The following is a 57,671-nucleotide window of genomic DNA, read 5'->3' on the forward strand; positions in this document are numbered from 1 at the left end:
CCGAAAAAGACAGCGCGTTTAGCACCGACGAAAAAGACCTATTTAAGTTTAACCCTCTAGCAAACTGGTCTTCAGAAGACGTGTGGAACTACATCAAAATGTTTGACGTTCCTTACAATGAATTGCATCTGAAAGGTTTTACCAGCATCGGCTGCGAGCCTTGTACTCGCCCTATCTTACCGAATCAACACGAACGAGAAGGTCGCTGGTGGTGGGAAGAATCTGAACACAAAGAATGTGGCTTACACATTGGAAATCTCATCCCAACAGCGCAGCAATAATTCAATATCCACAAAAAGCGCCTAACGACATGATTTAGGCGCTTTTTGTTAGGCACTTTTTGTTATTAAAATGTCATCCTCTGTTTTACTGTCTAAATGGTTTTGCCACGATGCCATAAAACCGTCATAACAGGCCTCCAACTCCTTAATGTGTTGTAGCAAGACTTCTCCCGCTGGCGTCATATCTGTTGAACGACCATGCCGAATCAATAGCGGTTCACCCAACCCACGCTCTAACTTTTGAATGTGTTGACTCACCGCCGGCTGCGTTAGCCCCAACTGCTTCGCGGTTTTGGTAAAACTGCCCGTTTCAACCAAGGCTTTAAAGGTAATGAGATGTTGTGTGCTAAGCATAAAGATTCCTTATAGTAGACGTCATTATGCCCAAGGCTTTTTCTACGAACATTGACCTATATCGTGTTTTCGTGAAAGACTCAGAATTATTGATATTAGTGGATTATGAGCATGGCAAACGCACAAGACGAGATGTTACCTTGGCACGAAAGACAATCCGGTCATCAAGAATCCCGCGACAACGACTACCGCACCCCTTACCAGCGGGACAGAGCGAGAATCATTCACAGCGCCGCCTTTCGTCGTCTGCAGTCCAAAACCCAAATTCTCGCCATTCGACAAAACGACTACAGCCGTACACGCCTCACTCACTCTTTGGAAGTTGCCCAAATAGGCAATGGTATCGTCCACCAGCTCAAACACAGCTCCCCTGCTGATGCCAGCTTTCAGCCTTGGCTCGCGGAAGACGCCTTGATTGAAACCATCTGCCTAAGCCACGACATCGGGCACCCTCCTTTTGGTCATGGTGGTGAAGTCGCACTCAATTACATGATGCAAAGCAATGGTGGTTTTGAAGGCAACGCACAGTCCCTCAGAATCCTGGGTAAGCGCGGTTCTTATTCGCCTACCTATGGCATGGACGTCACACGCCGTACGTTATTGGGGATTTTAAAATACCCCGTCTTGCACGCCAATGTTGTGGGTAAATACCCAGAAAAACCCGCAAACTTTCGCCAATTCAAAGCATCAAATTGGGCACCGCCGAAATGCGTTTACCAAGAAGAGCAAGACTTACTAAACTGGATCATCGAGCCTTTTAGCCAAGCCGATAAAAGCTTATTACAAGAAGTAAACCAAACCGAACCAGATGGCCACGCCAAAGCCAAACACGCCAGCTTTGACACCAGCATCATGGACCTAGCGGACGACATCGCCTATGGCGTACACGACCTAGAAGACGCCATTGTCCTAGGCATGGTCACCAAAGACATGTGGCTTGAACACCTAGAGCCCAAACTCGCCGCATTAGCGTCACCCTTTTTAGCCGAAAACCTAAACGACATTCGCACCCAACTGTTCAGCCGCCAAAGCCACCTACGAAAAGAAGCCATTGGCAGCCTAGTCAGCTGGTTCATCACCTCTTGCCAAGTGATCGAAAAAACACAATTTGAACACCCATTGCTGCGTTTCCAAGTTGGTTTACCAGAAGGCCAACGCCAAGCACTCAACCTGCTAAAGCAATTTGAAATGCAACACATCATCCAACGTCCAGAAGTACAAATGCTCGTCTACAAAGGCCAGCAAATGCTACTGGAAATGTTCGAAGCTTACTCCGCCGATCCAAACCGATTGCTACCAAGAGAAATCGCCAACGAATGGAGAAAAAGCCAAGAACGCGAAGAAAACGGACTGCGCATCATCTGCGACTACATGGCCTCCATGACCGACGACTACGCCAGCCGCATGTACAATAAGTTATTTGTTCCGAGCTTAGGATCCGTGTTTGAGCCAATGTAGTGTTGCCCCCTCCCCTTTTGTCTTCCAAGGGGAGGAAATAAAGAACTAAAACTCTCTACCCATCAAAAGCACGTCTTCTTTAGTCTGCTCGTTCTGGGCAATATTCGGCAGCCGTCCCCATTGATCAAACCCTTGGCGTTTGAAGAAGCCTTGGCTGTCGAGGTTACTGGCGTAGATGTAGGCGACAAGGTGGGTGAAATCTAGTTCCAGTCGGTTATTTTCTAGGTGTTGAAATAGCCGCGCGCCAACGCCTTTTCCTTGTTGGTTTGGTAGGACGTAGAAACTGACTTCGCATGCGGTGTCGAAGGCGGGTAAGCCGTAAAAGGGTTCGACGGAACACCACGCAATGACATCACCCTGCTCTTCTAGAACAAAAAGAGGGTGTTGTTCCGTCGCACTTTCCAACCAGTCGATGACATCCAGCAAACCAATGTCATGCTGGCGTTTTCCCGTAATGGCAAAAAGATCACACTGTTGGAATATGTCTAGTATGACAGGGGCGTCGTCTAATTCGGCTAGACGAACGCCCTTGCTAGTGTGAAATGACATGTACGCGTTAGCCTTGCTCTAGCAAACGACGCAGGTCAATGATCGCGGTATTAGCGCGAGAAATATACGACGCCATGACTAAGGAGTGGTTGGCCAAAACCCCAAAACCGCTACCATTCAAGATGAAAGGCGACCAGATGCTGGATTGCGTTGCTTCTAATTCACGAATAATTTGACGCAAACTAACCAGCGCATTTTTGTCTTGTAAGGTGAAGAAGAAGTCGACTTCCACTGCTCGAAGTATGTGAATGAGTGCCCAACTGGTTCCTCGTGCTTCGTAAAAAACATCGTCCACTTTTGACCAAGGCGTGCGCACGTAACGGGTATTTTCGTCTAATTCCAGTTGTGGTTTGTCTTCAATGACGCTGGCCGACAAACGCTGAGACAAGCTACCTAAACGCGTGTTCACATCGGACAACCAATCTGACAGGTTATCCGCACGAGCGTAAAATTGCGCTTTATTGTTTGATGGACCCGCCAATCGATCAAGGTATTCCATCAACTCTTTGTTACCGCGACGATATTCGCTTTCACTGGAAGGCAGCGCCCAACTTTTGGTGTCAAAGTTAAACTGCGGCTCAGCGATTTTTAAGTTCACGTCTTCTGTCGACTGGGACTGAGAACGGCTAAATTCTTTACGAAACGCTCTGGCCAAATCGCGGGATTGCACAAGCGCACCAAACTCCCATGCTGGCATGTTGTCCATGAACACGCCCGGCGGAAGAATGTCGTTGCTAATAAAGCCACCCGGTTTATCCAACAGTGTTTCAACAATACTGTGTAAGGTGCTGGCTGTGGTGTAACCCACAACCAATTTTTTACTGTTATTCAAATACCCACGTTCCGCCGCTTTTTCTTTCGCGGTAGCCACTACATCAAATTGATCTGGCTCGTTGCTCCAGTACATACCTAGAAAGCTAAGCAAAACAGCAGCAACGATTACCACAGATGCGGCTATTTTCCCCATGCTGGAGAAATTAATAAAGGACGTTAAAACGCGAAACTTATTCGTTAACCATGACATTATTGAGCCACCTTAATCTTGTTGTAATTCGACCATGTAATCGGCGCGATGATAGGTCATCGCTCGCACACGAAACTCTGTTACTCGGCTGTTAATTATTTGATAAATTAAACGCGCTTCTTTGTCGTTCGGCCAATAAATAGCAAGCGACTGATTGGTCTTTGACACTTCATCTATAATAGGCTGGATCTGCGCAATTATCTCGTCTTCACTTAAGCTAAACAGCGTTTCTGGCAACCTGAACTGACCTGCCTTTACGACGCTTTCTTCCGTTGTATCCGTGTCACTGCCTGTTGGTTCGCTGCGTTTTTTAATGGCAATGCGGGCGGCGTTTTCTCGCCTGGCTTTCAAGTCACTAATACGAGAATCCATCTCAACAATGGTTGGGTCTTCTGGGTTTACGGATCGCGCAGAGTCAATATAGCGTGCTGCTTTTGAATATTCTCGTCGCTGCGCGGACTGCCAAGCCCATTGCGTATACACATCAACAATGGCTGAAATTCCTTGTATAGCACGATAGTTACCCGGATCTCGCCCTAACGCCGCTTGAAAATACAAATTGGCGTTGTCTTCCACTGGCGTCAAAAGACGTTCGGCAGTCAGCGCACTTTCGCCTTGCTCAATCAACTGTTGTGTCAAGCGCTGTGCTGGCGTAAGCATTTTTTCTACACGAACTTCTGCTAAAGGTTCGCTCTCCAACTCTGCGGGCGACTCAGCGGGCAAATCTGCTGCTGTCGCTTCGTTACCCGATGATGTTGGCTTACTTGTTTCTGCTTCTTGTATTGGTGGTTCTTGTCGTGGCTGCGTGTCTTTTGCAGTTTTTACCGTTTGCTGACACCCTGTCATGAAAAGCACAAGAATGAGAATTAAGATTCGGTTTTTACTCAATTTTTCCCCTTGAGATTGGCAACTTTAAGGTAGGTTGGTAGTCTACACCCTCACCTTTATCCTAGTGAAATAAGAATTTACGCTTTCTATTTCCTACTCAATACGATTATACATTTATGCGCTTTATTGCTTTTTTGTTGCTACTGACATTTCACAGTGTTTCTCAGGCTTTTACGTTTGGGGCGACCTCGGCGTTTTCCAAGCCCGATTTTTTGCCCGTTGACCAAGCTTTTCAATTGTCCGTATCAGCACCAAAAGACGGTAAATTGATTGCCAGCTGGCAAATCCATGACGGTTACTATTTATATCAAGAACAGTTTGGTTTGTCTGGCATAGGGGCCGATAATCTACACTTTTCACCTTTCCCTTCCGGTGAAACAAAGCAAGATCCTTATTTCGGTACCGTTACCGTTTATCGAAACACATTAACACTTCCCATTTACTATGACATTACCTTGCCAGTTGGGACTCAGGTTAATGCGTTTTTATCGTATCAAGGTTGCGCTGATAAAGGCTTATGCTATGCCCCACAAAAAGTGCCCGTTCAGTTTACCGTTCCTGCGCTATCCCCTTCGTTAGAAAAATCATTTTCCGGCCGTTCAGCTTCAAACAACACAACAGCAGAGAGCTCACTTTCAGACAGTTTACCTTCAGACAACCAGCCTTCTGACAATTTGTTTTCTGACAACTCATCGACAAGCCGCCAGTCAGCAGGCTTTGACGATGCACAGTCCATCAGCGACAGAATTGTGTCTGGCAGTCTGTTGTCTACCATAGCCCTGCTGTTTGGGCTGGGGCTGCTGTTATCGTTAACACCTTGCGTATTGCCTATGATTCCTATCGTCAGTGCGATTGTGGTCGGAACCCGTCATTCTAGAGTAGGCGCCTTTTATTACAGTGTGGTTTATGTGCTTGCTATGGCATTAACTTACTCAGCCATTGGCGGATTGGTTGGTCTGTTTGGCATCCAGCTTAACCTTCAAGCTCACATGCAAAACCCTGTTTTATTGATTGTCAGTGCCCTCGTTTTTGTTTTGCTCGCGCTGGCGATGTTTGGCGTTTATGAACTGCGACTGCCCAGCGCGTGGCAACAACGCCTGCACACAGCAAGTGCTCCTGCAGCGGGCAAATGGAAATCGACATTGAGCGTATTTTTAGCGGGCGTGTTGTCGACTCTGGTAGTTTCCCCCTGTGTTTCGGCGCCATTAGCGGGCACCTTGCTTTATATCAGCAGTCAGAACGAGGCTTGGTACGGCGCTGCGATGCTGTTTGTTATGGCGATTGGCATGGGAACACCCTTGCTATTGGTCGGACTATTTGGCCCTAAAGTACTCCCCAAAAATGGCGAATGGCTTCACGATATCAAAATACTGATGGGGTTTGGCTTGCTTGCCATGGCTGTGTGGCTAATCACTCGCTGGCTTGATTCAAGTAGCCACCTTTACTTGTGGGGCTTAGTGGCTCTTGCGTGCAGTGGCTATTTTATACATCGTGCATGCCTAGTGGCTTCGCATCCTGTCCGCTGGTTTTTGGCATTGGTGTTTTTTGTTCTTGGTTGTGTTGAATTTATTGGCGGGGCGGCTGGCAATGATAAGCCTCTACAACCCTTGAAAAATGTATCTTCCCCCTCAACTACATTAGAAGAAGCGGTTGTTTTTGATGCCACTATTACCAGCTTGAGTGAGCTTAACGCGCTAGTGGCTCGCCAAGATCCGCGCCCTATCGTATTGGATTTATACGCCGATTGGTGCGTCAGCTGCAAAATATTGGAAGAGATGTTTGCATCGGATGATGTGCACTCAAGACTCGACAATGTTCAGCTCGTTCGTGTCGATGTCACTGAAAATTCAACCGAGAACCAAGCTTTAATGCAGACATTCCGCCTGTTTGGGCCACCGTCTTTGGTTTTCTTAGACAGCAATGGAAAAGCCCGTGACGCGCTGACGTTAATGGGAGAACCCAGCAAATCGTTACTGCTTAGGCGCTTGGACACTATTTTGCTAGAGAAACCGTAAGACATTGTTAAGGAGTTTACAAGAGATCAAAAAACAATCAGAGTAAACATTTTTCGGTTTTTTTGCCGCATAACTGGACAATATCCTGCTTTTTACCGATAATTTCGCGTTACAAGCTTTTACAATTTCGATTGTACTGAAGCCCTGCTCACACAATACCGTGAGCAGTACACCAAATTTATAATAATCAGTGAATGTCATAATCACTGAACCACTAAATACAGACAGAAGAGAGTAATCATGGACATTCGTAAAATCAAAAAACTAATCGAGCTTTTAGAAGAATCTAACGTCTACGAGATTGAAATCAAAGAAGGCGAAGAAGCTGTTCGTATTAGTCGTGGTGGTGCGCCAGTTCAAGCACCTATGATGACCGCTCCTGTAATGGCTGCACCTGCGGCGGCTCCAGTAGCAGCGTCTACTGCAGCACCAGAAGCGCCAGCGGCTATTTCTGGTCATACAGTTAACTCTCCAATGGTTGGTACTTACTACAAGTCTTCTGCACCAGGTGCTAAGCCTTTCATTGAAGTAGGCCAAAAAGTGAACGTTGGCGATACTATTTGTATCGTTGAAGCGATGAAAATGATGAACCAAATTGAAGCCGATAAGTCTGGCACAATTGGCGCTATCCTTGTAGAAGACGGCGAACCAGTTGAATTCGACCAGCCTCTTATTACTATCATTTAATCCAACGCAAAGGTTTCATCATGCTCGATAAGGTATTGATTGCTAACCGAGGCGAAATCGCGCTACGTATTTTACGTGCGTGTAAAGAACTCGGTATCAAAACCGTTGCGGTTCACTCTAAGATTGACCGTGACTTACTCCATGTGCGCCTTGCAGACGAATCTATCTGCATTGGGCCAAACCCATCTGCTCAAAGTTATTTGAACATTCCAGCCATCATTAGTGCGGCCGAACTGACAGATACTTCAGCGATCCACCCAGGTTACGGCTTCCTTGCTGAAAATGCGGACTTCGCAGAGCAAGTTGAACGTTCTGGCTTTACTTTCATTGGTCCAAAAGCAGAAACTATTCGCCTTATGGGCGACAAAGTGTCTGCTATCAAGGCAATGAAAGAAGCGGGTGTACCTACGGTTCCTGGTTCTAATGGCCCAGTGCCTTCTGATCCAGAAGAATGTATCCGTGTTGCAAACGAAATCGGTTTCCCGGTTATCGTTAAAGCCGCAGCAGGCGGTGGTGGTCGCGGTATGCGCGTTGTTCACAACGAAGGCAGCCTTCTAAAATCGATCAGCATCACGCAATCTGAAGCTGGCTCTTACTTTGGTGACAGCACGGTTTACATGGAAAAATTCCTACAAAACCCACGTCACGTAGAAGTACAAGTGCTGGCTGATGGTCAAGGCAATGCGGTTCATTTATACGATCGCGACTGTTCTTTACAACGTCGTCACCAAAAAGTATTGGAAGAAGCACCAGCACCAATGCTGAACGAAGAATCTCGCCAAGCGTGCTTGAAAGCGTGTGTTGATGCTTGTATCAAGATCAACTACCGTGGTGCGGGCACATTTGAGTTCCTTTACGAAGATGGCAACTTCTACTTCATCGAGATGAACACTCGTGTACAGGTAGAGCACCCAGTGACTGAAATGGTCACAGGCGTAGACATCGTAAAAGAGCAGTTACGTATTGCCAGCGGCTTGCCTTTGTCTTTGAAACAAGAAGACATCAAGCTAAACGGCCACGCAGTTGAGTCTCGTATCAACGCAGAAGACGCGAAAACTTTCATGCCTTGCCCAGGTAAAGTGGAGTATTTCCACGCACCAGGCGGCATGGGCGTTCGTGTCGATTCACACCTATACAGCGGCTACTCTGTACCACCGACGTACGATTCAATGATTGCAAAAATCATTTGTCATGCGCCTGATCGTACTGCTGCTCTAAAACGCCTTTCTGGCGCTCTAGATGAAACTTTCATCGACGGTATCAAAACCAACATTGAGCTTCAAAAAGAGCTAGTAAATGATGCTAACTTCATTGCTGGCGGCGTTAACATCCATTATTTGGAGAAAAAACTCGGTCTTTAATGTCCGCAGTTTTGCCCCTAGTGAACACATAATTCACTAGGGGCAATCATTTTCCTCTCGCCTCTCGCTCCAAGCTTCGTTATTCTATTCCTGTTTGTTTATTGTTGGACTCCACTTTATGCCTTGGCTTCAAATATGTATCCATACCACGCCTGATCACGTCCCGGCTTTCGAAGACACTCTTTTAGAATGTGGTGCACTGGTTGTCACCTTTGAAGACGTTCATGATGATCCGGTATACGAACCTGACCTGAACACAACACCACTTTGGAAAAACACCAAGGTCACTGGGCTTTTTGAAGCCGATGCCGACATTGGACACATCCGCCCTGTGATTGAGCACAAAGCCGAATCCATCAATGAATCCGATATCGACATGAAAATTGAGATACTCGAAGACAAAGACTGGGAACGAGAATGGATGGACAGCTATCATCCCATTCAGTTTGGCGAGCGCCTTTGGGTATGCCCAAGCTGGCGTGAAGTACCCGATCCAAACGCGGTAACCCTGATGTTGGATCCTGGTTTGGCTTTTGGTACCGGCACTCACCCAACAACGGCCTTGTGTTTACAATGGTTAGACAGCATCGACTGCCAAGACAAAACCATTATCGATTATGGTTGTGGCTCCGGCATTTTAGGCATTGCGGGACTATTGCTTGGCGCCAACAATATGGTGGGAATCGACATTGACCCACAAGCCGTTCAAGCTACAGAAGCCAATGCGCAGCGTAACAACATTGACCCAAAACGCATTGAAGTCAAACTTCCGCCATACGAATCTGAACTACAAGCTGACATCGTTGTCGCCAACATATTGGCAGGCCCACTTGCTCATCTTGCACCGACTATTTCCGCTTTAGTAAAAAACGGTGGTCAATTGGCGCTATCTGGCATACTGACCAACCAAGCTCAGGAAGTCGCTGAAGCCTATCAAGAATGGTTTACGATTGACTCGATTGCTGAAAAAGAAGAATGGGTACGCATCGTTGCCACAAAGCACGCATAACCCCGTTTAGAGATGTTTTAAAAAGGAAGATGACACCCCATGGCCAATAGCTTTATTACTCGCTGCCCAAAATGTTCGACTGCATTTCGTGTAAGTGACGAGGTATTAAGCATGGCCAAGGGCAAAGTCCGATGCGGACAATGCTTCCATATTTTTGATGCTGGAAAACTGACCAACCCGTCGGAAACAGTGCAAAAAAACCAAGAAAGCCGAACTCAGGTTTCAGCAACCAAAGAACACGCTCTCGCAAACACCCTAACAGAAACAGAGCGCCCCCTGTCACCGCCTCGTAAGCAAAATACCATCAATGAACAATTTTCCCCTGCTGACGATGTCGTGAACCCAGATTGGCTACACACTCTTTTCGATGACGAGGACCTTTACCCACTCGGCGAGAAGAAAAAGACCACCCCAACACCATCCAACAAAGTCGAAGAACCAAACAACGATGACACACGGCCGTTACAGGCAAACAATAAGCCAGCAACAGCCGAGAGCACCGCTGAAGCAGCACCAAAAATAGAGCAACCAAGACAGGCAGAGACACCAAAACAGAACCAAGCCTCTAACCAAAACGAGCCTGCTCCATGGGAAGTGGAACTGGCTGAAGTGGAAGCCGCGTTAAAATCATTCTCCAATACCTCTAAGACGACACAAACGCCACCAACACCAACAAATCTTACCGCCACGCCTAAAGCGACAGCACCAGTTGAGCCCACAATGCCAGCCCAAGAGCCGGACTACATGGTCGCATTACACTCTTTGGCTCAAACAGCGTCAGAACAAGCGCGCCCGTCTGACATCAAAAGTCAGCATTCAATATTGGAACAGCTGTCAGCGCAACAGAGCTTAGCGCCACTACTGGGCGAATCCGAACCCGCATCACACAAAAAGAAGTCACACCCTTGGCTGTGGTTTTTCGCATCATTATTAGGCATCGCCATCCTATCAGCACAAATTGCTATGCACTTTTTTGATGAAGGTAGCCGCTCATCCAGCTTCCGACCAATCTATCGAACATTGTGCTCCTACACTGGATGCACGCTCCCTGGGTTTGAGGACACAACAGCAATCACCATTCAGCATGTGCGCATCCAAAGTCACCCCACATTGCCAAACACCTTACTGGTCAATGCCATCATCACCAACACCAGTGACTTTTCTCAGCCGATGCCAAAAATCGCACTGGAATTTTTCGACCTTAATGGCCTCCCCGTCGCGGCACGTCTCTTTGCGCCAAACGATTATTTACATAAAGACTTCCTAGATATTACCTATATGCCACCAAACACCCCTATTCATTTGGTGATTCCAATCCAAGATCCGGGCGCCCGCGCCGTCACACATCAGCTAAGAGCCTTCCCTTCAGACACGCGCTCCTACTAGTTTTGCGGACTTTTATCACTAACCGATAAAAAAGAACAAAAAATAGTCAATTTTTAGTCTGTCAAGACTTCAAAAATGGCGATTGCCTAGGTATTATTCACGCCCGCTCGACACTGTCGACGATCTTTAACATTCAATCCAGTATTCAGGAACATCATGGCATTTGCTATTGGCCCATATTGCGTTGACAAACCTGTTATTCTCGCGCCCATGGCCGGTGTAACAGATCTGCCTTTTCGCCGCCTTTGCCATGACCAAGGTGCAGGTTTAGTCGTATCAGAGATGGTTACTTCTGATGTTCGCCTGTGGAACTCGACTAAAAGCCGCCATCGTTTAATACACGACGCTGAAGTCTCACCGAGATCCGTTCAAATCGCTGGTGGTGACCCAAAAATGATGGCTGAAGCCGCTCAACAAAATGTTGAACTCGGCGCACAAATCATCGATATCAACATGGGTTGTCCCGCAAAAAAAGTATGCAATAAAGCCGCAGGCTCAGCATTACTAAAAGATGAAGCCTTGGTTCGTGACATACTGGAATCGGTTGTAAATAGTGTTTCTGTTCCTGTCACTCTAAAAATCCGCACTGGATGGAGTCTGGATCAGAAAAATGGCCTTACTATTGCCAAGATGGCCGAAGATATCGGCATTAAAGCTCTGGCAATTCATGGACGAACGCGTGAATGCAAATTCCAAGGCCAAGTTGAATACGACACGATTGCAGAGATTAAGCATCATTTGAGCATTCCCATTTTTGCCAATGGGGACATCAAAGACGCCGAGTCTGCTAAATTTGTGAAAGATTACACCAATGCCGATGGCATTATGGTTGGTCGAGCCGCGCAAGGAAGACCATGGATTTTTCGCGAAATAAATCACTATCTACAAACAAACGAATTGTTAGCACCTCCATCTTTATCTGAGGTGAGACAGCTGGTTATCAACCATGTGAACGCCTTACACCAATTTTATGGTGATTATTTAGGTGTGCGTATTGCACGCAAACACGTTGGTTGGTACTTGCAAACGTTAGCGGATAAAACACAATTTCGCAGCTTGTTTAACCGTATTGATAATACGCAAGAACAACTTGATAAATTGGAAGAGTTCTTTGTTTGTCAGTAGACAAACGAACCTTACACTTAATGTGATGAACATCAAAAATGAAGATTTAGATCACTCTTCCCTATGATAATCAATGCTCATTAATAAATGGTTAGCTTTAAAAATAGAAGGTCATTCTGTGGTAGAACAAACTCATACACATACGTTTCAAGCCGCTTCTTCAGAGCAGTCACAAACCCTACGTGACAATGTTGAAAAAGCCCTACAAAACTATTTCGCTCATCTTGATGGGCAGCCAATAACAGACTTATACCAGTTAGTCTTAGCCGAGGTTGAGGCGCCTTTGCTAGAGTCTGTCATGAGCTACACAAAGGATAACCAAACAAAAGCATCCACCATCCTTGGTTTAAACCGAGGAACACTTCGTAAGAAGTTGAAGCAATACGGCATGCTATAAGCACAAAGAAAAAAGGGCGAATTCGCCCTTTTTTTCGTCTTACCTTCCCCTTGTTTATTTAGTGTTAAATTAATTGCGAGAACCATGATGGCAAATCAAAATACAGTAACTCCTATCAAAAGAGCGTTGATCAGTGTTTCCGACAAAACAGGCATTGTCGAATTCGCGCGCGAATTAACCGCTCACGGTGTTGAAATTCTTTCAACTGGTGGAACTTACCGCCTTTTACTTGACAACAATGTCGCCGCAACTGAAGTTTCTGACTACACAGGCTTCCCTGAAATGATGGACGGCCGCGTTAAAACATTACATCCGAAAGTGCACGGTGGCATTCTTGGTCGTCGTGACATCGACGGCGCCATCATGAAAGAACACGGCATCGAAGAAATCGATATGGTCGTCGTGAACCTTTACCCATTCGAAGCGACCATCGAGCGCCCTGATTGCGACCTACCAATGGCGATTGAAAACATCGACATCGGTGGCCCGACCATGGTTCGTTCCGCAGCGAAAAATCACAAAGACGTAGCCATCGTTGTGTCTCCGTCCAACTACGAAGGCATCTTGGCCTCTCTTAAAGCCGATGGCGGTTTGACGTTCGAACAGCGTTTTGACCTTGCGGTGAAAGCATTCGAACACACGTCTCACTATGATGGCGCTATTGCCAACTTCCTAGGCAAAAAAGTCGAAGGCGGCAGCGAAGATTTCGCACGCACCTTTAACCTACAATTCAACAAGCAAGAAGAAATGCGCTACGGTGAAAACCCACACCAAAAAGCCGCTTTCTACGTTGAAGCCAACCCTAAAGAAGCGTCTATCAGCACAGCCAAACAAACCCAAGGTAAAGCGTTGTCTTACAACAACATCGCTGACACGGATGCGGCTCTTGAGTGCGTAAAAAGCTTTGATAAACCAGCGTGCGTGATCGTGAAGCACGCCAACCCTTGTGGTGTGGCAACGGCAGCAACTCAGCTTGACGCTTACGACCTTGCTTTCCAAACTGACCCAACATCTGCCTTTGGCGGCATCATTGCGTTCAACCAAGAGCTAGACGCTAAAACCGCTCAGGCGATTGTTGATCGTCAATTCGTTGAAGTCATCATTGCGCCAAGCGTTAGCAAAGAAGCCGCTGACATCGTTGCCGCGAAGCAAAACGTTCGTCTTCTTGAGTGCGGCCAATGGTCAAAAGACAAACCAGCCGCACTTGATTACAAGCGCGTTAATGGTGGCTTGTTGGTTCAAGACCGTGATGATGGTGTTATTACGTTGGACGATCTTAAAATCGTTTCTAAACGCCAACCTAGCGAAGAAGAACTAAAAGACCTATTGTTTGCATGGAAAGTGGCTAAATTTGTTAAGTCTAATGCCATTGTTTACGCAAAAGCGGAACAAACGATTGGTGTGGGCGCTGGCCAAATGAGTCGCGTTTACAGTGCTAAAATCGCAGGCATTAAAGCCGCTGACGAAAACCTAGAAGTGGTTGGTTCTGTGATGGCGTCTGATGCCTTCTTCCCATTCCGTGACGGTATCGATGCGGCCGCACAAGCAGGCATTACGGCTGTTATCCAGCCTGGTGGCTCTATGCGTGATGATGAAGTCATCGCTGCCGCGGACGAAGCGGGCATGGCAATGGTCTTCACTGGCATGCGTCACTTCCGTCATTAAAAGCATCGTCATTGATAAACCGTGGTTCATTAAGCCAACGTTTTATTAGTTTGTTGTCAGAGGCTTTTTCGGCCTCTGACTTGCAATACAAAGGATTAGATAATGAAAGTTCTTATTATTGGTAACGGCGGACGTGAACATGCTCTCGCATGGAAAACCGCAGAATCTAACCAAGTAGAAAAAGTCTTTGTTGCCCCAGGTAACGCAGGCTCAGCCACTGAAATCAAAGTAGAAAACGTAAACATCGGCGTGACTGACATTGCCGATCTTGTGGCTTTCGCGAAAAAAGAAAGCATCGATCTGACGATTGTTGGTCCAGAAGCGCCTTTGGTTATTGGTGTGGTTGATGCGTTTGAAAAAGAAGGCTTAGCGATTTTTGGCCCAACCGCAGCCGCAGCACAATTAGAAGGCTCGAAAGCGTTTACCAAAGATTTCCTAGCTCGCCACAACATCCCAACCGCAGCTTACGGCAACTTCACTGAGATCGAACCTGCTGTTGCTTACATCAAGCAACACGGCGCTCCGATCGTGGTGAAAGCGGACGGATTGGCGGCAGGTAAAGGCGTTATCTTGGCACAAACCGAAGCCGAAGCCATCGAAGCCGTTGAAGACATGCTACAAGGCAATTCTTTTGGCGACGCGGGCAGCCGTGTTGTTATCGAAGAGTTCCTAGTTGGCGAAGAAGCCAGCTTCATCTGCATGGTAGACGGCGAGACTGTTTTGCCGATGGCAACGAGCCAAGATCACAAAGCGCGCGACAATGGCGATAAAGGCCCGAACACAGGCGGCATGGGTGCTTACTCTCCTGCCCCTGTTGTAACGCCAGAAATTCATGATCGCATCATGAATGAAGTCATCATGCCAACAGTTAAAGGCATGAACGCGGAAGGCAACCGTTACCGTGGTTTCTTGTACGCTGGTGTGATGATTGCCCCCGATGGCACGCCAAAGACTCTAGAATACAACTGTCGTTTTGGTGACCCTGAAACACAACCTATCATGATGCGTTTACGCTCTGATTTGGCGCAAATGTGTCTTGCTGCAGTCAATGGCAAGCTAGACACCGTTGAAGCAGACTGGGACCCTCGCGCTAGTTTAGGTGTGGTTCTTGCGGCTGGCGGCTACCCAGCGGATTACCCAAAAGGGGATGTTATCTCTGGTTTGGATACGGTACTTCCTGAAGGCCAAAAAGTTTTTCAAGCAGGTACAGCATTAAAAGACGGCCAAGTTGTGACTAATGGCGGGCGTGTCCTTTGCGCTGTTGCTCTTGGTGATAGCGTTGCCGAAGCACAAGCAGCGGCTTACGATGTTGTGAACACATTGTCTTGGGACAAGGTGTATTTCCGTACCGACATCGGCCACCGCGCCATTGCTCGCGAACAGAAGTAATCACTCTATTTCGTAAGATAATGCGGTTGCTCTCAATAGCAAACAACTAACAAAAAGGCCTCGAATGAGGAGACTGTAACTAATTTTGTGTAACTACCTATCACAACATATTCTATAGAGAATTAAGGATAGGTAGATGCAAATGAACCAAAAAGAACTGGAAGCCTTCGCAAAAGAAGCCGCCAAAGGCATTAAAACGCCTGAGGATCTTAACGAATTTAGCCAAATGCTGAAGAAGATTACCGTTGAGGCGGCCTTGAATGCAGAGATGGATGAGCATCTGGGTTACGAGAGACATCAAAAATCCTCGTCAACCAACAGTCGTAATGGTAAGAACAGTAAGCGTATTAAGACGGAAGATGGTGAGTTTGAACTGGATACGCCTCGTGACCGCGAAGGTTCTTTTGAACCAAAGCTGGTCAAAAAGCACCAATCCCGCTTTACTTCCATGGACGATAAAATCCTATGGCTCTACGCGCAAGGTATGAGTACCCGAGACATCGTCAATGCCTTCGATGAATGGTACGGTGCTGAGATATCTCCGACACTGGTATCACGTGTTACCAACGCGGTGATCGAGCAAGTAACTGAATGGCAAGCACGCCCCTTGGATGCCATCTATCCCATTGTGTATCTTGATTGTATTGTGTTGAAAATCCGCCAAGATAAGCGTGTTATCAATAAATCGATTTTCTTGGCACTCGGTATCAACACCGACGGTCATAAAGAACTCATGGGCATGTGGATTGCTGAAAACGAAGGGGCTAAGTTCTGGCTAAACGTCCTCACTGAGCTTCAGCAGCGTGGTGTAGAAGATATTCTCATCGCTTGTGTTGATGGTCTAAAAGGCTTCCCAGAAGCCATCAATGCCGTTTTCCCACAAACCAGCATTCAACTGTGTATCGTGCATATGGTACGCAACTCATTGAAGTATGTATCATGGAAAGACTACAAAGCGGTGACGGCGGACTTAAAGCAAGTTTACCGCTCTGCAACGGAAGAAGAAGCCTTGTTGGAGTTAGATCGTTTCGCAGGCGTCTGGGACGATCAATACCCGCAAATCACCAAATCGTGGCGCAATCACTGGCATAATCTTAATACACTGTTTAGTTACCCTGACGATATCCGCAAAGCGATCTACACAACGAACGCTATTGAATCACTGAACAGTGTCATCCGTAGAGCCATTAAAAAACGTAAAGTCTTCCCAAGCGACGATTCTGCGAGGAAAATGGTTTATCTTGCCATTAGAGAGGCCAGTAAAAAATGGACAATGCCCATTCAAAACTGGCGCCAAGCGATGAGTCGATTTATTATTGAGTTCGAGGAGCGACTCGAAAAGCACCTTAACTAAATGGTAGTTACACAGAATCTGTTACAGGGTCCGAATGAGGCCTTTTTTGCATCGCATCGCACGACAATATGCGTTAGTTACTTTTTCAGCTGCGATTCTTTTTTGTCTAACCAAGCTTTAAATAAACGACCTAACTCCAAAACCAACAGCCCAAAAATAACACCAGCAACCCAATCTAACCCCAGCACAAATCCCAAGCTAGCAATCATTCCATAACCATACATGAGATTCGTTCGTGTCGTGGGCTTTGACTGCCTTGCAAACCAAGTGACCCCTAATAGCACTATGCTAAACCAAACATAATACTCCACCAAAATTGGATATAGCATTCGATCCCCTATCTAGTTAATAATGATAGCCTTTCATAGTATTCTCTTAGGCTAATGTTTTGTTTTATCGATTGATTTTACTCTTTATACTCAGTATCGCCAACATAGCATGGGGCTCAAATACGCTCGCCATCATCGATGATACTCACGATACCGCCAACATCAGTCAGAGTGGCACCTACTTTATTGATCCAGAACAAAATCTTTCGTTCGAGACCATCTCCTCCGATCTCTATGCCAAAAAATTCCGCCCCATTAATCGTGATTATCTGCAGTTCGGGATGGTTAAAGGGAATATCTGGATTCGTACCGACATCGCTATTCGAACCACCAACAACCTCCCTGTTCTACTTGAAGTCAATTCACCAAGGCTCCAATACCTAGACCTTTATTTGCCGACCTTGTACGAGGGTCAGGTTCAGGCTGAATTAGGCGGCGCAAGACCTTACAGCAATAAGCCGATTAAATCCCCACATTATGTGTATTCTATTCCCACCAATACTCCTCCGGTGTTTACGGTGTATATGAAGCTGTCCTCAAAATTGCCGATTAACGCCAAGATTGAACTGAAAACCCTGTCAAAGATAAGCCAAGACAATCAGAATGACCTCACGGTCACGGGGATATTGATCGGTATACTGCTGACCTTGTTTATCTGCAATATTTTCTTTTTTATCAAGACCACCCACTTCATGTATTTGATTTACAGCTTTTTGCTTGTGGGCATTGTGGTGCTGCACCTCTCCATTCACGATCAGGTGTCGCAGTTTTTTCCGGATCAAACCAACATCCAAGAACGTATCTATAACCTGTCCGCGCTGTCGTGTTTGTGCGCGATTGTGTTTTTCTCACGCTTATATCTGGATACCCAACTGTATCTTCCGCGTATGGACAAACTCTTAATCGTTATTGGCTCTATCAATGCAGTTTTTGCCATGCTGTTCACGATTATGCCGAGCGACATCAACATCCTGGTACTTTCCATTATTGTGGTCACAACACTGCTATTTTTGACCGTCCATGCGGTGATCGCTTTTCTAAAAGACATCCCATTTTCTGGCTACTATCTCATTGCTCGATTGACATTACTGACAGGGCACTCTGCATGGATCATGTCCGTTTATGGCATCATCCCCAGCTCAACTCTATTCGAATGGGGACTGACCATTACCATCATTCTAGAAGCCATGATTCATTTCTCTGGCATGATAGTGCAGACCACGCCGCTCATACAAAAGCACACTCAGAAAAACAAATACGGTCAAGTCGAAATGATGGATCTTTTATCGGACATATCAAATCGACTGCGTCGCCAGATCAATATTATTGGTGGGGGGCTATCACACCTTGAACAAGCTGCGACATCCAATGACACAAAACTGTTTTTGAACAGCAGCATTACGGCCAACAACAATCTAAAAAATGTCATCGAAAGGATCGACCTTCTTAGCGACATCAAAGACAACACGCCCCCAGAACAGCTCTATCCATTGCAGTTAAACCAGCTCATCGACAACGCCTACAACACGATTCAACGTTTAGACCAAGACAACACCTTGCTGGAAATTAACATGCACAACGTTGAGCAAGTTGAAGTCCTGCAAGATGCGGCGATCCTACAGCACGTTATTGAATGCCTTATCCAAGAGTTTAAACACTTCACCGACCAGACCTTAACGCTCGACATCATTCGTCACGACGCCAATCGAGACGGCCTGACATTGTTGGAAATTAGCTGCAGCCCAATCCCCTCGCGGATACAAGAAACACACAGCTTTGATCTTGGCATGCACTACATTTCATTGCTCATTAACTATTTAGAAGGTGAAGTAAACACCGATGAAAATGAGCGTCGCATAACCGTTAAGATTCCAATCAATGTACACATTCGCCCATCGACAAACGACCTAATACAACCCCATTTCGATATTATTGTATTTGGCCAGATAGACGATGACCTGCAACGCGCATTGACCATTTTGCAAACTCACGCTAATCGCATTGAACATCTCACTACACTGGAAAACTTGCTGGACTATTTGGAACTACCTGAGAAAAGAACAACAGGATCCATTATCTTAGTCTTTGACAATGGCGGTCACATTCCTCATATCACTCAGCAGAGACTGATGCCACTCATGCGCACAGAAGACCAATGCTTGCTGATCAGTAATAATGTTAAAATGTCGCTAGACTACGCGAGAAAATTGGGCTTCGATGGTCTACTGCCTTGCTCTGAACTGGATACCCAACTGGAGCAGCAGCTGCTCCGACTTATACAGAAAGGGGATCGCCTAAGAAACACATCCTTGTCAAGGGTCAATCCTTTACGCAAAACACCTTGAAGCCAAACAACGAACCCTGAATAATACAAACAAAAGGAGAGGATATGGACTGCTTATTCTGCAAAATAGTAAACAAAGAGATACCCGCAACGGTGCTTTATGAAGACGACGATGTGATCGCTTTCGAAGACATCATGCCGCAAGCACCACATCATTTCCTTGTCATACCTAAACGCCATATTAGCACCCTAAATGATCTAACCGACGCAGACGCGCCCGTTGTTGGAAAATTACAAATCACGGCCGCCAAGATAGCGAAACAAAAAGGCATCAGCGACGCGGGTTATCGTGTCGCAATGAACTGCAATGAAATGGGTGGTCAAACTGTGTATCACATCCATATGCACGTATTGGGTGGCCGCGCTATGACTTGGCCTCCAGGTTAAACAAGAGGAACCACAATGATCTCTTTTCTAGACAAAGCTGTATTACAGTTTGATCGCGCGTTACAAACGTTAGTGCCCCATGCTGCCAACGCATCACGCCCGTCTCCTGCTGTTGCATTTGAAGAAGCGAACTTAACAACACAAGAACGTCGTCATTCTTCTGGCCTTATGCGCATCAACCATACCGGAGAAGTGTGTGCTCAAGCTCTTTACGCAGGGCAAGCCACCACAGCGAAACTGCCCGCTGTTCGTGAAGAAATGGAACACGCCGCCGACGAAGAAATTGATCACCTTGTGTGGTGTGAGCAGCGCCTTTATGACCTCGGCAGTAAACCCAGTATTTTGAATCCTCTGTTCTATGGAGCGTCTTTTCTGATTGGTGCAGGCGCAGGTCTCATTAGCGATAAACTTAGTTTGGGCTTTGTGGCCGCCACCGAAGACCAAGTTTGCCTGCACTTACAACAACACATGGCGACCTTGCCCGTAGAAGATGAAAAGAGCAAGGCTGTCTTATCGCAAATGCACATGGATGAAGCCAAACACAAAGCCATGGCACTCGATGCTGGCGGATACGAATTTCCAAAACCCATTATGGCCATCATGACCCAAGTATCCAAAGTCATGACCACTTCAACGTATCGGATATAATCATGAACAGAGACCTTCAATCCATTCGCCGCGACTACCAATTCGATGACCTTCTAGAGGAACATGCAGGCAGCGACCCGCTTCCCTTGTTTGACAACTGGCTAGAAAAAGCCATTGAATCGTGCCCTGATGACCCAACCGCGATGATTCTAAGCACCGTTGGAAGCGATGGATGGCCTCATTCTCGCGTGGTATTGTTAAAGCAACGTAACGACGCTGGTTTTTCTTTTTTCACTAATTACGACAGCGAAAAAGGCCAACAATTAGCACAAAACAACAAAGCCAGCATGACCTTCTTTTGGCCCGCTCTCTCTCGCCAAGTTCGCATTGAAGGCACCATTGAAAAAGTATCACGTGGCGTTTCAGAAGCGTATTTCGCAACGCGTCCACGAGGCAGTCAGCTGGCCGCCAGAACGTCAAAACAAAGTGCCGTCATTGCCAGTCGCGATGAGCTACAGCAAGCCTTCCAAAAAGAAGAGCAGGCATTTGACAACCAAGAAGTACCTTGCCCAAGCAATTGGGGCGGCTACATTCTCAAACCGCGTTTCATTGAGTTTTGGCAAGGTCGTCCAAGCCGCCTACATGACCGCATCTGTTTCACACAAGAAAACAACAGCTGGGTGAGATCCCGCAAAGCCCCTTAATCTTAAATCAGTTAACCGCGGGCCATGCTTAACAAGCATCTAAAGCAGGAGCCGAAAAGTCAGGCTTATTCGCTCCTCTTTAATCGCTTTTCTTTTTGGCAAAGCATGCTGCCACAATACCTGAGTAGACGCTGACATCACCAACCAACTGCCGTGCTCTAACTCCACACTATGCTTAATTTTATGGTTCGTTTTCAAACGAAACAGAAAAGGGCGACTTACTCCCAGACTCAGCATGGCGACAACGGGCGCTGGCCCCAACACTTTTTCATTGTCCGCGTGCCATCCCATATAGTCTTCACCATCTTGATACCAATTGAGCAACACAGAATTAAACGTCTGCTGAGCAACACGCTCCGCCTCCTCTTTTATCGGCAATAACCACTCAGGCCACCCAACACCATCATGATCTTTTCCAGAGTAGCGATAACACACACCTTTATCCGCGACAAAAGCCACCTTTCTCGGGACGGCAATGTCTCGACCAAACATGAGCAATGTTTCTCTTTCCCAGGGGAGTAAAGCCTTTAGCGACAACATAAGAGGCGGCAGACTTGAGCTAGAAAATGAGTATCGGTATGATGGCCGAGCTTTAATCACACTATTTCCTTTGGATTTCAATGCAGTCAATCTCCAACGAACCAAGCAAACGCAGCCTATTTCTCGATGTTTATCGAGGCTCTGCAGTTCTATTGATGATGATATTCCACTTTTGCTGGGATTTACGGAACTTTGGCTTTATGTCATTTTCCATTTACGACCCATTTTGGGTGTCTTTCCGAAGTGTCATTCTGACATTGTTCCTAACGGCCATTGGTTGGTCTACCTATTTAGTGTTGAATAAAGCCAAATCTCCCTCTTTTTGGAAGCGTGATATCAAGCTGTTTGTATCGGCTGGTGTGATTTCTTTGGCGACCTATCTCGCCGTTCCCGACCAATGGATTTATTTTGGCATACTCCACTTTATTTTTATTGCCTCGTTGATGATAAGACCCTTTTGTAAATGGCCTATTTCATCGGCCCTCATGGGCGCTGTTATTGTCTTGATTTACCACTTCACCACATGGCTGTCTTTTCCAAACGCGTTCTCAACCATTACTCAATATATCTCACTCCCTCAAAGGACGTTAGACATCGTCTTCCCTTTTCCGTGGATTGGCATTGTGCTGATGGGCCCTTTATTGGGGTATTTGAATTGGCATAAGTTGCCTGTACCAAACTTTTTTGGCACACATGTTTTGGCTTTTATGGGTCGTTACGCACTGCCAATATATCTGCTTCACCAGCTGGTATTATTTGCACTGGTTGCCACGTTCAAAATGGTGCTATCTCATTTTTTCTGATCACTTTTCGTGCGTTCATCTAGGTTAGTTTTTTTCATCAAAAAATAGATAAAAATAGCATTTATGGCCTTGCCAATTGCTGACTTTACGCTTTTTCAGGCAAGTAAAGTAAGTGACCACTTAGCTATTATTTAATTCTCATTTTCGAGTTTTTTTCAAGCCTTGATTTTCACCTTAATGAGCACTATTGTTCGTTACAGATCACCAGCAAAACACTACATGTAGTGTGTTAGTTAAAAAACACACACTACATAGAGTAAATCACCTCTTTTTTACAATGCACTAATGGGAAGTTAAGGCATGAGCACTCTCACAGTTACTAAGCGTAACGGGACGACCGAAAACATCAACCTAGAAAAGATTCACAAAGTCATCGCATGGGCTGCTGAAGGGTTAGACAATGTCTCTGTTTCCCAAGTTGAATTAAAAGCACGAATCCAATTCTTCGAAGGCATTCGCACAACCGATATTCATGAGACGTTAATCAAATCCGCTGCGGATTTAATCTCTGAAAACACACCAGATTATCAATATCTTGCTGCTCGTCTGGCTATTTTTCATTTGCGCAAAAAAGCCTTTGGCGACTTTGAGCCACCACACCTGTATAAACACGTCAAAAATCTCGTTGAACAAAAACGTTATGACGCTCATCTTCTTGAAGACTATACAGAAGAAGATTTCAACGAATTGAACGCTTTCATTGATCACTCTCGTGATATGGCTTTTTCATACGCTGCGGTAAAACAGCTAGAAGGCAAATATTTAGTACAAAACCGAGTGACGGGCGACATTTACGAAAGCCCTCAGTTTATCTACATCTTAGTAGCGGCTTGCCTGTTTGCAGGTTATGACAAAAAAGAACGTCTGAACCTAATCCGTCGTTTCTATGATGCCGTTTCTAAATTCAAAATTTCACTGCCTACTCCGATCATGTCTGGCATTCGTACACCGACTCGTCAGTTCAGTAGCTGTGTATTGATTGAATGCGGTGACTCATTAGACTCGATCAACGCCACCTCCAGCGCAATCGTTAAATACGTCAGCCAACGTGCTGGTATTGGTGTAAACGCCGGCGCTATTCGTGCGTTAGGCAGCCCGATTCGTGGTGGCGAAGCCTTCCACACAGGTTGCATCCCTTTCTACAAACACTTCCAGACAGCGGTAAAAAGCTGTTCACAAGGTGGTGTTCGTGGTGGCGCAGCAACGGTTTTCTACCCAATTTGGCACCTTGAAGTTGAAAGCTTGTTGGTTCTTAAGAATAACCGAGGCGTAGAAGAAAACCGCGTTCGTCATTTAGATTACGGCGTGCAGTTTAACCGTTTGATGTACCAGCGTTTGATCAAGGGTGGCAACATTACGTTGTTCAGTCCATCAGACGTACCAGGCTTGTACGATGCCTTCTTTGCTGACCAGGAAGAATTTGATCGCCTGTACACCATGTATGAACAAGATCCTTCTATCCGTAAGCAAACTATTAAAGCAACAGAACTGTTCACTCTGTTTGCTTCAGAGCGTGCAAGCACAGGTCGTATATATCTACAAAACGTGGATCACTGTAATACGCACAGCCCATTTGACCCACAAGTTGCACCAGTAAAACAAAGTAACTTGTGTTTGGAAATTGCACTACCAACCAAGCCATTAAACAGCATCGATGACAAAGAAGGCGAAATCGCACTTTGCACCTTGTCGGCATTCAACCTTGGCGCTCTTGAAAACCTAGACGAACTGGAAGAGTTAGCAGAACTCATCGTCCGTGCTTTAGACAGTTTGCTAGATTACCAAAACTATCCGATTCCAGCGGCACAACGCGCAACAGAACTTCGTCGTACATTAGGTGTTGGCGTGATTAACTATGCGTATTACTTAGCGAAAAACGGCGTTAAGTATTCTGACGGTTCAGCCAACGAACTGACGCATAAAACATTTGAAGCCATTCAATACTTCCTATTGAAAGCATCGAACAAATTGGCGAAAGAGTTTGGTCCATGTTTGGCATTTAACGAAACGACCTATTCCAAAGGCGTTTTGCCAATCGATTCTTACAAAAAAGAAATCGATAATGTTGTTTCTCCAGAGCTTTACTACGATTGGGAAGCGTTGCGTTCAGAGATCGTGACTCATGGTCTACGTAACTCAACACTGACCGCATTGATGCCTTCTGAAACGTCATCACAAATCAGTAACGCCACCAACGGCATCGAGCCACCTCGTGGTTTCGTGTCTGTTAAAGCCAGTAAAGACGGCATTTTGAAACAGGTTGTACCTGAGTTTGAACGCCTAAAAGACAGCTATGAATTGCTTTGGACTATTCCATCCAACGATGGCTATTTGCAACTTGTTGGTATTATGCAGAAATTCGTAGACCAAGCGATCTCTGCAAACACCAACTATGACCCAAGCAAGTTTGAGTCTCAAAAAGTCCCTATGAAGGTGATTTTGAAAGACCTACTTACCGCTTACAAATTGGGTGTAAAAACGCTTTACTATCACAACACACGTGATGGCGCAGATGATAAACAGGAAGACATGGACGATTGCGCAGGCGGTGCTTGCAAGATCTAACCTGCTCCCAGTGAGATACTACAAAGCCTCATGACGATGAGGCTTTGTTATGTTGATTGCTTTAACGAATACACTATCTATTAATAACTAAGGCATGTTTATACGATTAACCATGCTTTTCGCTTTTGAGGAATACCCTGAGACATGAGTTACTCGACTTTTAACCGCAAACAGTTCGATAGTACAAAAGAACCAATGTTCTTTGGTGAAAATGTCAACGTTGCTCGCTATGATCAGCAAAAGCATCCCATCTTCGAAAAACTCATAGAAAAACAATTGTCGTTCTTCTGGCGTCCAGAGGAAGTGGATCTTTCAACCGACCGCAAAGACTTTCAACGCCTAGAAGCCCATGAGCAACACATTTTTCTAAGCAACTTGAAGTACCAGACTCTATTAGACAGTGTTCAAGGTCGATCTCCAAACGTTGCGCTCTTGCCCATCGTATCGCTTCCTGAATTAGAAACATGGATCGAAACCTGGTCTTTCAGTGAAACCATTCACAGCCGCTCTTATACGCATATTATTCGTAACATTGTGAACGATCCGACTAAGATCTTTGATGACATTGTGACGAACGAAGAAATCACCAAGCGCGCAGACAGCGTCTCAATCTACTACGATCGTCTGATTGAAATGGTAAACATCTACAACACCATGGGCATGGGTACGTTCGCCATTCCGGGCAAAGGCAACATTGAAATATCCATGCCTAAGCTAAAGAAAGCCCTTTATCTCACCATTGCCTCTGTTAACGTGTTGGAAGCCATTCGCTTCTACGTCAGCTTTGCTTGTAGTTTTGCCTTTGCAGAGCGCACACTGATGGAAGGTAACGCAAAAATCATTAAATTGATTGCTCGCGATGAAGCATTACATCTAACTGGCACACAACACATGCTAAACCTGATGGCCTCAGGGAAAGACGACCCAGAAATGGCAATCATCGCAGCAGAATGCCAAGACGAAGTACGTCAGATCTTCATTGAAGCGGCTGAGCAGGAAAAAGAATGGGCGACGTATTTGTTTAAAGACGGCTCCATGATTGGTCTTAACGCCCAAATTCTAGGCCAGTATGTGGAGTACATCACGAATGTTCGCATGCAAGCCGTTGGCCTTGACGCTCACTTTGCCACGAAGCACAACCCAATCCCTTGGATCAACGCTTGGTTGGTCAGTGATAACGTTCAAGTGGCACCACAAGAAGCCGAAATCAGCTCCTATCTGGTTGGCCAAACAGACAACAGCTTAGACGATTCAGACTTCGATGACTTCGATCTCTAAAACCGCTACAAGCGATAAAGCAGAGCAAGTACACCGCGTACTATTAGGTAAAAAACAAATTCTGGTGACAGAAGATGAACCTTTGTTAGTACAACTTGAACGAGCGGGTATTCACGTCGAATATCAGTGTCGTGAAGGTTACTGCTCTTCTTGTTCTATCAAGCTTTTATGGGGAAACGTCAGTTATCCGTTTGAGCCACTTGCTTGGGTGCAAAGCGGCTATTTATTAGCCTGCTGCGCCATCGTAAAAAGCGACATTGAAATCGCCTTTTTCGACTGACCCTCGATTAACGAACATCGCCGCCTAACGTACGGTAACCCGCGTAAATTCGTGTTGCCGTTGTTATCCAGCACATCGCAGCAAATACATACGCCAATATTGAAAAGCCATGTGGAAAGGCACAAATCAACAGTAAAAAGACAATCGTTTCCGTCCCTTCCGTTAAACCGCCTAAGAAATACAGAGATTTACGACCATACTCCAAGCGCTCAATATTCCGCTTTTCAGCCATGATAGCGAATGCCAAAAAGCTGCTCCCCGTTCCCATAAATGCAAAAATCAAAAAGCTGGCTGCCAACGCATTCTCGGCCGGATCCATTAAAGCAAAACCAAAGATGACCGCCGAATAGAAAATAAAATCCAAAGTAATGTCCAAATACCCCCCTAGGTCGGTGGGCCCTTGCACTCTGGCAACCGCGCCATCTAACCCGTCCATTAGCCGGTTGATAACCACGAACGCCAACGCCAAAGACGTGTCACCAAAGTACAGTGCGGGTATTACCATCATGCCAACTACGAAGCCAAACAGCGTAATCCAATTGGCTTTTACACCCAATTTATCTATCGCTATTGCCGTCAAACGCAGTGGCTGCTTTAAACTCTTAATAAAAAATGTATCTAACATTTAAACAACCCAATTCTATAAAGACGAACGTTTCAAAGACTTGTTACAATACGAACAATACTCTTTTTGAACGCTAAGGTTTATATGATTCACGCAAAACAATATGGTTCATCTGGACCAAATCTTATTGTTATTCATGGTTTATTCGGTAATGCCGACAACTGGCACTCTATTGCCCAAAGCTTGGCAGAACATTTTACAGTTTACTGCGTAGACCTTCCCAACCATGGGCGATCAGACAGCATGCCTGACGCTACCTACCCTAAAATGGCGCAAGCGATTCTTGATTGGGCAACTGAACAAGGTATTGATACCTACTATTTGCTTGGCCATTCCATGGGCGGAAAAGTGGCCATGCAAATGGCCGCGATGGCTACTGCAGAACAAATAACAAAACTGGTCGTGGCCGACATTGCGCCAGTTGATTACTCGGCAAGCCACACAGACATCTTGGCGGGCTTAAGCAAACTAGAACAGACAGAATTACATTCCAGAAAAGAAGCCGATAGCATACTATCTGACTACGAAAGCAGCATTCCCGTTCGACAGTTTTTATTGAAAAACTTAGTAAGATCAGACCAAGGCTATGCGCTTACCCTGTCTGTAAACAACATTGCCAAAAGCTACGAAACCATTTTAAAAAAGCCGATCATTAAAGCGACCATCAATATTCCGACACTGTTTATTAAAGGCGAGCATTCGGACTACATCATCACCGACTACCAAGACGCTATTCTGAGTATCTTTAAACAAGCAAGCGTCAAAATCATCCCGGGAACAGGTCACTGGCTGCACGCCGAAAAACCAGTACCATTTACCGGTTTAGTCAGACGTTTTTTGCAATAATCAGTCACATTGCGCGTCGGAGCAAAGGCCATATTTGTCTTTTAGGTAGGATGAAGAAGGCAACACAATACCATGTGACTTAATGAGATAAGGGTTAAAACTTACTCTGAGCTTGTTTGGGTAGGCAGGGGCTAATACCCCCTCACCAGACAACCAAGAAACAATGTGCCCTGCAACCGCATCTAACTTAACGTCACTATCAGAATAGATGGCGAACAGAGAGCCAGCCCGGACAAAGGCAAACGAAGGGCCTATCATCACCTGCCGTTTATGGAACAGCAGTTTCAAGATATCTTGCGCATTACCCTCTTTATAAAGCTCGGTATCCACCAATGAAAAAATCATGGTAGATCCTTCCAAAATAAAGTTCACCGCCTTTAAAACCGACAAGCGATCCACATCCGTTTTTAGAAAACGGAACTCGAACCCGTGCATGGCCGCTTGTTTTTCCATGTCTTGCTGATCAATTAAAAGGTTATCACTGTACAGTACTGCCAAAGGCTTACGGTCAAACCAAACCCCCTCTAGCAATGACAAACGCTTTTCTATGGGGGCGCCAGAGAACACGGCGCTATTAGGCACATCACATTGCGGCTGAATATTAAGATATTCTTCTTTACCGATAAACACCGCAACCACGGCGCCTTTTGATGTCACCGAACAGACTTGACGAAAGCTTTCGTCCCCAATAGTTACCACCAAATCGCTTTCTTTTAATGATGCAACGTTTTGTAAAAAGACCGACTGACGAACAGGAGCAATCACGGTATCCATGGGCAACAATTTAGAAAGCTGGAACGTTAGAGATCGTACCGAGCTTTCTTCAGTATTGTGAACCACATAAATCGCCGCAGGTGCATTCATTGCAACCAACAGCAGAACCATCGAAAAAATCCTTTTCACGCTTCCATTAGTCCAAATTAGAAAGTGATATTGGAGAAGACATAGTAAAACGTGTCTTCATCCAAGTTATTGTGCCTATTTACCAAAGCATTACCATCCAAACGTGTTTCCACTCCCAACCCCATTGTCGCTTTGGAGTAGCCGCCCAACGATAATTTACAAGATACCCACGCATTCAAAAACTCATAGTCTCGGCTGTTTAACGCCTCACCATACCAATAATAGCCATTAATAAACCATTGCTCTGTTAATGGTAGACTTGCGAAAAACGACGTCATCACAGGAGACGTTGAATCCAATAACCGTTTATTCTCAGTTTGGGTATCTTGATAAGCATAGGTGAAACGTGTCATTGCGCCAGAACGAAAACGCCAATCTAATTCAAGTTCCGCTCCAGTGATAATCACATCTTCAGTCACACCCTCCTCTAACGCGGCATCAGAGCCACCGCTAGAAAAATATTTTCGGCTTAATACCATGTCGCTAACATCGTCACGGTACAACTTGACATCCAATGACAAGCCCTGAGTCGGCCAATAATGATAATAGCCCATTTCATAAGACGTGATTTTTTCTTCACTTTCGCCTTCATCAGCATAAGTTGTATAGGAACTTTCGCTAGAAGATAAAACATAGTGCCATTTAAAAAACTGGTCGGACAAATCCGGCGTACGCACCGCCTTTGATGCATTAAAGCGAATAGACTCTCTCTCTGATAACTTGTAAGTCAGGCCCAGTTTCGGTGAAAGAAAGGTTCCTCCCATTTGGGTATGCTCTAACATCGCTCCCGTGTTTAATACCCAACTGTCCCCCATCCGATACTCAATGTTAGAAGAAATACGAAATATTTCATCACTGACCTCACCGGAAAAGTAATGCTCAGACTCCGCTTCGTCCAAACGATACCCAAGTGCTGAGATCACACGCAAATCTTTTGAGGCTTCCCAAGTACTTTGAACTTCTATGTCTTGTCGCGTTTCAACCAAATCCACCACATAGGAATAGTCAGCGTCAGAATCATATTCAACACCACTGTCACGAGCGGTAAAAAAGTAATTGTAAAAAGTAGAGGTTAACGTGACATCGTGGTTTTCAGTTTGATCAGAACGATCATAGTAGTACTGAACTTTTATTTCATGGTCAGACGAAACCTGCTTACTGTAACTCAGCTTGATATGCTCACGATCCGTTTCTCGTACAGGGTCATTTATATCGTAAGAAGGGTAATCGTCGCTATAGACTTCAGGGTCTGTATTGGCCTTTAAATGACTCGCACCGATGTCCAAATCAAAAAAACTGTTGTACGTTTCTTTCTGAATAAAAACGTTCCCCATAGTGGAACCATGTCCGTCATGGCGATCATCCCCATTCACATCGGTATCAAAGCCGTGCACATTATTGGTAGACGCAGATGCACGATAACTCCAATCGCCATTCAAGCCACTGTGCTGACCATACAACCGATAATCACCACGAGAACCAGAATAAGCCGAGATACTGTCTCCTAAGGTTTCTAACGGGGATCGAGTGATAATATTCACCACCGCAAAAAAGGAGTTGATACCATAACTGGCGGCATTGGGGCCTCGATTGACTTCAACCCTCGCCACATCTTCAATATTCAAAGGCAAAGATGTCCATTCAACACGCGCTTTACCAGCACTGTAAACCGAACGGCCATTCACTAACACTTGAATACGACGATACTCTTCTAATTGCGTACCGTGGTAAGACACAATTTTTTGACTGGACGCTTTATAAGGAAACACCGCAAAACCAGGGACAAACTGCAGTAAATCTTCGACATACTGCATATTCAACCGACGGATAAACTCCCCATCCAAAACCGACAAGGTAGAAGACACATCCACCCTAGGCTGAGCAATCTTAGACGGCGTAACCACCATCGGAATACTGTCAAAAAAACCATCGTAAGTGTCCAACTCTGCCCCTGAAAACGCAGACAGGCTGTCTAATTCAGCCAACGCAACCGAACTAAACGACACAGAGAACACCAAACAAACCCAACGTATCATAGAGACTTCAACCTGTACCCATCAGCCAAATAAGTCCCTAATATTCGTACTTCTTCCGAAAAAAAACGCAATTCTTCCAGTGCCGATTGCATCGCCGCTGATTGAAAATGCGCCTCCACGTCAACATAAAACTGCGTCGCAGTGAAATTCCCATTCACCATGTAACTTTCTAACTTAAGCATATTTATTCCCTGCGTCGCAAAACCGCCCATTGCCTTATACAAAGCGGCCGGAATATTGCGAACACGGAACATAAAAGACGTAATATAAACGCTGCCTTCTTCAAGAACAGGCATCTTTTGTTGGCGAGCAAACACCAAAAATCGAGTTGTATTCCCCACAGAGTCATTAAAATACGTTTTCAGTACCTTTAACCCATAAAGTTCGGCCGCCAATTCTGACGAAATAACCGCCAAACCAGGTTCATCAAACTCAGCAATGTGCTTTGCAGCTCCGGCCGTGTCATACATGGCCTGACTTTTCGCCCCCAGCGCTTTGATATTATTATCGCATTGCGCCAGTGCCTGAGGATGGCTACCGATTCGAGTAATCTGTTCCAAGCCCATAGAATGCCTGGCGATCAAACAATGGTTAACGGGCTCAAAATGCTCTTTTACCACATACAACTGAGTTCGTTTTAATTCTCTGTAAATTTCTTCTACACGTCCCGCCGTTGAATTTTCTACAGGAATCATCGCGTAATAAGCATCGCCCCGTTCAACCATATGCAAAGCATCGGCAAAGGTGGCGCAATGAACACTGCTCCAGTCAGGAAAAGTGTGTTTACAAGCAAGATGCGAATACGCACCCGGTTCACCTTGGTAAGCAACGACCTGCATTGCATCAAGAGTTAAGTGTTGATCTGGCATAGTGGCATCGTTTCTGTGGTATATTTCGCTAACATTAACAAATAGGCGTCATTATTTACATAAAAATGACACTAACCTGCACGTCAAACAGACAAGAAATCATGAAAAAAGCGTTCATTTTGCTCGTAAAAGGCTATCAATATTTACTCAGCCCATTACTGGGAAACAATTGTCGTTTTTACCCTAGCTGTTCCCACTACATGATCCAAGCAATCGAACGATTTGGCATTGTTAAAGGGGTGTATTTAGGGGGGAAAAGGTTGTTGAAATGCCACCCATGGCACGAAGGCGGAATGGATCCCGTTCCACCTTGTTCATGCACACAAGACAAAACACAAGATCCACATCATTAGACTAAGAAGCTGCGGTCATTTGTAATTTCAAATCACTCGCAACTAACACGGCCTGCGTTCTATTGTTAATTCCAAGTTTGCGAAAGATAGCGGTGATATGCGCTTTGACCGTGGCCTCAGAAATAGACAGCTCATACGCAATTTGCTTATTCAGCAAACCTTCATGCAAATAGCACAACACCTTATATTGTTGAGGCGTTAATTCGGCGACTTTATTTTGCATAGAAAGGTCTGGCTTAGGATGGTCTGCGACCAACTGACGAAGATCGTCAGGTAGCCAAATATCCCCAGCCAAAATAGCGTGAATGGCTTGAACGTAGGTCGCAGGCTCACTGGTTTTGGGAATAAAACCCAGCGCACCAGCATCAATAACCTTGGCCACCATCTCGCTGTCTTCACTGCCCGAAATGACTGCCACTGGCACATCTGGAAAGTCTTTACGAATCCGAATCAAACCATAAAGATCACCACTGCCAGGCATGTTCAAATCCAGCAAGAGCAAATCAAGATCTTCCAAGTGCCCTAAACACTGCAAAGTCGAATCCAAATCATGGGATTCGACTATGGCAATTCCCTGTATTTCAGCCCGTAATGCGCCGCTAAGCGCACTACGGAACAGAGGATGATCATCCGCGATAACAAGTGAAATCACTGCCTATCCTTTTAAACTGTGTGAGCGATCACACATTTAAACGGTTTTCGATTAAATCATCAACCACACTTGGATCTGCTAATGTACTTGTGTCACCAAGCTGATCATGTTCGTTGGCGGCAATTTTACGCAAAATACGGCGCATGATTTTACCTGAGCGCGTTTTTGGTAAGCCTTTGCTTGCCCACTGAATCAGATCTGGTGTTGCGATCGGCCCAATTTCTTGACGAACAAACTGCTTCAACGACTTGGTTAATTCTTCATCTGGGGTCACCCCAGCCACCGCACTAACATAGACATAAATCCCTTGCCCTTTTATGTCGTGCGGATAACCCACAATAGCCGCCTCTGCCACCGAAGGGTGAGCCACCAAAGCGCTTTCGATTTCTGCTGTGCCCAATCGATGGCCAGACACGTTTAAAACATCGTCCATTCGGCCAGTAATCCAGTAATGGCCATCCGCATCGCGGGAAGCACCGTCACCCGTGAAATACATGCCATCAAAAGTACTAAAGTAGGTTTGCTCGAAGCGCTCGTGGTCGCCATACACAGTTCTTGCCTGACCCGGCCAAGAATCCGTAATAACCAAACCACCTTCTACTAACACTCCTTGAGCGTCTTGCAAGACGCCCTGAGCGTCAACCAAGGCGGGCTGAACACCAAACAACGGCCCTGTACAAGAACCAGGTTTAACATCACCTTGCACAATTCGTGGTGTCATCATCATGCCACCAGTCTCGGTTTGCCACCAAGTGTCGACAATAGGGCAAGAAGAGTTACCAATTTCACTGTAATACCAAGACCATGCTTCTGGGTTAATTGGCTCACCCACACTGCCCAAAATTCGCAAAGTGTCTCGCTTACTGGATCGTGTTGCTTCATCACCCTTAGCCATTAGCGCTCGAATAGCCGTTGGTGCGGTATACAAAAGCGTCACACCAAATTTATCAACTACGCGGCCAATGCGACCTGAATCTGGGTACGTTGGCACGCCTTCAAACAAAATACTCGTGGCACCATTCGCCAACGGACCATAAACCATGTAACTGTGGCCTGTAATCCAGCCCACGTCAGCGGCACACCAGTAAACATCATCGGCTTTAAGATCAAACACCAACTCGTGAGTCAGGGAAGCGTAAACCAAATACCCACCCGTGGTATGCACCACACCTTTTGGTTTGCCTGTTGAACCAGAAGTGTAAAGAATAAACAGTGGATCTTCTGCGTTCATTGGCTCTGCTGGACATTGCGTGCTTTCATTGGCCACTTCTGCAGCCCAATTCAAATCACGCCCTTCAAACCAAGGCACGTCTTTTTGGGTGTAACGATACACAACAACGGATTCAACCGATGGACACGCATTGTTATCTAACGCCATATCAACATTGTGTTTCAGCGGAATAGTGTTTCCCGCACGACGACCTTCGTCTGCGGTAATCACCAGCTTCACTTCACAATCGTTCAAACGATCCGCGATAGCGTGAGCAGAAAACCCACCGAAAATAACAGAATGAATAGCGCCGATGCGAGCACAAGCCAGCATACTGTAAACGGCTTGCGGAATCATTGGCATGTAAATAGCGACACGATCGCCTTTTTTGATGCCTTTACGTTTTAAAAGGTTGGCTAAACGTGCCACTTCGTCATGCAGGGTTTGGTAGGTGATCGCGACTTTTTCATCGCTTTCTTTGTCACCTTCGCAATAGTAAGCGACTTTGTCAGCGGACGTTGCCAAATGACGATCGATACAGTTGTAAGCAACGTTCAATTCGCCATCTTCAAACCATTTAATGCTGACTTCGCCACGTTTAAATGAGGTGTTTTTGACTTTGGTGTAAGGTTTAGTCCAATCCAAACGCTTACCAACCTCGCCCCAAAACGCATCTGGGTTTTCAATCGATTCTTGATAGCGTTTTTCAAATTCTGCTTGACTCACATTGGCATTTTTTGCCGCCTCATTTGAGGTTGCGCTATATAATGACTTCATAACCCGCTCCATTGTTAAATTTGTTATTCGGATGCTGAACTACTATAACCTGACAGACTTGCCAATCTATTCCACTTTAGTCTTATGACAAAAAGACCTTAGGAAAACCGTCCGGCCTTTACAAAAAATGGCAGATGTATTTGCTGTTTTTTTGTTGGCTCGGACCACGCTTCTCGGATAATTGGCGACGCATTCAATAAAAAATCATCGCCGTGCTCCTGTATTCGCAACTGAGAAGCTGACCACGTTCGGATAAAATCCAATGTTTGCGTGACAGACCAATGACAATTTAATTCAAACTGCGGCACGTCAATAAGTTCTAATGGAAACTCAATGTCACGGTACTGATTCCACAACAAGCGACTCTGCGGAGGCCAATAAGGCGCAAGATGAGGCAGCACGGTTTCGGCAATGGCTTTGTCTTCGGCATCGCCAACTTGCAACCAGTTATAGCCCCAACAAACAAAAATCCCCCCCGGTTTTAGCACTCGTCTCAGTTCTGCCCAAAACGCATCTAAATCAAACCAATGCAGGGCATGCGCCACACACACCACATCAAAATAATGATCGGGGTAAAGTGTTTTTTCCGCTGGAAACACCTGATAATTCACCTTGCGATGAGGCGTTGCCGCCGTCACTTGCGATTCGCTGATATCAGACGCCTCAACACGGTCGAAATACGCAGCAAGATCAACGGATGCTTGGCCAGTACCGCATGCACAATCCCATACAACACTGGAAGAAGGCACTTGTTGAGACAACCAATAATACAACTCGGCCGGATACATGGGTCGAGTTCGGGAATAACTAATCGAAGATTGTCCATCAAACGTGCGCATAGAAACCTCTAATTCCAATTGCATTTTCACCTCAACAACGTCATGAAAGGCTTCAAATCATCCAACATCATTGTTTCAACCAAGCTCACTGGATAACAACACCCCATATTGATCGAGCACCTGACGAGCCTGCTCAACACCCTTTACCCGATGCGCCTTCATGCCTAATGACAACGCCGTATCGATATTAACCTGATTATCATCAATAAAAAGAATCTGCTCAGGCGCAACACACAAGCTACGAATAACATGAAGGTAAATGGCTTCGTCAGGCTTAACAAACCCCACTTGATGAGACGCATAATAACTGTGAAACTTCCCCGCCAACCCCATTTCGTCCATGAGCCTTGGCCAATGCGCCGCGTTCGTATTCGACAAAATTGCACGATGGTACTCAGGCTTCACAGCATCGACTAAAGCCAATGCTCCAGCAAACAAGCCTTTTGGCCATGATTTAAACGTCGTTTTAAAAAGCGCTTTGTCGGCATTACTGCCCACTTCTGTTAACAAGTCTTCTGCAAATTGATCAAACGAAATATTGCCCGAATCAAAGGCCGCGACAGACGGTGATTGTAACCATTTCAGCCACACATCGGATTCTTCACCATGCGTATTCAACATAGCATGCATTTCAGAAACATCACCCAAATCCACCAGCACATTGCCTAGATCAAACAGTACAACACGAATTACTTGTTCTTGCTTCATTATTTTCTCACTTTGAACCATCGGCAATATTTTGCTCACACAAAAAAAGAGAAGTGACAAAATAGCATGTTAAACGGTATTTTTACTCGCTTACATCATAAGCAATTTTTTGCCGACAAAGAAACGTCAACAATAAGCAATAATTTGCGCAAAAGTATGTAAAAAAGTAAGAATAGAAACAGACTAAAAATAAAATCATTAATTTTCAATAAGTTATATCTTTGGCACGATAATCGCTATAGATTAATTTAACCAACCCCACCAATAGGAGAAAAATAATATGAAATTGGGATTCGTTACTAAAGCCATTCTTTCTAGTGCTACTGCTGCAGCAATTGCGTTGTCAGCAACAGGCGCCTCTGCGGCGGACAACCGCAATTACATTCTAGCAACAGCATCCACTGGGGGAACGTATTATCCCGTTGGTGTTGCCATTGCGACACTGAGTAAAGTGAAGCTGGAGCCAAAATTCGGTTTATCCGTGTCTGCGATTAGCTCTGCAGGGTCCGGTGAAAACATCAAATTGCTCCGCGAGAACCAAGCTCAATTTGCCATTCTACAAGGCTTATATGGTGCATGGGCATGGGACGGCGAAGGCCCATTTGAAAGCTCAGGCAAACAAACTGAGCTGCGCTCTGTTTCCATGCTGTGGCAAAACGTAGAACACTTTGTTCTAAAGTCCGATCTTGCCAAAACGGGTACGGTTGCGGATCTAAAAGATATCGAAGGTACGAATCACAAATTCTCCATTGGTACCAAAAACTCAGGCACAGAAGGTTCTGGTCGTCAGCAGCTTAAAGGCCTAAACATTGATCCAGACAAATTCGCTTTGGCTTATATGGGTTACGGTGCAAGCGCCGATGCCATGCAAAACGGCAACATTGATGGTATGAATACTCCAGCTGGTGTTCCAGTAAGTGCCGTCACAAGACTCTATGCGTCCATGGGCGATAAAGTGAAAGTTCTGGACTTTACTGACCAACAAATCAAAGAAGCCAATGGCAGCTATGATTTATGGACACGTTATGTGATTCCAGCAAACACTTACCCAGGCCAAACAAAAGACATCAACACCGTCGCTCAGCCTAACTTCCTAGCCGCTCGTGCTGACCTATCGGAAGACGATGTGTATGAGTTGACTAAGTCCTTATATGAAAACTTGTCTTATCTAAGTGCGATTCATAAAGCAACGTCTGTCATGTCTATCGAAAAAGCCATTGCAGGCCTTCCTGTGCCACTTCATCCAGGTGCAGCACGTTACTACCGTGAACGCGGTATTAACATTCCGGCTCGATTGATCGCAAAATAACACCGCAAAACGGTGTCAACGCGCCGTACCTTGTACGGCGCGCCTCTCTTTCTTTGCACAACTTGTTTTTGTACGCATTTAAGGTAGCTTGTCTATGACTGCTTCGTCGCAACCCACCGCCTCTAAAGAGGTAAACCTTGATGATTTTGAAACCAAATACCGTACCGGGACTTGGTTAAATCGTTTGGTGTTTACCATTTCTATATTTTTAGCTGTTGCTCATATTTACATCAACACCATAGCAACATTGCCGGAACTCTGGGTATCTGCTTTTCACTTTGCTGGATTCGGAGCCTTATGCGCCCTGCTTATTCCTGCCCATCCAACCTGGCAGAATAGCAAAATAGCCATGTTTTTTGACAGTGCCATCGTATTGGCTTTGATCGGCATGGTGCTGTACATCATTTTTTTCGAAGATGCCCTTTACGCCAGAGGCGTCACATTTAATACGGCCGATTGGATCGTCTCCAGCATTGCCGTGTTGTTATCATTAGAGCTTATCCGTCGCACTAGCGGTTGGTTTATCCCCTTTCTGATCGTCGTCGCATTGACCTACGTTGTATTATGGGGAAGCTGGCTTGGCGGCATGTTTAACTTCCCTGGATTAAGCATGGAAACGCTGCTGTACCGCAGCTTCTTTAGTACCGACGGCATGTTTGGCTCTATTTCCCGAATCTCATGGAGCTTTGTCTTCATGTTCATTTTATTCGGTGCCTTTTTAGTGAAATCTGGGGCGGGTGACTTCATTATTGATTTGTCTCGCTCTCTCGCCAGCAAAATGATTGGTGGGCCAGGCTTTGTGGCCGTATTGGGATCAGGTCTTATGGGCTCGGTATCTGGCTCTTCGGTTGCTAACACCGTTTCTACTGGCGTTATTACCATCCCATTAATGCGCAAAGCCGGCTTTCCTGCACGTTTTGCGGCAGGTGTAGAAGCCGCCGCGTCAACGGGTGGACAGCTCATGCCGCCAGTCATGGGGGCTGGCGCGTTTATCATGGCGTCTTACACTCAAGTATCTTACGTTACCATCATCAGTGTGGCCGCGATTCCTGCGCTTTTGTACTTCTTGTCTGTCGGCTTTTTCGTCCGAGTTGAGGCTAAGCGCAGCAAAGTCATCGCGACAGAAAGTGATGACGCCGTGAATATGTCACAAGTGCTGAAAGACGGCTGGCATCACATTGTTCCGCTAACCGTGCTAGTCACTTTATTGGTGCAAGGTTTTACACCGACTTACGCTGCTGGCATAAGCATCTTGGCGGTAATAGCGGCGTCATTCCTTTCCCGCAAGCACCGAATGGGCCCTGCGAAAATTCTTGATGCGATGGCACAAGGTGCCAAAAACATGTCAACTACTGCCGTTTTACTGGTCGGAATTGGTTTAGTGGTTAACGTCATCAGCACCACTGGAGTGGGTAACACTTTCTCATTATTGATCACCAATTGGGCTGGCGGAAGCCTGTTCTTCACCATTATTTTAGTGGCCATCGCGTCGTTAATTTTGGGGATGGGATTGCCTGTCACGGCGTCTTATATTGTATTAGGCACATTGTCTGCTCCCGCATTGTTTAATCTGATTGCTGAAAGCCAGCTTTTGGAAATGATGTCTTCCGGCAGTTTACCTGAAGCCGCTAGCGCCATTTTCATGTTGGTGGACCCTTCTGCCATCGCCACCTTGGCGCAAGGCATGCCGATGGAACAAGCTCAAGCCTTATTAGCGCAAGTTCCTAATGACTTTAAAGGCATGTTAATGGATCAGGCATTGGGCGCTCAAAGCGTGGCGATGATTTTGGTCACTGCACACATGATCATCTTTTGGTTGTCCCAAGACAGTAACGTCACACCACCCGTGTGTTTAACCGCGTTTGCGGCCGCTGCTATTGCCAAAACACCGCCAATGCTAACGGGCATGACGGCGTGGAAATTGGCGAAAGGCTTGTACATAGTGCCATTATTAATGGCCTACACGCCTTTGATCGGTGGCGATACCGAAACACTCCTGCGTCTTTCGTTCTTTGCCATCTTTGGAATGTATGCACTAGTTGGGGCAATGGAAGGCTATCTGGAAGACAAAGTGTCTATTCCGACTCGTCTCGTACTGCTAATAGCATCCACTATGATGCTGTGGCCCAACCTTGATTTGTGGATTGAATGTGTTGGTTTGGTATTGTTCTTGGCGGTCTTTATTAAGGGTAATAAGTCCTACAAAAAGAGCCTATAAAAGCATTCTGATAAAGCACTAATAAAGACACTTATTGCGACACAAAAAGGATTCTAAAACGCAAAACGGCCTACCTTGATTAACAAGATAGGCCGTTTTTTATGCCGATTGTAAACGTCTAAATATCGACTTAGGTAAACGCTTATTCCGATACTTCTGACACATCCGAATCAAGGTCGCCATCTAATTCCAGCCTCGCATCAGTACCGGAAAACTCTGCCTTTGTACTCGCCATCATGCTGACCCACATAGACACATTCGCATCATAGTCACGACGCTGATTCTTTGGAATAGATTGCGTTGTCGGAATGTCCGTGGTCATTGGGTTTACAGGTCTGCCTCGAATGTGCAGTTCATAATGAAGGTGCGCCCCTGTGGTTCGGCCAGTATTCCCCGACAATGCAATCACTTGACCACGTTTAACCTGCTGCCCTTTCTTCACCAGGATTTTACTTAGGTGCAAAAAGCGCGAGCCATAAGGCCCTGTGTAATCAATAACAATGTATTTACCCGCGTACTTATGTGTCGCCACCCGCGTCACAACACCATCACCCGTAGCAAGCACCTCTGTACCAGACGGCGTTGCCAAGTCGACACCATTATGTGGCGCTGGGTGCCCTGTGATTGGGTGTAAACGGTTAGCATTAAACGGGGAACTAATACGGTATTGTTTGCGGGTTGGCCAACGCAATAAAGCCGGCGTTAGGCTGTTACCTGACTCATCATAAAAACGCCCATCCGAATGCACAAACGCACGATAAGTTTGGCCTTTTACCGTAATTTCCAGCGCTTCTAATTGATCTTCACCGACTTTAACACCATCGATGCTGCCTTTTTTAACAACAAAATCAAACGCATCACCGGCTCTAAGGTCTTTGCGAAAATTCACTCGCCCTTTTAAGACATCGTTAATGATTAATATATTGGTATCAGACAGCCCGGCTTTTTTCGCAGACAAATAAAAGTTGCCGACGATTTTGCTGTGTACGGCTTCGTGATTGTAGGTAATTGGCTTAATGTGCTCTTCATAGCTGTAGCCGCCATTATCATGCTGCACATAAGACACGCTTTTACTCATATCCAATCGGCGAGTCAACTCGACCAAGTCGCCATTTTCATCCAATTTGAACGTGAATTTATCATTTGGTAGCAAGGGTTCGAGCACTAAATACTCTTGATCGGCTTCTAATACCGCATACAAAGATTCTCTCGGCAAACCCAATCTTGCAAAAATACGCGCCAACGTATCACCCGATTTGATCACATACTCAATAGACGGTAGTGGCGCAGGAACCGCTTCCACATTTTGCAAGGGGTCTGTGGTGATTAAGGAATCATAATCATTGTCTTCGTCGGTATTCGCGCTGACAGGGGGTAACTCGATTGGCGCTGGGGTCTCTATATCGACACTGGGTAGAACATACTCTTTGGGATTTTCTGTTGGCGACACAAGCGATCGGTAAACAAACAACAGCACAACAAAGGTGGCAAAAATGATCGATAACCAAGCTCGCGGGCCAGATAAAGCCCAACGCGAGAGGCGTGTAATAAACTGCATAAATAAAAAACTCATTAAACAAAAAATGGTTCACCAAGAACCTGACTATGCACTACCGCTGTAGGTCGCACACGTTCTCAATATATGACAAAAACAGAACCACACTTTGTCTCATGTGCCATTTCCTTGCCACTGCTGGAGTGCAAATAATCACAGTCCATACTTTTTTCGCCTGCGGTTTTTCGAAACCAATACGAAACAAGCATTGAAGCTAATTTTTTTCGGGCAAGAATACGGTATTTCAAACTCTAAAGAAATACTTAGTCCATTGAAAACCGTCTATGAAGTGCTTCTTTTATAAGCAAACGACATAACGTCCAACGACAGGTCGTTTTCACGCACTTTATTGGAGCAAAATGGATAGACGACCCTACCGTCTCTCCGTACTATAAAGCTCACTTTTTAAGAGCCGAATGCCATAACATGTCTTTTTCGCCCTTCACATTCCCCTGCTCCCAACCGCGAACATTCGCACGCGGTGATGAGCAAAGCACCTCTGGTGTTGCTGAGTTAGTGGAAGAAATGCCTTTAGCCATCAGCATAAATGGCATAGCTCACGCCGTGATGATGGTTACTCCCAACCATCTGGATGCGTTTGTGGTAGGCCTTGCCTGCAGCGAAGGCATTATTGAAGACATCAATGATGTCCGAGACATAGAGATTGAAACGACAAAGCTTCAAGCAAATATAAACAGCATGGCCGTCAACCTCATCATTAGCCCTAGGCGTTTTGCGCAATACAAACAAAAGCAACACGCGCACCTAGGCGCAACAGGCTGTGGGATTTGTGGCGTAGAGTCGCTTTCACAGGCTATCCCAACTCTGCCCATGTTAGCGCCATGCGCCCCTATTAAAACGTCAATACTGGCGTCTTTAAAGTCGCATTTATCCACCTACCAAACATTAGGAAACAAAACCGGAGCCGTTCACGCCGCGTTACTGATCGCGCCAAACGGCAACCCCATACGGTGTATGGAAGACATTGGCCGCCACAATGCCCTTGATAAGGTCATTGGCTATGCACTCCAACAGCGTTTAGACTTGCATGATCACAGCGTTTTGATGACAAGCCGATGCAGCACCGAACTGGTTCAAAAAGCCGTCCGAGTCGGCCTATCACGATTGATTCATCTGGCATCACCAAGCACTCTCGCGGTCAGCCTAGCCCAACATTACGGGCTCAACTTAATCCATTTGCCAAAGCAAGATGTCCCAAGAGTGTTTGCCGCGTCGACCCAATTAAAAGGAACACACCATGAGTAAAAAGACCGATTTTTACACGCCCTACAAAGGCCCAGCCGGTGGTTGGGGGGCCTTACAAAGCACAACAAAACATTGGCTAAAAAGCGAGAACGCCGTACGCAATATTCATACTCTGTTAAAAACGAACCAGCCTCATGGTTTCGATTGTCCAGGCTGTGCTTGGGGTGAAAAACACGATCCAGCTAAAATCCGCTTCTGTGAAAACGGCGCCAAAGCGGTTAACTGGGAAGCGACATCTCGTAAAGTCGATGCGGCTTTCATGGCTGAGCACAGTGTCACTTGGCTAAACTCCCAAAGTGACTATTTCCTTGAATACCAAGGCCGACTCACAGAACCAATGCGCTACAACCGAGAAACAGATCACTACGAAGCGATCTCTTGGGAACAAGCCTACAAGCAAATTGGCGATACGCTTAAAAAACAAGCCAATCCAGACACTGTGGCGTTTTACACGTCTGGACGCGCCAGCAACGAAGCCGCATTTTTGTATCAACTTTTTGCGCGCGCATACGGCACAAATAACTTCCCTGACTGTTCAAACATGTGTCACGAAGCCAGCGGTTATGCCTTAACAAGCAGTATTGGCATTGGCAAAGGCACGGTGGAAATTGACGACTTTGAACACGCGGATGCGGTCTTTGTTTTCGGGCAAAACCCTGGGACAAACCACCCACGTATGCTCGAGACCCTAAAAGAAGTGGTGCAGCGCGGCGCGCAACTATTAAGCTTCAATACCCTACACGAGCGCGGTCTAGAACGCTTCCAGAATCCACAAAACCCGATCGAGATGCTCACCAATGGCTCCAAGCCAACCAATACGGGATACTTCTGCCCTAAAATTGGCGGAGACATGGCGGTGGTTCGTGGCATGGTTAAAGTACTTATCGACCTAGAAGTAGCCGCGCAACAAAAAGGCGAAGCGGTTTTTGATCACGATTTCATCAAAGAACACACCCAAGGTTTAGACGCCTACCTTGAACAAGTAAAACAAACACCTTGGCAAGACATCGTCGATCAATCGGGCCTTAGCAAAGAAGACATTACTCACGCAGCCAACGTCTATGCAAAAGCAGAAAGCGTCATTCTGACATGGGCAATGGGCATTACTCAGCACCATCATTCTGTTGCGACCATCCACGAAATGGTCAACTTGATGGCATTACGTGGCAATTTAGGCAAACCGGGCGCGGGTGTTTGCCCTGTTCGTGGCCACAGTAATGTGCAAGGTGATAGAACCATGGGCATTAACGAACGCCCTTCTCAGGCGTTCCTTGATGCGTTGGAAAAACGCTTCAACTTCACACCACCACAAGAACACGGTTTAGCGGTTGTTGATACTATTCGAGCAATGCGTGATGGCAAAGTCGGTGTCTTTATCGCCCTAGGTGGTAACTTCGCTGCAGCAACCCCCGACACACAAGCCACAGAGCATGCCTTAAAACAATGTGAGTTAACGGTACAAATAAGCACCAAGCTAAACCGCTCTCACCTAATCACTGGCACCGAGGCGATCATATTGCCCTGCTTAGGTCGTACTGATATCGATCATCAAGCAAAAGGACAGCAAAAAGTCACCGTAGAAGATTCTTTCAGCATGATTCACGCGTCTGGTGGCGTATTGGAGCCATTAAGTAAAGAACAGAAATCTGAACCAGCCATCGTTGCAGGAATCGCCGCAGCGACGCTAGGTAACTTCCCGATTGATTGGCACGAAGTGGTCAGTGATTACGACCTTATTCGTGAACACATTGCCGCTGTTGTACCTGGATTCCACGACTTTAACCAACGCATTTTGCAAGATGGTGGTTTCTACCTAGGCAACAGCGCACGGGAAAGAAACTGGAAAACACCAGCGGGTAAAGCGATTTGCCATACACATACGTTACCAGCCTCCATTTTGCCAAAACGTGCGCAAGATCTACTGACAGACAAAACCATGATCATGCAAACATTGCGCTCCCATGACCAATACAACACCACGATTTATGGCATGAACGACCGCTACCGTGGCATTAAAGGTGAACGCAAAGTGGTGTTTATTAACCCCGCAGACATCCAGCGTCTAGGCTTCGAAGAAGGTCAAAGCGTAACACTGCGTTCATTATGGGATGACGGCGTAGTTCGCAAAGTGAGTGGTTTTAAACTGGTGCCGTACAGCATTCCTGCAGGCAACATCGCGGCTTACTATCCAGAGACGAATCCATTAGTACCGCTAGACAGCCATGGTGAGTTCAGCAATACGCCAACCTCAAAAAGTATTGCCATAGAATTAGAAGCGTATGAAGAAAACAGCAATGGCATCTCTGTCGCCGCCATTTAACCTTCTCTTTAAGTAATACTAACTTGTTTGTACGACACTTCCTCGGAAGAGGTAGTGTCGTTAAAGGTAATCACCTGTAGGTCGGCCTTTAGGCCGTCAAAAGCCTGATAACACCAAACCAAAAACCTTGACGGCCTAAAGGCCGACCTACAATATCGACGGCATTCGTTTGGCGACAGCCTCCTTCGGGGGAATGACAAGTTATTTACACTGTAAGCGGCAGAAAATTCACCCTAATAGATGCAAATAAAACACGGGTCAATGACGCCACATCACCGGAAAGAAAAGCACCAACACAGTGAAGTATTCCAAACGCCCTAAGATCATCGCAAAACTCATCAACCAAGTGCCAGTATCGCTTAGCGGCGCGAAGTTACTCCCCAGCTCAGCAAACCCTGGACCCAATACATTGAGGCAAGCGGCGGTCGCACTTAACGACGCCATAAAACTCATGCCCGTCATCATTAGTAATACGGTAAACAAAACCGTCACCATAGCAGCAAGACACATAAAACCCATTACTGAGTGACGCACATCTTCGCTGATGGTTCGCCCCTGAAACTTCATCGCAAACACCCCATTGGGGTGCACCAATCGCTTCACTTCCAGACCAATGGATTTCACAGAAATTATATTGCGGATCACTTTATTACCACCCGCCGTAGACCCAGCACAGCCACCAATATAGCCAACAAAGATCAAGATAATGGACGTGACTGCTGGCCAAGCACCAAAGTCCGTTGCCGCAAACCCTGTGCTGGTAATAAACGAAATGACATGGAAAAAAGACTGGGTTATGGACACCCAAAAACCGTCTTCTGAGTCCGTTTGAAAAAGAAACAGTGCCAATAAAAAAGCGATAAATGCCACTATTTTCAAGAAGCCTCGCGTCTCTTCGTCTTGCCAATACAGCGTCAAACGGCGTGCAATATACACCCGATAATGCAGCGCAAAATTGATGGCACCAAGCAGCATAAACACATTGCATATCCACAAAATAAGCGGGCTATTAAAATAGCCCATACTGGCGTCATGGGTGGAAAATCCACCAGTGGATACCGTTGTAAAGCTGTGTCCAATCGCATCGAACACCGACATTCCGGCAGCGTAATAACTTAACGCGCACAACACCGTAATGGCTAAGTACACCATCCATAAATAGTGTGTGGTACTGGAAACTCGAGGAGACAGTTTCTCGTCTTTAATCGGGCCCGGCGTTTCGGCTTTCAATAATCGCATACCACCAATGTTTAGCATCGGCAGAATCGCCACCACAAAGATCACCACACCCAAACCGCCCATCCATTGCAAAAACTGACGATACATCAAAAAAGTGGGTGGCATATCATCCAATCCAGACAGCACAGTAGCGCCCGTTGTGGTCAAGGCACTGATGGATTCAAACACCCCATCCGTAAACGAAATGTGCGTAACAGAAATAATAGGAATGGCGCCCAACACCCCAACAGCCAACCAGGTCAAACTGGCAAAAAGCATGGCTTCGCGGGTATTGACGGAAGGCAGAGCGTACTTTCGAAAACCAAGCAAAATGACCAAAGACACCGAAAAGGTAAGCAAAGCGGGAATCGCAAAGGCGCGACCAACATCGTCTTTAAACAACATGAAGGATAACTCGCCGAAGACAAATTGCACCACGCTCATCCACAAGCATGGCATCGTCAACAAACGCATCACTAATAACGGGCGAATCATGCGCCGTCGCCGCTCCTATAAAAAGCCACACAGGATAAAAGACATCTGAAGTGTCCCATAACCCAACCACATAAATGGGTTAGAACACCTTCACACACTATAAAGTAATCAGCGGCAAATTCTAAACGTTTCGATAGTCCAAACACACTCCTTTTGAAATGGTTGTTTTGTAAACAATATGGACGAATTACGCACCTTGTGCTTTTATTAAACAAAATAACAATAAATCAACATCGCATAAAAGGAACCATCATGGACACAGTATTCATTATCGACGTCTTTCACCTGACAGCGCTGGCCATCACAATCAGCTGCTTCTTATTCATCAGTGGCAAACGCATCATTGAGCTTTGCTCTCAAACCCATTCCAATAAATAAAAAAACCGAGCCTAAAGCTCGGTCAATACCACACCAAGGAAGGTTCGTTTTCCCCGTTACAACTTGCTAGTCATCTCCGGAAGTACCTCAAAAAGGTCCCCTACCAAGCCGTAATCCGCAATTTGAAAAATAGGCGCGTCTTCGTCTTTGTTCACCGCAACAATCACCTTAGAATCTTTCATGCCCGCCAAATGTTGAATTGCGCCAGAAACACCAAACGCCATGTACAAATCTGGCGCGACAATTTTACCTGTCTGCCCGACTTGCAAATCATTAGACACAAAACCAGCGTCCACCGCCGCACGTGACGCACCAACCGCCGCACCGAGTTTATCGGCTAACGCTTCAATCAAAGCAAAGTTCTCGCTACTGCCCACACCGCGACCGCCAGACACAACACGAGCGGCACTGGCAAGATCAGGGCGCGCTGATTCCGTAATGTCATCAGATTGCCAACTCGACAAACCATTACTTGCCACAAAAGCGACCGTCTCCACAGCGCAAGCTTGATCGCTATGTTGAGTGGTTTTATCAAATGACGACGCCCGTACTGTGATGACTTTTTTAGCATCCAATACTGTGACCGTCGCGATCGCATTACCGGCATAAATCGGGCGCTTAAATTGATTTTGGCTCAATACCGCACAAATATCCGATACCTGTCCCACATCCAACAGCGCCGCGACTCTTGGCATAAAGTCTTTCGATTCTGAATTTGATGGCGCAACAATATGCGAATACTGTCCCGCTAAATGCAACACCAACTCGCTCATCGGCTCGGCGAGCGCTCTTTCATAAACATCAGAACTGGCGCAAAGCACCTTGGTAACGCCCAATAGGTTGGCCGCATCGCTGGCAATCAATTCCACATTGTTGCCCGCTACAAGTACATGCACGTCATTGCCCATCTCATTTGCTGCGGTCAACGCGGATAAAGTAGAAGGCGAAAGCGCACTGGAATTGTGTTCTGCAATTAATAAAGTCGTCATTAAATCACCTTCGCTTCGTCTTTCAATTTACCGATCAATTCGTCCACCGACGTCACCTTTACACCCGCGCTGCGAGTGGTTGGCGCTTCCACTTTGTCTAATTGGCAATGGGGTTTTATCGTCACACCCAAATCCGCCAAAGACAGCGTTTCTAACGGCTTACGTTTGGCCTTCATGATATCGGGTAATTTGGCATAGCGCGGTTCATTAAGACGTAAGTCTGTCGTAACAATGGCGGGCAATGTCAGTGCGACCGTACGTAAGCCACCATCAATTTCGCGAGTCACAAACGCTTTATCCCCGTCGATCACCAACTTAGAAGCAAAAGTCCCTTGCGGACGCTTCGTTAACGCCGCCAACATTTGCCCCATTTGATTATTATCCGAATCAATCGATTGCTTCCCCAAAATAACCAACTCCGGTTGTTCTTTATCAACCACCGCCGCAAACGCCTTCGCGACATTTAATGGCTCAACCTCTGCATCAACGTCAACCAAAATGCCACGATCCGCCCCCAACGCCATGGCATTACGAAGTTGCTCTTGGCTTTGTGTTGTACCGACGCTCATGACAATCACTTCTGATGCCAGACCCGCTTCTTTAAGGCGTATCGCTTCTTCAACCGCAATTTCACAAAATGGATTCATTGCCATTTTTACATTGGTTAAATCCACATTACTTTCATCCGCTTTCACACGCACTTTGACGTTGTAATCAATGACACGTTTAACACCCACTAAAATTTTCACTTTCTCACTGCCCCTTATTTTTAGACTCTTGTTTTTCACTGCGGCGCATCATCTTCATTTTAATCTCATCTGGAATGGGCTTAGCTTTAAGAACACCTTCCGCATTATGGCAAGCCCAAACGCGTTTTTCCGTACACTCTACTGCCAAGCACCCTTCATTAAACAACCGATGACGAACCCCAAAGCTGGCTCGACCAACCTCAGTAAACTCACTTTCAATCGTCACGTTATCGCCGTATTTTGACGGCTTAAAAAACTGCGATCGCGTGTCTACCATAGGGAAGCCAACGTCGTTTAACTCATCGCGAATATATCGAAGCGTGTACCCCATCGCCTCAAACAAGGCGCCCGTGGAGGCGTCAAAAAACGTAAAATATCGAGGGTAAAACACAATGTCCGCAGGGTCACAATCCCCCCACTCTATGCGCACTGACCGTTCATTTTTAAACATAGTGACGCCCCTCGTTTATACGCTGATAACCAAATCCGACAGTGGTTCTTGGTACAGTAATTCTATTTGGTCTTCACGATGCGCTTGCACAGCCCGTTGGTTCAATGAGCCCTTGTCTGTCACTTCATGGGCATCAATGCTGGGTGACACCGCTTGCAATAAAATACGCTGCACCACAGTTGAGCTGCCGGTACTGTTCTTAGCAAATTCAACCAGCTTTTGTTGGAAAGCATCACGAACCGCAGAATGCGCGATCATCTGTTCATTTGTTTCCACCAGATCGTGCGGCATAATCGCCTGACAATGCACCCAATCAGGGAATACCAACGCGGTGATATAGCCTCGGTTGGTTCCACACAACACCACATCTTGAACAAAAGGCGCAAACGAGCTGATCAACTTAGCGCGCAAGGTACCAGCGCTTACCCAAGTGCCACTGTCTAATTTAAAATCTTCTGAGACACGACCATCAAAACGGAAACCGCGCTGAGGAGCATTTTCGTCAAGATAGGCAAAGGCATCACCTAAACAGTAGTAACCATCTTCATCAAACGCCTTCGCCGTCAATTCTGGCTGACGCCAATATCCCGGCATGACGGTTTCGGCTTTCACTCGTGCTTCCAACTTCCCTTCATTAGGAACCAATTTGATCGATACTCCCGGCGCAGGCACACCGATAACACCAGAAGTGGATTCTTCGACAGACGCAAATGTTGCTGATGGCGCGGTTTCGGTACAACCTAACCCAGTCAGCATCGGAATTTTCTTGCCCGTGTACTGAATCGCCAAAGCATCAAGGTCGTCCCAAATATGCTGAGCCAGCCCTGCGGCCGCAAAGAAAGTGAACTGCAAACGTGCAAAAAATTTCTCCGCCAATTCTTGATTGGCTTTTAGATTTTTCACCAATAACTCAAAGCCTTTTGGTACATTGAAATACACGGTTGGTGAAATTTCGGCTAAGTTTTGCAGTGTTTTAGCAAAAAGCTTTTCTGTCGGTTTACCGTCATCTAGATACAAGCTGCCACCGTTGTACAAAGCGATACCAATGTTGTGGTTGCCACCAAAAGTGTGATTCCAAGGCAACCAGTCCACCATGATCGGCGGCTGATCTTTCAAGAATTGCATTACTTGATGAATCATCACTTGGTTCGCACAAATCATCCGTTGAGTGTTAATAACCCCTTTCGGCATCCCTGTGGTACCTGACGTGAACAGAATCTTGGCAATACTATCGCCGCTGACTTTGGCGTTTTCAACGTCCACATCAGAAGATTCTGGAAAGTCCCAAAAAGTGGAAAAAGAAATCGTTGGATTGGTAATTTTTTGCGCTGTGATGTCACCTTTGATTACCGCAACAGGAGTAGCCGTGTCCTGACACACCGATTGGATCGCGTTTTCATAAGGCGCCAATTCGTCCACCACAATCAAGCCAGGTGTCAAAATTTCGAAGATGTGCTGTAACTTACTATAGTCAGTCGCAATCAAAGAATACGCAGGAGAAACCGGAGCATGCGCAATGCCGACGTACATCCCTGCCAACGCCAACATAAGATGCTCAACACTGTTGCCACACAAAAAGACAATAGGACGTTCAACTGACACAGGTTGAGTGAGCAACCAAGAGGCAATCTGGCGAACACGTTTCACTGTCTGCGCGTAGGTAAATTTCTGCCATTCACCTTGCTCATCTCGTTGAGCAACAAACATTTGCTCTGGTGTTTTTTCAGCCCAATATTCAAGTTGATCCGTCCAACAACGAGCGTATTCATGCAATGCTTGTTCGCTGTTAATAATTTGTACACCATCGTTTCGTGTTTCGATGTGTATGGGATGCGCGACCACTTTAATTGGATGAAATTCACTGCTCATTTCTGCTTTCACTTTCATAGCTTGTCCCTACTCTCATCTTCATGCTCATAAAGAAGCACTTTGATTATTTTTATGTGGTTTGAGTTTTAGGGGAGTGGCGGATAAACCACTGCCGAATTATTGTTATTTTCTCGACTTAGGGTGAATTCACCCTATTCAAAATTCATATTGGCTGAGGCCAGCCCCAGCCTGTTCCACTGTTTTTAACGCCGCCATTGCCGCAGGCAAACGATACGCACCATAAAATGCGGTTAATGCTTTTACATTCTGCATGTAAGCATCATCGTGATGGCTTTGAGTTTTCGTATACGCCAAGACATTGAACAACTGCCAAGCACAACATAAGATCCCCATCGCCTCTAGAAACGGCACAGAAACCGCGTTCAATGACGTTGGATCACACTCCTCACTCAATAAATGCGAGTTCAGCAAAGACCTTAACGTATTCACCGTTTGCCGCGTGTCTTTTGCCATTGCAGACATCGCATCGTCAGAGGCAAATGTGGTCGCCAGATCACACATTTCATCAAGCAACAATGTCAACGCAGCGCCCTGGTCTGCGCGTACTTTACGAAACAGTAGGTCACGAGCCTGAATGCCGGTTGTGCCTTCATAGATGGTCGTGATTCGAGCGTCACGCAGTATTTGCGCCACGCCGGTTTCTTCCACAAAGCCCATACCACCGAAGACTTGCACCACTTGACCCGCCATAACATTGGCGCGTTCCGTGGCAAAGGCTTTAAAAATCGGTGTGAGTAAAGCGACTCTGTTTTTCTTTAGCGCGTCATGAGACGCTTCCGTCGCGTCAATTTGCGCCGCAATTTGGTAGCCCAATGCTCGCAATGCAAAGGTTTCCGAACGCATTTCTAGCAACATGCGTTTTACATCCGCGTGCTCAATAATGGCAACACGTTCGCCCTGTTCATTGCTGCCTTGGGTACGCTCTTTAGCGTATTCCACCGCACGTTGAAAACCAAGTTCACCCAAAGCGACCCCTTGCAGACCGCAGCTCAAACGGGCTTCGTTCATCAAAACAAACATCGCCATCAGGCCTTGATTTAGCTCGCCAACCAATTCACCAACACAGGCGTCATCATCACCGTAGCTAATCGAGCAAGTTGGACTGCCGTGTAGTCCCAATTTGTGCTCAATGCCGGTACAACGCACATCGTTGAATTCACCCAGCGAACCGTCATCCGCAACTTGATATTTAGGCACAATAAATAACGAAATACCGCGACTGCCCGCTGGCGCATCTGGTGTTCTGCCCAGCACCAAATGTGCGATATTGTCGGTCAAGTCGTGCTCGCCATAAGTGATATAAATCTTCTGGCCTTTGATCTTGTAAGTACCGTCCGCTTGCGGAATCGCTTTGGTATTCAACGCGCCTAAGTCTGAGCCTGCATTCGGTTCCGTCAACGCCATCGCAATGGTCCATTCGCCCGTGACGATTTTGGGCAAATAGCGCTGTTGAATCGATTCACTCGCAAAAGCTTGCAAAATTTCAGAGCCGCCCTGTGCCAGAGCTTGAAACATAACGAACGCCAAATTTGCCGACAGCCACATTTCATTGACGGGCTGCGCGATGTACTTTGGCAGGCCTTGGCCGCCATATTCCTCAGGCAAGGCTAAACCTATCCAACCCGATTCGGCAAATTGCTGATAGGCGTCTTTCCAACCATCGGGCGTGATCACTGTTCCGTTTTGAAAACGGCAGCCTTGAGTGTCACCAACGCCGTTCAGTGGCGCGAGCACACCAGACGCAAATTTCGCAGCCTCTTCCATCACCGCGTTGGCCAGTTCAGGGTCAAATCCTTCCAATGCATCGACGTTATTTAGGCCTTGTTGTTGATAAGCTTGCGCCACCAACCACTGCATATCTTTATAAGGTGCTTGATAATTCATCATCGACTCCCAAATACCGTCATCTGACTATTTCGCTGCCATTCGAATCGCACCGTCCAAGCGAATCACTTCGCCATTCAGCATGCTGTTTTCGATGATGTGTTGCGCCAAGGAAGCGTATTCACCTGGCTCACCAAGACGTGGAGGAAATGGCACAGATTCACCCAACGATTTTTGCACGTCTTCTGGAAGTACATCCATCATAGGCGTTTTGAAAAGGCCCGGAGCAATGGTCATCACGCGAATACCAAAGCGCGCCAATTCACGAGCAATCGGCAGGGTCATAGCGCAAACACCGCCTTTGGAAGCGGCATATCCAGCTTGTCCAATCTGACCATCAAATGCGGCTACCGATGCCGTATTAATAATCACACCACGCTCTAAATTGGCTTCTTGTTCGTTATGCTGCATCTTGTCAGCCACCAAACGAATCATGTTAAAGGTACCGATTAAGTTTACTGACACCGCACGCTGAAACGACGCCAAACGATGTGGACCTTCACGACCAACGATACGCTCCGCGCCTGGAATCCCCGCACAATTGACCAAACCACTGATCGGACCAAAAGCCTCAACGGCCTTGTCAATCGCACTTTGTACCGAATTTTCATCAACGATGTCTGTCACACAACCTTGTACTCGTTCCCCAAGGTCCGCCTTCACACGGGCCAAGCCCGCTTCATTCACATCGGCTAAAGTGACTTTCGCCCCCAAACCATGTAAACGACGCGCAACCGCTTCACCAATACCCGAAGCCGAACCGGTCACCACAAAATGTTTGTCTTGAATTTGCATCTAAATACTCCTGATCTTGCTGTTATTTTTATTACCAAGGGCAAAGTTAATTAGCTTTTTTTACGATTTAAAAACGCATCAATACGCGCTTTTACTTCCTCGCTGGTTTGAGTAATTCCGCAAATCAAAGACTCGGTGTACAGACCTTCTTGAGCAGACATATTGCTGATGCGGCTTAGCCCTGTGGTCATTGCCCAATTGGAATATTTCGAGTTTTTGCCAATACCTTCTGCAATTTCAAAGGCTTTGGCCAAGGCTTCACCATTGCCCACAACATAATGCGCCAAACCGATACGCAAGCCTTCATCGGCTCTTACGTCACGGCCAGTCAACATCATTTCTGTCATACGGCTGGCACCAATCACATTCGACACATTCACCGACGCGCCGCCGCCCACAAAAATGCCGTGCTTGCCTTCGGGTAAACGGTAAAAAGTACTCTCTTCGGTCACGCGAACATGGGCGCAAATGGCCAGTTCCAGACCACCACCAATCACCGCACCATGCATGGCTGCAACAACCGGAATACCCGACTCACGAATGTGGCCGAAAACGCGATGCCACATATTGGAATGCTTCACCACTTCAAATGGTTCACGGGCTTTATGCTCTAAAAGGTCCAAGCCAGAACAAAACTCTGGGCCAGCTCCCGACAGGACGATCACATTGACATCGTCAGTCAAATTTAAAAACACCTGCTCGATTTCAAGACACAAGCTATCATTGATGGCGTTTTTCTTTTCGGGGCGATTCAGCTGTAAATGCGCTATGCCGTTTTCTACTGAGTAATTAATAAATTGATAAGTCGTCATGGAATTGCCTCTATTCTTATAATTATCTGTCTGAAACCTTGATCACCACTGCCATACCGGTATCGCCTGCGGCGCAACCCGTAAATAAGCCATAACCACCACCGTTGATGACCAGCTCTTCGATCAGCTCAATAATGGCGCGCATGCCGGTTGGTCCTTGCGGGTGCCCCCAAATCAAAGAGCAGCCGTAGTTATTCATAGTCATCACATCGATGTTCATGGCTTTCGCAAAGGCCACATCGTTCACCGCAAACGGGTTGTGTGTTTTGATCGCTTTTACTTGTTGAATATCAATACCCGCCACGGCAAGCGCCCGTTTCGCCGCTTCGATAGGCGCCGCAGGCATGAAGGCCAAATCATCACGCGCTTGGCCAAAACCTAACACTTCAACTTTGATTTCAGGGCGAGCCGTAAGCGAAGCGACTTCTTCCGAACGACACAAAATCGCAGACGCATTGCCGTCGGCTGGGTGCGTTTGATTCCCAAAGGTGATCACACCGCCTTCTTGAATCGACTTTAGCTTCTGCAACCCTTCTAAAGTGGTTGGAAAAACCCCTTCATCGCCTGTAATAACCGTTTCTTCTTTTTTGAAGTTCGCCGTTGGCACTGACAAAGGCAGCGTCATATAACGTTTTTGAAAAGCTTGGTCGTCTTTTAATGCGTCTTGATACTGTTCGTAACGACGGAAAGTGACGACGTCTAATTCTTCACGCGTAATGTCAAAACGTTTGGCCACGTTTTCACCGGTCTGCATCATCGAATGACCGCCAACGCAATCGTTCATCATGTTGTAAGTGACTTGATCTTCGGACGCCCCTGCTGGGCCTTTAGCATTTGGGTAATAAATATGCGGGCCGTTTGAGCAACGATCGGCTGTCATTAAGAAAGACACATTTGCCATACCGCAGACAATTTCTGATGCAGCGGCAAACAAACCACGCGCACTGGTAGCACAAACTTGGTTAACGGCGTGACCTGCCGTATTCACCGCACCAATGTCGTACAAAGGCCAAGGCGCTCCGTTGAAAGATTGGTATTGGTTGATGGTCATGCCCAACACACCAGAGTCAAACATTAAGGGATCAATATTGCGTTTTGCCAACTCGTCTTTCGCGACATGCGCTGCGAATTTCATCGAGTGCAAATGCTGCAAGGAACCTTGCCATTTGGTAAACGGCGTACTCCAGTAAGCACCGTATGGGATTTCTACATTTTTAATAGACATGCACATTTACTCGCTTCTTTATTCTTGTTGTTTTATCGACTACTGGACAGATGCCGCCATGATTTCACCTAAACCGCCCCATTGCTCCGCAAAAATAGCAGCTGGCATGGTTTTAAGGTCATCGGCAATAATGGGACGAAACGCCATGGCACTGAGCACGTCTTGCTCTAAATCCAAGCCCGGTGCAATTTCCGTCAACACCATGCCTTCTTGGCGAAGCTCTAACACACAGCGCTCGGTGATAAACACCACTGGCTTATGGTTTTCTCTGGCCACCGCGCCACTGAAAGTAATGTGGTCCACCGCTTCGACAAATTTTTGTACCTTGCCTTCTTCCAATACCGTCATCTTGCCGTGTTCGAAGCCCAGTTTCGCGCCATTCACTAACGTGCCGCAGAACACCACTTTTTTGGCACTCTGGGAAATATTGATAAAGCCACCCGGGCCAACCACTTTAGGGCCAAACTTACTGACGTTTAAATTGCCCTCTTTGTCAGCTTGCGCTAATCCCAGAAAAGCAATGTCCAAACCGCCACCGTCGTAAAAATCGAACTGCGCTTCGTGCTCAATAATCGCATCCGCATTCCACGCCGCGCCAAAATCGCCACCCGACGCAGGAATACCGCCGTAAGTACCAAGCTCGGTGGTTAGAGTAAATAAATGGGAGACTTTTTCTTCTGCGGCAATCGCAGCGACACCGTCTGGCATACCAATACCGAGGTTGACCATAACATTGGCCTTTAGCTCCATGGCCGCACGACGAGCAATCACTTTTCGATCGCTGAACAGCATTGGCGGCAGCGCGTTTAAAGGCACACGGGAATTCCCTGCGAGACCCGGATTGTAAGTCGTAGTGATGGTTTGTTTGTGGTCTTCAGCAGGTGCGACTGTGATGTAGTCCACCAAGACACCGGGCACTTTGACATCTTTTGGATGAATTGAATGACGTTCTGCAATGTACTTCACTTGCGCAATCACAATGCCGCCACTGTTTTTGGCGGCTTGCGCCATTGGTAAAATTTCCGCCAACATGGCTTCTTCTTCAACGGACAAGTTGCCGTCTTCGTCTGCCGTCGTTGCACGGATCACCACCACATCTAATGGGAATTTTTTAAACAACAGCCACTCTTCGTCTTCGATCTCGATGCGTTTAACCAGATCTTCTGTGGTTAAAGACGTAACTTTACCGCCGCTAATCAAAGGATCAACATAAGTTCCCATGCCAACTTTAGTAATCACACCTGGTTTATTTCCCGCAATCTGACGCCACATGGTGGTCAACACACCTTGAGGAAGTAAATACGCTTCGATGGCATTGTCGGTAATCATTTGCGCCATTTTAGGGGCTTGGCCGGTGTGACCCGAAATCAAACGCTTAACCAAATTAGGGTGAGCCATACGGGACATACCCGCGTCTCGACCATCGCCACAGCCACAATCGTGAATCAAGGTTAACTGTTGAGGGTGGCCTGTTGCTGTAAAGCGTTGCTCGACGGCTTTGGCAACGGCCTCAGCAAAATAGGACATGCCCACGGTTGA

52 protein-coding genes (2 of these 52 running past the window's edge) are annotated in these 57,671 nt (G+C 46.3%); 27 read left to right on the forward strand and 25 right to left on the reverse strand.

What is annotated here, in order from left to right:
* A protein-coding gene (locus tag AABA11_RS10900; RefSeq protein ID WP_338267831.1) for a phosphoadenylyl-sulfate reductase crosses the window boundary here: on the forward strand, positions 1-281 show its end. It extends 454 nt beyond the left edge of the window; the window shows 281 of its 735 coding nt (coding positions 455-735); its start codon lies beyond the left edge, outside the window; it ends in the stop codon at positions 279-281.
* A 48-nt stretch (positions 282-329) separates the two neighbouring features.
* Here the strand turns inward: AABA11_RS10900 and AABA11_RS10905 are convergent, their stop codons facing one another.
* Positions 330-635, reverse strand: a complete 306-nt coding sequence (locus tag AABA11_RS10905; protein WP_338267833.1) for a LysR family transcriptional regulator — start codon at positions 633-635, stop codon at positions 330-332.
* Positions 636-746: 111 nt separating this feature from the next.
* On the opposite strand from AABA11_RS10905, the gene AABA11_RS10910 reads away from it, so the two are divergent.
* The gene (locus AABA11_RS10910; protein WP_338267836.1) at positions 747-2,093 is read left to right on the forward strand and encodes an anti-phage deoxyguanosine triphosphatase; all 1,347 of its coding nucleotides are present in this window, start codon (positions 747-749) and stop codon (positions 2,091-2,093) included.
* A 45-nt stretch (positions 2,094-2,138) separates the two neighbouring features.
* Here AABA11_RS10910 and AABA11_RS10915 read toward each other — a convergent pair whose 3' ends face one another.
* Genes AABA11_RS10915 through AABA11_RS10925 form a run of 3 tightly spaced genes read right to left on the reverse strand, consistent with a single transcriptional unit; the run spans position 2,139 to position 4,554 of the window.
* Positions 2,139-2,642, reverse strand: a complete 504-nt coding sequence (locus AABA11_RS10915) for a GNAT family N-acetyltransferase (protein WP_338267839.1) — start codon at positions 2,640-2,642, stop codon at positions 2,139-2,141.
* Positions 2,643-2,649: 7 nt separating this feature from the next.
* Positions 2,650-3,666, reverse strand: coding sequence for a DUF2333 family protein (locus AABA11_RS10920; protein ID WP_338267842.1), 1,017 nt, complete (start codon positions 3,664-3,666; stop codon positions 2,650-2,652).
* Positions 3,667-3,678: 12 nt separating this feature from the next.
* The gene (locus AABA11_RS10925) at positions 3,679-4,554 is read right to left on the reverse strand and encodes a hypothetical protein (protein ID WP_338267845.1); all 876 of its coding nucleotides are present in this window, start codon (positions 4,552-4,554) and stop codon (positions 3,679-3,681) included.
* 116 nt (positions 4,555-4,670) lie between these two features.
* Between AABA11_RS10925 and dsbD the strand changes: the two genes are divergently transcribed.
* From dsbD to AABA11_RS10975, 10 genes are all read left to right on the forward strand, one after another.
* Positions 4,671-6,569, forward strand: a complete 1,899-nt coding sequence (gene dsbD / locus AABA11_RS10930) for a protein-disulfide reductase DsbD (RefSeq protein WP_338267848.1) — start codon at positions 4,671-4,673, stop codon at positions 6,567-6,569.
* A 240-nt stretch (positions 6,570-6,809) separates the two neighbouring features.
* Complete coding sequence (gene accB, locus AABA11_RS10935) at positions 6,810-7,256, forward strand: acetyl-CoA carboxylase biotin carboxyl carrier protein (RefSeq protein ID WP_265729732.1); 447 nt, start codon at positions 6,810-6,812, stop codon at positions 7,254-7,256.
* A gap of 20 nt (positions 7,257-7,276) precedes the next feature.
* On the forward strand, positions 7,277-8,617 hold the full coding sequence (accC, locus tag AABA11_RS10940) for an acetyl-CoA carboxylase biotin carboxylase subunit (protein WP_265729731.1): 1,341 nt from the start codon (positions 7,277-7,279) through the stop codon (positions 8,615-8,617).
* Positions 8,618-8,735: 118 nt separating this feature from the next.
* Positions 8,736-9,626, forward strand: a complete 891-nt coding sequence (gene prmA / locus AABA11_RS10945; RefSeq protein WP_338267854.1) for a 50S ribosomal protein L11 methyltransferase — start codon at positions 8,736-8,738, stop codon at positions 9,624-9,626.
* A 39-nt stretch (positions 9,627-9,665) separates the two neighbouring features.
* Entirely contained in the window at positions 9,666-11,012 is a 1,347-nt protein-coding gene (locus AABA11_RS10950; RefSeq protein ID WP_338267857.1) for a zinc-ribbon and DUF3426 domain-containing protein, read from the forward strand.
* Between the two features lie 156 nt (positions 11,013-11,168).
* Entirely contained in the window at positions 11,169-12,137 is a 969-nt protein-coding gene (gene dusB / locus AABA11_RS10955) for a tRNA dihydrouridine synthase DusB (RefSeq protein ID WP_265729728.1), read from the forward strand.
* Positions 12,138-12,255: 118 nt separating this feature from the next.
* Entirely contained in the window at positions 12,256-12,534 is a 279-nt protein-coding gene (fis, locus tag AABA11_RS10960; RefSeq protein WP_012070668.1) for a DNA-binding transcriptional regulator Fis, read from the forward strand.
* Positions 12,535-12,621: 87 nt separating this feature from the next.
* Entirely contained in the window at positions 12,622-14,199 is a 1,578-nt protein-coding gene (gene purH, locus AABA11_RS10965; protein WP_338269673.1) for a bifunctional phosphoribosylaminoimidazolecarboxamide formyltransferase/IMP cyclohydrolase, read from the forward strand.
* 102 nt (positions 14,200-14,301) lie between these two features.
* Entirely contained in the window at positions 14,302-15,588 is a 1,287-nt protein-coding gene (purD, locus tag AABA11_RS10970) for a phosphoribosylamine--glycine ligase (protein WP_338267860.1), read from the forward strand.
* A gap of 142 nt (positions 15,589-15,730) precedes the next feature.
* Positions 15,731-16,942 carry an IS256 family transposase gene (locus AABA11_RS10975; RefSeq protein ID WP_338269659.1) on the forward strand — a complete coding sequence of 404 codons (1,212 nt, stop codon included), beginning with the start codon at positions 15,731-15,733 and terminating at the stop codon, positions 16,940-16,942.
* A 77-nt stretch (positions 16,943-17,019) separates the two neighbouring features.
* Here AABA11_RS10975 and AABA11_RS10980 read toward each other — a convergent pair whose 3' ends face one another.
* Positions 17,020-17,271, reverse strand: coding sequence for a hypothetical protein (locus tag AABA11_RS10980; RefSeq protein ID WP_265729727.1), 252 nt, complete (start codon positions 17,269-17,271; stop codon positions 17,020-17,022).
* 59 nt (positions 17,272-17,330) lie between these two features.
* Here AABA11_RS10980 and AABA11_RS10985 point away from each other — a divergent pair, with 59 nt between their 5' ends.
* From AABA11_RS10985 to pdxH, 4 genes are read left to right on the forward strand one after another with little or no spacing between them, the layout of a single operon-like run.
* Positions 17,331-19,616 carry a 7TMR-DISM family protein gene (locus AABA11_RS10985; protein ID WP_338267863.1) on the forward strand — a complete coding sequence of 762 codons (2,286 nt, stop codon included), beginning with the start codon at positions 17,331-17,333 and terminating at the stop codon, positions 19,614-19,616.
* Between the two features lie 44 nt (positions 19,617-19,660).
* A complete protein-coding gene (locus AABA11_RS10990; protein ID WP_265729725.1) occupies positions 19,661-20,002 on the forward strand; it encodes a histidine triad nucleotide-binding protein in 342 nt (113 codons plus the stop codon).
* A gap of 15 nt (positions 20,003-20,017) precedes the next feature.
* Positions 20,018-20,650 carry a 2-polyprenyl-3-methyl-6-methoxy-1,4-benzoquinone monooxygenase gene (gene coq7, locus AABA11_RS10995; protein WP_338267866.1) on the forward strand — a complete coding sequence of 211 codons (633 nt, stop codon included), beginning with the start codon at positions 20,018-20,020 and terminating at the stop codon, positions 20,648-20,650.
* A 2-nt stretch (positions 20,651-20,652) separates the two neighbouring features.
* A complete protein-coding gene (pdxH, locus tag AABA11_RS11000) occupies positions 20,653-21,294 on the forward strand; it encodes a pyridoxamine 5'-phosphate oxidase (RefSeq protein WP_338267868.1) in 642 nt (213 codons plus the stop codon).
* Positions 21,295-21,333: 39 nt separating this feature from the next.
* Here the strand turns inward: pdxH and AABA11_RS11005 are convergent, their stop codons facing one another.
* Positions 21,334-21,834 (reverse strand): alpha-ketoglutarate-dependent dioxygenase AlkB family protein, encoded by a 501-nt coding sequence (locus AABA11_RS11005; protein WP_338269674.1) that lies wholly within the window; start codon positions 21,832-21,834, stop codon positions 21,334-21,336.
* An 80-nt stretch (positions 21,835-21,914) separates the two neighbouring features.
* Here AABA11_RS11005 and AABA11_RS11010 point away from each other — a divergent pair, with 80 nt between their 5' ends.
* From AABA11_RS11010 to yfaE, 4 genes are all read left to right on the forward strand, one after another.
* Positions 21,915-22,637: a heparan-alpha-glucosaminide N-acetyltransferase gene (locus AABA11_RS11010; protein WP_338267870.1), complete on the forward strand. Its 723-nt coding sequence runs from the start codon at positions 21,915-21,917 to the stop codon at positions 22,635-22,637.
* 300 nt (positions 22,638-22,937) lie between these two features.
* The gene (nrdA, locus tag AABA11_RS11015) at positions 22,938-25,202 is read left to right on the forward strand and encodes a class 1a ribonucleoside-diphosphate reductase subunit alpha (protein WP_338267872.1); all 2,265 of its coding nucleotides are present in this window, start codon (positions 22,938-22,940) and stop codon (positions 25,200-25,202) included.
* 144 nt (positions 25,203-25,346) lie between these two features.
* Complete coding sequence (gene nrdB, locus AABA11_RS11020) at positions 25,347-26,480, forward strand: class Ia ribonucleoside-diphosphate reductase subunit beta (RefSeq protein WP_338267875.1); 1,134 nt, start codon at positions 25,347-25,349, stop codon at positions 26,478-26,480.
* Positions 26,464-26,760, forward strand: a complete 297-nt coding sequence (gene yfaE, locus AABA11_RS11025; RefSeq protein ID WP_338267877.1) for a class I ribonucleotide reductase maintenance protein YfaE — start codon at positions 26,464-26,466, stop codon at positions 26,758-26,760. The genes nrdB and yfaE overlap by 17 nt, the downstream gene beginning before the upstream one ends.
* 7 nt (positions 26,761-26,767) lie before the next feature.
* Here the strand turns inward: yfaE and AABA11_RS11030 are convergent, their stop codons facing one another.
* On the reverse strand, positions 26,768-27,385 hold the full coding sequence (locus AABA11_RS11030; RefSeq protein ID WP_338267880.1) for a CDP-alcohol phosphatidyltransferase family protein: 618 nt from the start codon (positions 27,383-27,385) through the stop codon (positions 26,768-26,770).
* Between the two features lie 84 nt (positions 27,386-27,469).
* Between AABA11_RS11030 and AABA11_RS11035 the strand changes: the two genes are divergently transcribed.
* Complete coding sequence (locus tag AABA11_RS11035) at positions 27,470-28,231, forward strand: alpha/beta fold hydrolase (protein ID WP_338267882.1); 762 nt, start codon at positions 27,470-27,472, stop codon at positions 28,229-28,231.
* Here AABA11_RS11035 and AABA11_RS11040 read toward each other — a convergent pair whose 3' ends face one another.
* From AABA11_RS11040 to AABA11_RS11050, 3 genes are read right to left on the reverse strand one after another with little or no spacing between them, the layout of a single operon-like run.
* Positions 28,232-29,116: a hypothetical protein gene (locus tag AABA11_RS11040; protein WP_338267884.1), complete on the reverse strand. Its 885-nt coding sequence runs from the start codon at positions 29,114-29,116 to the stop codon at positions 28,232-28,234.
* 35 nt (positions 29,117-29,151) lie between these two features.
* Positions 29,152-31,170: a TonB-dependent receptor plug domain-containing protein gene (locus tag AABA11_RS11045; RefSeq protein ID WP_338267887.1), complete on the reverse strand. Its 2,019-nt coding sequence runs from the start codon at positions 31,168-31,170 to the stop codon at positions 29,152-29,154.
* Complete coding sequence (locus AABA11_RS11050) at positions 31,167-32,039, reverse strand: prephenate dehydratase (protein WP_265729713.1); 873 nt, start codon at positions 32,037-32,039, stop codon at positions 31,167-31,169. The genes AABA11_RS11045 and AABA11_RS11050 overlap by 4 nt, the downstream gene beginning before the upstream one ends.
* A gap of 101 nt (positions 32,040-32,140) precedes the next feature.
* On the opposite strand from AABA11_RS11050, the gene yidD reads away from it, so the two are divergent.
* Positions 32,141-32,392 carry a membrane protein insertion efficiency factor YidD gene (yidD, locus tag AABA11_RS11055; RefSeq protein WP_265729712.1) on the forward strand — a complete coding sequence of 84 codons (252 nt, stop codon included), beginning with the start codon at positions 32,141-32,143 and terminating at the stop codon, positions 32,390-32,392.
* A 1-nt stretch (position 32,393) separates the two neighbouring features.
* Here yidD and AABA11_RS11060 read toward each other — a convergent pair whose 3' ends face one another.
* The 4 genes from AABA11_RS11060 to AABA11_RS11075 form a co-directional block, all read right to left on the reverse strand.
* Positions 32,394-33,044, reverse strand: coding sequence for a LuxR C-terminal-related transcriptional regulator (locus AABA11_RS11060; RefSeq protein WP_338267892.1), 651 nt, complete (start codon positions 33,042-33,044; stop codon positions 32,394-32,396).
* A 28-nt stretch (positions 33,045-33,072) separates the two neighbouring features.
* A complete protein-coding gene (gene acs / locus AABA11_RS11065) occupies positions 33,073-35,031 on the reverse strand; it encodes an acetate--CoA ligase (RefSeq protein WP_338267894.1) in 1,959 nt (652 codons plus the stop codon).
* Between the two features lie 98 nt (positions 35,032-35,129).
* Positions 35,130-35,894: a class I SAM-dependent methyltransferase gene (locus AABA11_RS11070; protein WP_338267896.1), complete on the reverse strand. Its 765-nt coding sequence runs from the start codon at positions 35,892-35,894 to the stop codon at positions 35,130-35,132.
* A gap of 51 nt (positions 35,895-35,945) precedes the next feature.
* Positions 35,946-36,578 carry an HAD family hydrolase gene (locus AABA11_RS11075; protein ID WP_338267898.1) on the reverse strand — a complete coding sequence of 211 codons (633 nt, stop codon included), beginning with the start codon at positions 36,576-36,578 and terminating at the stop codon, positions 35,946-35,948.
* A gap of 280 nt (positions 36,579-36,858) precedes the next feature.
* Between AABA11_RS11075 and AABA11_RS11080 the strand changes: the two genes are divergently transcribed.
* A complete protein-coding gene (locus AABA11_RS11080; protein WP_338267900.1) occupies positions 36,859-37,887 on the forward strand; it encodes a TAXI family TRAP transporter solute-binding subunit in 1,029 nt (342 codons plus the stop codon).
* Between the two features lie 94 nt (positions 37,888-37,981).
* Positions 37,982-40,105, forward strand: coding sequence for a TRAP transporter permease (locus AABA11_RS11085; RefSeq protein WP_338267902.1), 2,124 nt, complete (start codon positions 37,982-37,984; stop codon positions 40,103-40,105).
* A gap of 142 nt (positions 40,106-40,247) precedes the next feature.
* Here AABA11_RS11085 and AABA11_RS11090 read toward each other — a convergent pair whose 3' ends face one another.
* Positions 40,248-41,663, reverse strand: a complete 1,416-nt coding sequence (locus AABA11_RS11090; protein WP_338267905.1) for a peptidoglycan DD-metalloendopeptidase family protein — start codon at positions 41,661-41,663, stop codon at positions 40,248-40,250.
* 423 nt (positions 41,664-42,086) lie between these two features.
* Here AABA11_RS11090 and fdhD point away from each other — a divergent pair, with 423 nt between their 5' ends.
* Together fdhD and AABA11_RS11100 are read left to right on the forward strand one after the other, a co-directional pair.
* Complete coding sequence (fdhD, locus tag AABA11_RS11095) at positions 42,087-42,926, forward strand: formate dehydrogenase accessory sulfurtransferase FdhD (protein ID WP_338267908.1); 840 nt, start codon at positions 42,087-42,089, stop codon at positions 42,924-42,926.
* Positions 42,919-45,246, forward strand: coding sequence for an FdhF/YdeP family oxidoreductase (locus AABA11_RS11100; protein ID WP_338267910.1), 2,328 nt, complete (start codon positions 42,919-42,921; stop codon positions 45,244-45,246). Before fdhD ends, AABA11_RS11100 begins: the two co-directional genes overlap by 8 nt.
* A gap of 258 nt (positions 45,247-45,504) precedes the next feature.
* Here the strand turns inward: AABA11_RS11100 and AABA11_RS11105 are convergent, their stop codons facing one another.
* Positions 45,505-46,959, reverse strand: coding sequence for a TrkH family potassium uptake protein (locus AABA11_RS11105; RefSeq protein WP_265729702.1), 1,455 nt, complete (start codon positions 46,957-46,959; stop codon positions 45,505-45,507).
* A gap of 252 nt (positions 46,960-47,211) precedes the next feature.
* Here AABA11_RS11105 and AABA11_RS11110 point away from each other — a divergent pair, with 252 nt between their 5' ends.
* Positions 47,212-47,337, forward strand: a complete 126-nt coding sequence (locus AABA11_RS11110) for a hypothetical protein (RefSeq protein ID WP_265729701.1) — start codon at positions 47,212-47,214, stop codon at positions 47,335-47,337.
* Positions 47,338-47,393: 56 nt separating this feature from the next.
* Here AABA11_RS11110 and AABA11_RS11115 read toward each other — a convergent pair whose 3' ends face one another.
* The 9 genes from AABA11_RS11115 to AABA11_RS11155 form a co-directional block, all read right to left on the reverse strand.
* On the reverse strand, positions 47,394-48,326 hold the full coding sequence (locus tag AABA11_RS11115; RefSeq protein ID WP_338267913.1) for an electron transfer flavoprotein subunit alpha/FixB family protein: 933 nt from the start codon (positions 48,324-48,326) through the stop codon (positions 47,394-47,396).
* Positions 48,326-49,075, reverse strand: a complete 750-nt coding sequence (locus AABA11_RS11120; protein WP_338267915.1) for an electron transfer flavoprotein subunit beta/FixA family protein — start codon at positions 49,073-49,075, stop codon at positions 48,326-48,328. The genes AABA11_RS11115 and AABA11_RS11120 overlap by 1 nt, the downstream gene beginning before the upstream one ends.
* Positions 49,076-49,079: 4 nt before the next feature.
* Positions 49,080-49,526, reverse strand: coding sequence for an acyl-CoA thioesterase (locus AABA11_RS11125; RefSeq protein ID WP_338267918.1), 447 nt, complete (start codon positions 49,524-49,526; stop codon positions 49,080-49,082).
* A gap of 15 nt (positions 49,527-49,541) precedes the next feature.
* Entirely contained in the window at positions 49,542-51,413 is a 1,872-nt protein-coding gene (locus tag AABA11_RS11130; protein WP_338267920.1) for a feruloyl-CoA synthase, read from the reverse strand.
* A gap of 138 nt (positions 51,414-51,551) precedes the next feature.
* Positions 51,552-53,300: an acyl-CoA dehydrogenase family protein gene (locus AABA11_RS11135; RefSeq protein ID WP_338267923.1), complete on the reverse strand. Its 1,749-nt coding sequence runs from the start codon at positions 53,298-53,300 to the stop codon at positions 51,552-51,554.
* A 27-nt stretch (positions 53,301-53,327) separates the two neighbouring features.
* On the reverse strand, positions 53,328-54,095 hold the full coding sequence (locus AABA11_RS11140; RefSeq protein WP_338267925.1) for a 3-hydroxyacyl-CoA dehydrogenase: 768 nt from the start codon (positions 54,093-54,095) through the stop codon (positions 53,328-53,330).
* A 50-nt stretch (positions 54,096-54,145) separates the two neighbouring features.
* The gene (locus AABA11_RS11145; RefSeq protein ID WP_338267928.1) at positions 54,146-54,907 is read right to left on the reverse strand and encodes a crotonase/enoyl-CoA hydratase family protein; all 762 of its coding nucleotides are present in this window, start codon (positions 54,905-54,907) and stop codon (positions 54,146-54,148) included.
* Positions 54,908-54,929: 22 nt separating this feature from the next.
* On the reverse strand, positions 54,930-56,132 hold the full coding sequence (locus AABA11_RS11150) for a thiolase family protein (protein WP_338267930.1): 1,203 nt from the start codon (positions 56,130-56,132) through the stop codon (positions 54,930-54,932).
* A 39-nt stretch (positions 56,133-56,171) separates the two neighbouring features.
* Positions 56,172-57,671: the 3' portion of an acyl CoA:acetate/3-ketoacid CoA transferase gene (locus AABA11_RS11155; RefSeq protein WP_338267933.1), read on the reverse strand. The gene runs 66 nt beyond the window's last position; the window shows 1,500 of its 1,566 coding nt (coding positions 67-1,566); its start codon lies off the right edge, out of view — the gene reads right to left on this strand; the stop codon is at positions 56,172-56,174.

It is taken from the genome of Marinomonas pontica, assembly GCF_036322735.1.
Classification (GTDB): domain Bacteria; phylum Pseudomonadota; class Gammaproteobacteria; order Pseudomonadales; family Marinomonadaceae; genus Marinomonas; species Marinomonas pontica.

Excerpts from the sequence above, each read along its gene's own strand:
- AABA11_RS10905 (WP_338267833.1), bottom strand. The coding sequence starts at position 635 with ATGCTTAGCACACAACATCTCATTACCTTTAAAGCCTTGGTTGAAACG.
- AABA11_RS10910 (WP_338267836.1), top strand. The coding sequence starts at position 747 with ATGGCAAACGCACAAGACGAGATGTTACCTTGGCACGAAAGACAATCC.
- AABA11_RS10915 (WP_338267839.1), bottom strand. The coding sequence starts at position 2,642 with ATGTCATTTCACACTAGCAAGGGCGTTCGTCTAGCCGAATTAGACGAC.
- AABA11_RS10920 (WP_338267842.1), bottom strand. The coding sequence starts at position 3,666 with ATGTCATGGTTAACGAATAAGTTTCGCGTTTTAACGTCCTTTATTAAT.
- dsbD (WP_338267848.1), top strand. The coding sequence starts at position 4,671 with ATGCGCTTTATTGCTTTTTTGTTGCTACTGACATTTCACAGTGTTTCT.
- accB (WP_265729732.1), top strand. The coding sequence starts at position 6,810 with ATGGACATTCGTAAAATCAAAAAACTAATCGAGCTTTTAGAAGAATCT.
- accC (WP_265729731.1), top strand. The coding sequence starts at position 7,277 with ATGCTCGATAAGGTATTGATTGCTAACCGAGGCGAAATCGCGCTACGT.
- prmA (WP_338267854.1), top strand. The coding sequence starts at position 8,736 with ATGCCTTGGCTTCAAATATGTATCCATACCACGCCTGATCACGTCCCG.
- AABA11_RS10950 (WP_338267857.1), top strand. The coding sequence starts at position 9,666 with ATGGCCAATAGCTTTATTACTCGCTGCCCAAAATGTTCGACTGCATTT.
- dusB (WP_265729728.1), top strand. The coding sequence starts at position 11,169 with ATGGCATTTGCTATTGGCCCATATTGCGTTGACAAACCTGTTATTCTC.
- purH (WP_338269673.1), top strand. The coding sequence starts at position 12,622 with ATGGCAAATCAAAATACAGTAACTCCTATCAAAAGAGCGTTGATCAGT.
- purD (WP_338267860.1), top strand. The coding sequence starts at position 14,302 with ATGAAAGTTCTTATTATTGGTAACGGCGGACGTGAACATGCTCTCGCA.
- AABA11_RS10975 (WP_338269659.1), top strand. The coding sequence starts at position 15,731 with ATGAACCAAAAAGAACTGGAAGCCTTCGCAAAAGAAGCCGCCAAAGGC.
- AABA11_RS10980 (WP_265729727.1), bottom strand. The coding sequence starts at position 17,271 with ATGCTATATCCAATTTTGGTGGAGTATTATGTTTGGTTTAGCATAGTG.
- AABA11_RS10990 (WP_265729725.1), top strand. The coding sequence starts at position 19,661 with ATGGACTGCTTATTCTGCAAAATAGTAAACAAAGAGATACCCGCAACG.
- coq7 (WP_338267866.1), top strand. The coding sequence starts at position 20,018 with ATGATCTCTTTTCTAGACAAAGCTGTATTACAGTTTGATCGCGCGTTA.
- pdxH (WP_338267868.1), top strand. The coding sequence starts at position 20,653 with ATGAACAGAGACCTTCAATCCATTCGCCGCGACTACCAATTCGATGAC.
- AABA11_RS11005 (WP_338269674.1), bottom strand. The coding sequence starts at position 21,834 with ATGTTGTCGCTAAAGGCTTTACTCCCCTGGGAAAGAGAAACATTGCTC.
- AABA11_RS11010 (WP_338267870.1), top strand. The coding sequence starts at position 21,915 with ATGCAGTCAATCTCCAACGAACCAAGCAAACGCAGCCTATTTCTCGAT.
- nrdA (WP_338267872.1), top strand. The coding sequence starts at position 22,938 with ATGAGCACTCTCACAGTTACTAAGCGTAACGGGACGACCGAAAACATC.
- nrdB (WP_338267875.1), top strand. The coding sequence starts at position 25,347 with ATGAGTTACTCGACTTTTAACCGCAAACAGTTCGATAGTACAAAAGAA.
- yfaE (WP_338267877.1), top strand. The coding sequence starts at position 26,464 with ATGACTTCGATCTCTAAAACCGCTACAAGCGATAAAGCAGAGCAAGTA.
- AABA11_RS11030 (WP_338267880.1), bottom strand. The coding sequence starts at position 27,385 with ATGTTAGATACATTTTTTATTAAGAGTTTAAAGCAGCCACTGCGTTTG.
- AABA11_RS11035 (WP_338267882.1), top strand. The coding sequence starts at position 27,470 with ATGATTCACGCAAAACAATATGGTTCATCTGGACCAAATCTTATTGTT.
- AABA11_RS11040 (WP_338267884.1), bottom strand. The coding sequence starts at position 29,116 with ATGGTTCTGCTGTTGGTTGCAATGAATGCACCTGCGGCGATTTATGTG.
- AABA11_RS11045 (WP_338267887.1), bottom strand. The coding sequence starts at position 31,170 with ATGATACGTTGGGTTTGTTTGGTGTTCTCTGTGTCGTTTAGTTCGGTT.
- AABA11_RS11050 (WP_265729713.1), bottom strand. The coding sequence starts at position 32,039 with ATGCCAGATCAACACTTAACTCTTGATGCAATGCAGGTCGTTGCTTAC.
- yidD (WP_265729712.1), top strand. The coding sequence starts at position 32,141 with ATGAAAAAAGCGTTCATTTTGCTCGTAAAAGGCTATCAATATTTACTC.
- acs (WP_338267894.1), bottom strand. The coding sequence starts at position 35,031 with ATGAAGTCATTATATAGCGCAACCTCAAATGAGGCGGCAAAAAATGCC.
- AABA11_RS11070 (WP_338267896.1), bottom strand. The coding sequence starts at position 35,894 with ATGCAATTGGAATTAGAGGTTTCTATGCGCACGTTTGATGGACAATCT.
- AABA11_RS11075 (WP_338267898.1), bottom strand. The coding sequence starts at position 36,578 with ATGAAGCAAGAACAAGTAATTCGTGTTGTACTGTTTGATCTAGGCAAT.
- AABA11_RS11080 (WP_338267900.1), top strand. The coding sequence starts at position 36,859 with ATGAAATTGGGATTCGTTACTAAAGCCATTCTTTCTAGTGCTACTGCT.
- AABA11_RS11085 (WP_338267902.1), top strand. The coding sequence starts at position 37,982 with ATGACTGCTTCGTCGCAACCCACCGCCTCTAAAGAGGTAAACCTTGAT.
- AABA11_RS11090 (WP_338267905.1), bottom strand. The coding sequence starts at position 41,663 with ATGCAGTTTATTACACGCCTCTCGCGTTGGGCTTTATCTGGCCCGCGA.
- fdhD (WP_338267908.1), top strand. The coding sequence starts at position 42,087 with ATGTCTTTTTCGCCCTTCACATTCCCCTGCTCCCAACCGCGAACATTC.
- AABA11_RS11100 (WP_338267910.1), top strand. The coding sequence starts at position 42,919 with ATGAGTAAAAAGACCGATTTTTACACGCCCTACAAAGGCCCAGCCGGT.
- AABA11_RS11105 (WP_265729702.1), bottom strand. The coding sequence starts at position 46,959 with ATGATTCGCCCGTTATTAGTGATGCGTTTGTTGACGATGCCATGCTTG.
- AABA11_RS11110 (WP_265729701.1), top strand. The coding sequence starts at position 47,212 with ATGGACACAGTATTCATTATCGACGTCTTTCACCTGACAGCGCTGGCC.
- AABA11_RS11115 (WP_338267913.1), bottom strand. The coding sequence starts at position 48,326 with ATGACGACTTTATTAATTGCAGAACACAATTCCAGTGCGCTTTCGCCT.
- AABA11_RS11125 (WP_338267918.1), bottom strand. The coding sequence starts at position 49,526 with ATGTTTAAAAATGAACGGTCAGTGCGCATAGAGTGGGGGGATTGTGAC.
- AABA11_RS11130 (WP_338267920.1), bottom strand. The coding sequence starts at position 51,413 with ATGAAAGTGAAAGCAGAAATGAGCAGTGAATTTCATCCAATTAAAGTG.
- AABA11_RS11135 (WP_338267923.1), bottom strand. The coding sequence starts at position 53,300 with ATGAATTATCAAGCACCTTATAAAGATATGCAGTGGTTGGTGGCGCAA.
- AABA11_RS11140 (WP_338267925.1), bottom strand. The coding sequence starts at position 54,095 with ATGCAAATTCAAGACAAACATTTTGTGGTGACCGGTTCGGCTTCGGGT.
- AABA11_RS11145 (WP_338267928.1), bottom strand. The coding sequence starts at position 54,907 with ATGACGACTTATCAATTTATTAATTACTCAGTAGAAAACGGCATAGCG.
- AABA11_RS11150 (WP_338267930.1), bottom strand. The coding sequence starts at position 56,132 with ATGTCTATTAAAAATGTAGAAATCCCATACGGTGCTTACTGGAGTACG.